Origin of the sequence: Mesorhizobium sp. M1423 (genome assembly GCF_040317575.1) — a bacterium.
Lineage (GTDB): Bacteria > Pseudomonadota > Alphaproteobacteria > Rhizobiales > Rhizobiaceae > Mesorhizobium.
Window position 1 is genome coordinate 114,457 of the sequence record NZ_JAMYKU010000017.1, and the last position, 48,545, is coordinate 163,001.

A 48,545-nucleotide genomic window follows, 5' to 3' on the forward strand; every position below is an offset into this window, starting at 1 on the left:
AATGTTTGTGAACGCTCACCTTAAACCAATCAATTGGAAGTTAGTTTTCTCGCTGGGATTGCGGCTCTCATGCCTAGTCACGTGATAAATCCGCGGCAACACACTCTAGCAACCGATGGCGCACCGACACCCCTCGTCTTAGGAGGAGGAATAAACGGCCTGTCCGCTGTACGGAGCTTGGCTCAAGCGGGACTTCGGCCGATTGTAGTCGTTGAGGCAAAGTATGATGTGGCAGCTGTATCGCGATATGCCGGAAGAGTTTCCGTTTCCACATTTGACAACGAAGAGTTTGTGGAGCAACTAATTGGATTACGAGAAGGAATGCCTCAGGGTAGTGTAATAATATTTGCCGATGATCGTCCACTCTTGACTGTGTCGCGGTTCCGTGACCGTGTAGCTCCCTGGTTCGGCTTCCAACTCCCACTCCACGGACTGCTGGTCAACTTGACTCAGAAGGAGCCATTTTTTCGTCTGGCCCAGCGCGGTGGCTTTCCGGTGCCAAGAACCCTCTTGGCGCAAAACCACGGTGACCTGAACGGCCTGCGTGACCTTCGGCCTCCATTCTGCGTGAAGCCAAACAGCCGTTCCCCGGCGTATGACGGCTCTTTTAAGAAGGCCTATCGCATCGAGACCCAAGCCGATGCTCGGTTGCTCTGCGAGCGAGTGCTGGACACGGTGGGGGAGGTGATTGTTCAGGAGTGGATTGAGGGGTCGAATGACTCCATCTACTTTTGCCTGTGCTACCTGCGCCCGGGTGCCTCGGTCGCCTTTACGGGCCGCAAAGGCCGTTCCTGGCCGCCTCAGATCGGCGTGACCGCTAGTTGCTGGGCGGCACCGGAAGTCGCCGAGGAATTGGAGGATCTGACAATACGCTTCTTCCGATCAATCGGTTTGACGAACGGCTTTGCCAGCATGGAATACAAGCGCGACCAACGTGACGGGGGCTTTCGGTTTGTCGAGCCAACCGTTGGCCGCATCGATGGGCAGGTGGAGATCTCCGCCCTCTGTGGCATCAATCTGTGTCATGTCGGTTATTGCGACGCCGCCGGCCAAACAGACCCACCATTAAAGCTTGATCCGACGCACGTCTGGCGCGATGAATTCAGGGATTTCACCTCGGCCCGGCTGCTCGGCGCCGGCTGTTTCTATCCACCGCGTCATCGAATTCATAACGCCTACTGGCGCTGGGACGATCCAGGCCCGGCGCTGCTGGAGGCAGCAAAAGCCGCGAAAGAAACGCTGCGCCGTGTGATCTGGCGCCCCGTCAAAACTGAACCGATCTCAACTTACCGGAAAGATCAACCAGGGTTGAGGTGCTGATTGTCTCAGCGTCATCTCCGCCAGGGGCGCACTTCATGGGCCTGTCGGCCGCGACTGGTTTTGACCCCTGGTGTGAGAGGCTCCCGCAGCGGCGCAGCCGCCCTAATGCGTGATGATTCCTTGACTGCTCGGCGCATCTTTGTGGTCGAAGACGGTTATTTCAACGCTTATGTTAGCAACTGGAGGCAAGGTGGACTCGACAGCCAAGTTACTCGTCCGTGAGCTTTTGCGCTGTCCGCGCTGCAAATCCGGCATTGCGGCTGTTCAGGCGGGTGCGCCAGCACGCGCTTTCGTTTGCCAGGACCCCGACTGCGAAATGTCGCAAGCTGGATTTCCGGCTCTCGACGGCATTCCCGTACTGGTCGACTTCGACAACTCCGTCCTGTCCCGGGAGGAGGTGCAACTTACCGGGGGAAGCTCTTACACGGAACGCAGCACGGGCCTTCTCCAGAAGGTCCACGGCTTCTTCTGGCAATCCGCCAGCCCGACCGCCGCCAATGCCGACCGCTTCATTGCCGAGGCGAAGGGCTTGGATCCCCATCCCAGCATTCTAGTCATCGGAGGCGGCACAATCGGCAGCGACGCGGAAACGCTTTATCGAGACCCCGACCTCACCTTGATCGGAACGGATATCTACAAATCCGACCGCACCTTGATCATCGCGGATGGGCATCAGCTTCCGTTGGCCTCGGGTGCGATTCACGGCGTCTGGATCCAAGCCGTCCTGGAGCATGTCCTGACGCCCGAGCAGGTCGTGGCCGAGATTCATCGTGTCTTAGTCCCGAACGGGGTGGTCTATGCCGAGACGCCCTTCATGCAGCAGGTCCACGAGGGGCCCTATGATTTCACCCGTTTCACCCCAAGCGGACATCGTTGGCTGTTCCGCCATTTTGACGAGATCGACGGCGGCATCACGCGCGGCCCCGCGATTGTGATGCTCTGGTCCATCCGCTACTTCGTCGGCTCTCTTTTTGGGAGTTATAAGGTCGGCACGATGGCGGCCACGGGGCTGTTCTGGCTTCGTCATTTCGAAAGACTTTCCCGGCCGAGCTATGCAGCCGACGGCGCGAGCGCATGTTATTTTCTTGGCCGGCGTTCGGAGCGTGCAATGAAACCGAAGGACATCATTGCCTACTACAAGGGCGCGCAGCGATAGATACCGCCGACGAGGGCATCGAGTGCCGCTGACAGGCCGTCGATTGGCTTGACGCGCTGAGAGAGCGCAATCGGACAACGAGGTCGAAAGTCATGATGGCATGACGACGTGCGATTGAACTGTCGCTTGGAGAAGAAGATGTGGCGAGGCTGACGTCGATGGCGCGCTCGCGAACGGAAGCTGCGAGCCGGGTGGAGCGGGCGCGCATGCTGCTGGCCTATCGGAAAGATGCGTCGTTCTTAGCGGTGGCCGCCTTTGGGGTGCATCATCAGACCGTGCAACGCTGCGTTGAGCGAACCCTGGCCTTTGGTCAGATGGCGGCGCGATGATCGCCAACGTTTCGTATTCAGCTTCACGCCCAAACACGGATCGTGGCTCAACCTCTTCGAGGGCTTCTTCTCCAAGCTCGCCCGCTCTGTCCTGCGCCACATCCGCGTCGCCTCCAAACACGAGCTCAAGGAGCGCATCATGGCCGCCATGGACGACATCAACCAGCATCCCGTCGTCCACACCTAGTCCTACAAGCTCGAAGGCCGCATCAAATGGTTCGATCTTCGAAAACGATGAACTACTCTTCAGCGCGCAAGCCTGCGATCGATAGCCCTGCGCCATGATCGATGTCTTCTCAAGTCTGGAGCGGCGACGCGGTCGGTCGTTCGTGCGCAGGGCCGGCGGCAGAATCCAGTTTCATCGCGAAGGCCAAAATCAGGGCCGCACATGCACCCTCGATGCTGATGGCGAGCGTCCAGCCTAGGACCAGGCCTTGAAGTCCATCAAGCTTCGCCCCCGCGACCGCGAAGCACAGTTCCAGTAGTCCGCCAAGCGCGAACCAGCGAGATGCCTTGCGCATCCGGTCGCCCAGCCGCGCCAGCGTGCAGGCATGAAATTTGAGCGTTGATCCCAACAGGCTGAAGCCGAGGAAGCGCAGGCTCGAACCGGCGATCTCAGGATAGGCTGGATTGAAGACCGCAAGGATCTGCTGCGAATAGGTGAAGACCAGGACGGCGCAGACCAGCGAGAAGAGCAATGACGCTGTCACCGATACAAGGACATCGTGTCTCGATTGTTTCGGACATGCCCTGATCACGGGGAACAGGACGGTGGCCATGGCTGCGGGAATCAATGACGCCATAGAGACCAGCATCCACAACGACACGAAGGCGGCATTTGTGGTCGGCGACAGGAGAATCAGCACGAGGTAGGGCATGCTGACGCTCGGGGCCTGCAAGGCCACATCGAGCGCGTAGTGGTCGACCACCTTGCGTCGGAGGGTATGGAGCAGCTGGAAATCGGGCGCCCCAACAAGACGACGCGCACCGCCCCGGGTCAAGAGATCGACGCCGACAAAGGACGCTATCAGGCCGGCCACCCAGGTCAGAAGAAGCGCGGCACTGGAGGTGTAGCCGGCGGCCGCAGCGCCGGCGATCAGCATCAGCTTGAATGTGGAGAACAGCACTTGCCGGATCATCTTGCCGGTGCTGCGCAGGTTGCCGACGAACGCCATATCGCCCACAAAGCTGAGAACGGTCAGGCCGCAGCCGAGGACGAACGCAGCGCCCACGAACCAACCGTCGATCAGCCCGGTCGAACTGACGAGATTCGTCTCCACGAAGATGAACAACAAGGCCAAGCCGACCGCCAGCGCTACCCCGGCGGACGCTGCTGCCGCCACGAGGCCGCGCTCCTTGCCGGGATGCCGGACGATTTCGCCCATGAGCAAGGTCCCGAGTCCGGCCTCCCCCAGCAGACCGACGAGGCCCGTCACGGCCAGGAGAGCGGAGACGTTGCCGATCACCTCCGGCGGAAACAGCCGGGCGGCGAGCCACCAATAGACAAACCCAAGACCGGCCGATGCCACCGTTCCGATCGCCAGAGCGCCGGAATTCATGATGAGCGTGGCGCTCTTTCGAAGCGCCCGGCGCAGGCGAATAATGGCCGTCCCGGCGAGGCCTACCGGCATGATGGCTCTCCCGAACCTTGGTGCGCCGGTACCGCGGACCTGCTGGCGGTTGGGCGCAGGACGTCCCGGTAGACCTGCTCGATCCGGGTCACGACCGCTCCGGCCTTGAGGCGCCCAACCCTGGCGAGGCTTGTCGCCTCCAGCCAGGCCAGCAAGGCGCGGTCCTCCAGGAGTGTCTGCATTGCGTGCGCGAGGGCGTGCGCGTCACCGGGCCGCCCGAGAAGCCCTGTTTTGGCATGAACGACGAGATCCGGCATGCCGCCGACGTCGGTTGCGACGACTGCCTTGCCGGACGCCATCGCTTCCATGATGACCGTCGCGCAGGCTTCAGGCCCGACTGACGGCAGCACGCCGAACAGTGAGCGCCGCCATGCATGCATGATGGCGGAATGCGGCCACATACTGAAGAAGCGGATGTTCGGCGGAAACTCGGTTGGTGTATCGGCGACCCGGCGCCCGATCAGGACCAGCTGCGGCGACCGCTCCAGGCTGACATAGGCTGCCAGGAGAAGGTCAATGCCCTTGAGGCGCATCATGTCGCCGACGAACAGGATGAATCCATCCCCGGGTAGCTCCCGCAGGCAGGGATCTTCCGGGCCAAGCACCCCGACATCGTCGGGCGCGAAACTGGGGATGACCTCGTAGGGGGCGCGGCCTTGGGTGAGTCCGGTGTGACGCGCCACCGCGCGGGTCACCGCGATGAAGCGGTCCACCACGCGCCGAGCGGCGAAGCTCGACGCCCAGTTGCCCAAGGTGGTCGCGGCTGCCTTGACGGCCCCGTAATGCCCTGTGGCGCAGGGCAGGCACTTGGCCGGCGCTGGGCCACTGCAGAGATGGGCGCCCAAGTGCATGAAGTTCTTCTTGGCGCAGACAGGACCGTGATCGTGGAGCGTGACCACGAGGCGTGCCCCACTCAGACCTTTGAGCGGCAGGAAGGACGCGTAGATCCAGTTATGGGCGTGGACGATGTCTGGCCTCTCCTGGGCAACCAGCCGCTTCAGGGCTAGCACCGGTTCGGGATCCGGGAAGGACGGTGCATGGCGGCGCTGGGGATCGGTGTGGAGGCCTGACAGACGCTGGAGCTTGCCGTGCAGGCGATGCACCCGGACCGCGCCGTCCAGCTCGGTTTCGGGCGATCCGGGATGAATCAAGCTCCCCACGCTGACATGATGGCCCCACTGCGCCAATGCCGCGCCGAGGTTGCGGACGTGCCGCTCCTCTCCCCCGATGACCGAAGGATAGAACTGCGACAGCAGCAGAATGCGCATAGTCGAGCCTCGTTTCAGATGCGCGGTACCAGCGTCGAAACACTGCGATAGAGACGGCTGTCTGCCGGCCGATAGAGCCGCGCCTCGGCCGTCTGGCGAGTTGCCAAGACGGGCACCGGGATTTCCCGCGCCCAGCTGTCGCCCGGCGCGATGGTGAGCGATCGGAAGATGGCGAACGGTTGCCCGTCGAGGGTGATTTCCAGGTCGAATCGCTGAGCTCGGGTCTCGGCGCTTCTGATGCCAACGGTGAGTAGGCCGGGCTCGCCATTGGGCGATGGCAACATCCAGAACTCGGTGTATTTGAATTCCCGGTAGGTCGCTTCGTCCCCGACGGCCAGCGCATAAGCTCCGGTCGCCACCAGCACCGCTAGCGTCAGTGCAGCCCCCTGCCCTAGCGGGAGCCGCGGCAGAGCCGGCCAGGCCGGCCGATCGGGAGCGTCGCGGCGGACAGCCACCAGCGCCGCGGCGGCCGTCACGGTCCAGAACCACACTGCCCAGCCGAGCGGCGTGAGGAAGCCTGCGGCGTTCAGGGCAAAGCCCCCGGCGATACCGGCGGCGAGGCTTGCTCCGACCGCGTAGACGAGGTGTTCCGACACGGAGGTGGTCCTCACGCCAATGGCCCGCAGCACCGCGTGGCCAGAGACGAGGAACAACATGGGCGCGCCCAAGACGGTACGCAGGACCAAGCTGTCGCTGATCGCAACGGCCGCCACCGTCGCCCCTGCCCACAGGCAGGCGGCCGGAAGGTCCCGGTTGCTAGGAATTGCCATGTAATCCCCTCACGTCGTAGATGACGATCCAGCCGTTGTCGTAGATGCGGGTGACGCCTTTGATGTCATTGAACTTGAGCAGTGCTGCACCCGAGAGCGGCGCTCCCAGCTGCGCTTGCCACGGCTCGAAGTAGAAGCCGAGTACCGGGGGCGCTGTGGTCAGGCGCAGATCCACCAGCAGGAAATCAATATCGCTCCTCGCCAGGGCGTAAAGGTCGTCGGGCCCCAGTTCCTTGCCCTCGAAAATGCGCGCGGCATCGACGCCTTCGACGATGTTGACCCTGGCATCCTGCCGCCCGTAGCCGGCGAGCAGCAGGCGATTGATGCGGTCGGCGGTGAAGCGATTGCCGGCCTTGAGCCATTCCTTGGTCCAGAGTGCGGTTTCGATCCCCATGGATTCGATCGATTGCTGGTCGGCCGCCACCCTGTAGCGTCCACGCAACGGTTCGAGCGTAGCGCTCGTGACGCCGCCTAGGACGATGACCGCCAGCGCAACGGCCGGTGCGGCGCGGCGCCACCCGCGTGGCGTGCGACCCTCCCAGAAGTGGACGACGCTCACCGCGACGACCAGCCCGACGGCGATGAACACGAACGTTCCCATGCGGTTGCCGATTTCCCACCCAGCGATGGTCAGCCGGAAGGCCACCGAGACCGGAAACCCGAAGGCCAACAAGGTGAGGAGCACGAGGCGGCTATCGCGCCAGCGGCGTTTGAAAATGTCGTGGATCGAACGCCAACCAGCCCGCGCATCACTCGGCGCTGCCATGGACAGCGACCGAAAGAAGCCCGTCGCCAGGCCGAGTGCCAACAGCAGGATCGCGAACAAGGTGGTCAGCCGCATGCCTAGGGGCTGGGTCGGCGCTCCGAGGTGCTCCGACCGTGGAGTGGGCGCGCCCAGGATCTTTCCGAGCAATGTGTTGAAGCCGGTTTCGACCACCGGGCCGAGATAATTTGTGAGGGGGTTGCCACGGGCCTGCATCCAAAGGAGCGGCAGGGCTATAGCTAGGAGCGCGGTGAAGCCCGCGGCGGTCCTGGCCCCAATCCGCAAGGGGCCCTGCCGGCGCAAAGCCTCGAGGGCCGCCAGCGCTCCGAAGTAGGTGGCGGTGAAAGCGGCCGAGAGGTGGTGCGTGACCGCGAGGCTCGCCAACAGCAAGGCAATCAGCCCGAGCGCCTTCAGTCTCGGTCGCCCGACGAGATCCTTGGAGGCTGCTTCGACGGCGAAGGTGAGCACGCACAGCACGATGCCGAGGCTCTCGTAGGAGAACATCGAATCGAACAGGAAGAAGGTTGAGGAGCCCATATAGGCCAGACAGGCGATGGCCGAGATGCGCGGCGATCCGGTGATGCTTTCGAAGAACAGAAACAGGGCACCGATGAACGTGCCCCTGAGGACGGCCAACAATAGAGTCCCCGCCACAAACAATGGCAATCCCGTCAGATTGACGATCGCCGTCGTCAGGATTTCCAGGGCGGGATACGTTGGCCCGATCGGGAAAAGCGGGCTGGACAGAAATAGCCGGCGGGCCGTGATGAGATCGTCGGCTGCGATCCAGTGCAAGAACTCGTCGTGAGCGATGAAGCTCGTCGGCGAATAGACCACCTTGCAGTAGAACAGGGCCTCGGCGAGCAGGAACAGGAGGAACAGTCGCTCACCCCGGGCTGTTGTTGGCCAGGCGATGCGAAGGCTGGTCGGGACGACCAGGAGGACGACACCGCACCAGAAGAACAGCGGCGCCAGGTCATAGCCCCGGCGCCCGGCCGCGTGCCCGGCCACGACCAGGAGGAGAGCCGCGGCGATCGTCAGGCATAGAACCGCGATCCATCTAGAGTTGGCCCGTTGCGGCGGGGCATCGGCGCTGCCGCCGTGAAGGTCGGGACCGATAACGGCCGAGACGAATCGTATTCCGGCCTGGAGCGGGTTGATCCTGGTTCGTGCGGTGAAATGAGCCGGCATCATCAGCCTCATGCCCCCGTCGCAGGAGGCCACGCCATCACGCCGGCGGGGAGCAAGCGGACCGTGGGTCGGCTGCTCAGGACATCACAATAAACGTCGCTTAGCGCTCGCGCGCAGGCATCCCAGTCGGGCAGCGCCAAATCCGGGACCTCCCGATGGGCCTCCAGTTCCTCGGCCGTGGCGGCGGCCAGCTCTCCCGGACCGGCGTTGCACGGAATCGCCCGGCACAGGCCATTGGCGGCCAGCTCTCGCAGACCGGACGTGTCGCTGACGAGGACCGGACGGCGCAGCGACAGGGCTTCCATCACGGCGACCGGGTGGGCTTCGTATTCGCTGAGCAGCACGAATAGCGCGCAGCGAGCGGCAACCATCAGGATTCGCATTCGGGCTTATCCACCGGCATCATAGGCTTTCGCATTTCGCCTGTGCTGTTCGTGCAGCCTCTCGCGCAGGATGGTCTTGAGAACGCGCCAGCCGTCCGGGATGGCGCGCAAATGGCTCACACCGCTGATGCGCGAAGCCTCGAAACTCGCCACCTCGACGATGATAAGGTGGTTCTTCAAAGCCCGCACGTTGATGAGGGTCTCGATCTCGAACCCATCGCAGTCACAGTTCAGCGTGGCGACATGTTTGGTCCAGAAGGCTATATATCCGTAGCATAGATCGGAGAACAAACCGCCATAGAGCAGCCGCACCATCAGGGTCAGCCCCCAGTTGCCGAGCATTCGGAACGGCGACATGTCGTTGGTGCCGGCACCCTGGAGGAAGCGTGAACCCTTGACGAGATCCGCACCGGCCATTAGCGCACTGACAAAAACGATCGCCTCCTCCGGGACCATGGAGCCGTCGGCGTCCAGCATGACGATGATGTCGCCTGTGGCGGCCCGGAAACCCGCTTGCAATGCGGCGCCCTTGCCCCGCCGGGGCTCCATAACAACCTTCACGTCCTCACGCAGGCGGCGCGCGACCGCGACCGTGTCGTCGGTCGAACGACCATCCACGATGATGATCTCGTGCGCCCAGCTGGGGATGCGCGGCAGAAGCCAAGGGAGGTTTTCGGCTTCGTTGAGCGTGGGGACGATAAAGCTGACTCGCGGCAGAGTCAGCGACCGCCGCAGCGCGATGCTGATTGGGTCAGGCGCAGACACGGCAGCGCCGTCGGCGAGGATGCTGGAGACAGGGGCATTCATGGCAGCACCGTGCGGTCGAGCCGTCGGACCTGCGGCGAGGGTTGGAAGCGAGCCAGGACTGCCGACAAGTTTCGGGCGAGAGGACGGGTCCCGGACCGGAACCGGCACAGGGGACCGAAGCCGTTCGCGGCGGAGGGACCGATGAAATCCAAAATCCGGTGCTCCACACGGCGCGTACGCAAATGCGCCGCCAGCGACAAGCCGTAGGTGCCAGCTTCAATGGCAGCCACATCCACGGATGTGCTCATGCTAAGCATATGCGGACTCCCCGACATGATTAAACTAAGATGAGATGAAATAAGATTGAGCGATGTAAAAAGATTCGTCCTCTCTTCGTCTGAGCAATGCGAAGATTACTAATGAGGCTCTGCAATGGAAAGCACAATAGATGGTTAGAAAGCGCAATAGGTGATTAGCTCTTTGTGGTTATCCCTTCAGGGTAGTTCCGGCCCAAACCACCAGCGCAGATGGTACGGCAGCGGCACCGATCACCTTCAACAGCTACGTTGGCAGCGCTGCCAAACCCGTAGGTCCGACCTCTGGAGCCGACAACATCGCTATGCCTGTAACGCCAGCGATGACAATCATCGACCCGCGGCCGGATCTCGAGCGACAGTCTCTACCAAGCGAGCGATGCAGAATGCAGCGAACGTCGCCGGCGCGATGAACCTCGCCCGCAACGCCGAAATTGTCACTGGCCAGAAGCTGCGAAGTGGGGCTCTGCAGGTGGGCTCGCTTCTTAATTCGGCCGTGTTTCCCGAGCCACCACCTATTGTGCACGCGAGAAGAGTCGAAAACGCATGGCCCTTCCCAGGCGGCCGCGGGCTCGACCAACTGGCCACGGGTAGCTAACTCGGACGAGGGATCGGCCAGGAGAGGGACCGCCCGTGCGGCCCTAAGACCGGCGCGTCGGGAGCAAGCAGCCCATAGGAGGTCGTGACCTGTCGCAAACCCCGGACGTGACCGAACAGGTCGATCACCTCCAGGCCAAACCGGCGGTTGTAGGTGTGACACTCGAACGCTCCGGACCGAATGCGACCGACCGGGGTCTGGGCAAACTCTGACTCGCCGAGCGCATCGATCCGGCAGAATGTCACCGCGCGGCCATAGCCGCGCGTGCAGTCTTGGACCGGGCGCAACGTGCGCCCGCCGTGTCGTATGACGGCGCCTGCGGGGCGGCTGAGCGTGGCATCGAGCAGGACGGGGTTTGCGGCATGGGGCGTCCAAGACCCGGTCAGGCTCTCGGCACGGAACAGACTGAGGACATCCCAAGACGTGGACCTCCACAGCCTTGGGCTGACGAAAAACCAGAAGCCGCCCTCATGGCAGAGCGGCGTGGTATCGTAGCCCTCGATCCCCTCGATGAGGCAGGCCTCCCGCGTCCACCGGTAAGGGAATTCCACGGCCCTGTAGAGGCTGATATTCTTGGCCGCCCCGGATTCGGGGATCATCCAGATCTGCCCATCCTGCTCGAATACGAACGGGTACGAGAGGTGATGCGGTTCCTCCAGGACGATCTGGGGTGCGCCGGCGGTCCCGTTCCGGTTCGCTGTCACGACTGCAATGCACCCCCGTTTCTTCGAGTACAGGTACTGTTCGACAAAGATGAAATCCTGCCCCTGGTGCCGGAACGGGAACGGGTCGGCAAGGTAGCTGTCCGTATTTCCGGTGAACACCCAGAAGGCTGCGGCGCCCTTGTCGAGCAGACTCGCCGATTCGTCGAAGCGCCAGCCAATCCCCCACATCCTGCCGCCTCTCGCCAGGATGTCCAAACACCTGATTGCCTTCGATGTCACTGTGCCGGTCGCCCTTGCAAGGGCCGAAAGTGCACCAAGCGAAGGCACGGCCGTCCGTGGACGGGGGACACCGGACGCAGCTGAACCGGTTTCTTCGCGCAACGCTTTGAGGATCAGCTGCACAGCGCAGGAGAGAACGCTGTCGAGACTCGCTGCAAACACTACACGGTCTACACTGGCCGGACGGGCCATCCACGGCCGCAACGGGCGCGCCGTGTCATACAGGTCGACGAGAAAGTCCTGGTCGTTCGCCACGGCCGCCATGACGCCAATCTCGCCGGGTACGCCGTTGAAGAGCGGGGTCAGCACGCGCCGCCCCGCCGGGAGTGTCTCTTCTCCGCTCAGATCGATCACCACGTCCACTTGGTCGGACGGAGGCGGCGGCAGGGACCGCAGCGCCGCCTCGACGTGGTCGGTGGCGCCGTTCCCGCGAAAGCCATAGACCAGTCGTTCGAGTTCGAGCAGCAGATGGCAGATCAACGGCAGCGGGCGACGAGCGCCCGCGAAAGCGCAGGAGACCTCGTTGCCGGGCACCTCAGCAAGCGCTATTGCCAGCCAGAGATGCCACCGCAGTAGCCGCGACGGATCGAGATTGAGGCAAATGCGCATTGTTGTTCTGACCGCGGGATTTCAAGAGGACGCCGGCTCACAGCGGAACCGCCTCAGGCGATCCGCCTTACCAAGACTCCGCCGCGGGCCCGCGAGCCAGGGAGGCAGATAGAAAGCGATAGCGGGTGCCACAGCGTGAGAATACTTCCCACCTATTACCACCGCGGGGACTCGCCAATACGACGAGCCGAACTCTTGGTTGGGAGCGATGTCTGACAGCAAGGGTCCACACTCGAGCGACCGGAATTGGCTAGGCACCACTATGCCCTAACGACGACGGGCCGTGCGAGGTCAGAGGAGGTAATCCTTCGGGACTGTTGCACTCGGCGTCCGGCGAGAGCCACATGCCCGGATGATTGTCGACTGGCAACGAGTGAAAAATGAGCTGCGCAATGCCGGGCTGCGCGTGTTTGTGTTCGCATTGCTATCTGTTCCGGCAGCCGTGAGCGCCGCGGACAGCTTGTCGGCAACGTCCTTCATCAAGACCTCCGGCACGGGGTTTGCCGTCGACAGCAGGCCGTTCTTCGTGACCGGCGTGAACAACCACTATCTGACCTACGGGTCACAGGACGAGGTCATCCGCGTTCTCGATGACGTGGTGGCCATGGGGGCCAATGTGGTTCGCATCTTCCTCCAGCCAGTGATCGGGTCGCTCGACGGAAGCACTGCTACGATCTGGAACTGGCGGCTTGAGGCCGATGCCAGCGATCTCGCTGTCAAAGGAATGTACCTGCTCTCCTGGGACCCTCGTGAGAACAGGATGGCGATCAATGACGGCGCGAACGGCATGCAGAAGATTGATTTCCTCATCGCCGAAGCCGGCAAGCGACGCCTCAGGCTCATCATCGCCTTCCTGGATTTCTGGGCCTACACGGGGGGCGCCCAACAGATGCGGGCTTGGTATGGGAGCCGGGACGAATCCACGTTCTTCTTCGATGACCCGCGCACGAAGCGGGACTACAGGACCTGGGTCCGCCACGTCGTGCAGCGCGTCAACCTGCTCACCGGGCTTGCCTACCGGGACGACCCGACCATCATGGCCTGGGAGCTGATGAACGAAGGCAATGCGCGCCCTGAGGCCTTGCGGTTGGCCTGGACTGCCGAAATGTCGGCCTACGTGAAGTCCCTCGATTCCAATCACCTTGTCAGCTCAGGGAATGCCAACATTCTCGTGAAGCTATCCGATTTGACGATCCCGACTCTCGATTTCGGGACCTGGCACGGCTACCCGCTCTACTACAACCTCACGGTCCAGGAATTTAACGACCTGATCACCGAGTTCTGCCAATTGGCGGCCCGCGCCAATAAGCCGGTCCTTCTGGAGGAATTCGGTTATGCCCGCTCCAATCGGGACTCCGCCGATGCTTACGCTACATGGCTCGATACGCTTACCCGCGATCCCAAGTGCGCTGGCTGGATCGTGTGGCAGTTGGCCTCACGGCAGGACAGCGGACGCTATCCCGTCGATGAACACGACCAGTTCGATATCCGCAACGACGGAAGCGCGATTTGGAACATCCTCAAAGCCGCCACGACCGCGCAGACCCGCCAAACCAGCTCGACCTCAAAAGCCATCCAGGCGATCCAACAGACCCGCGAAGGTAACCAGCAGCCATGATCGATGCGTCGGTTGTCATCTGCGCCTACACATTCGATCGCTGGGACGAGTTGAAGCTGAAGCGTGCGGTGGGGTCCGACCACACCCAAACGCGCGCGCCGCGCGAAATCATCGTGGTCGTAGACAACAACTAAGACCTGCGGAAATCGTTCTGCGCCCGCTGGTTTCAGCTCGACGACTTGGTATTCAACGACAACTTCTCCGGCACAAGCCTGGACAACAGCTGGAATCGCTACGTCAATAGCAACGCAGCCGGAGGATCGCCACGGAACAGCAATGGCTCAGCGAGGGAGCGGCAACGGGGGCGTGCGACGCCCGTATTTCATGCCCAGCCAGATCTCTGTGAACGGACGCCTGAACCTTAAGGCGGTTCAACAGAGCGTCAACGGCATGAACCAAGAACCAAGGCGCTTCCAAACGTTTCCAATCGCCGTCTCCAGCTACGGCAAGTTCGAGTTTGATGGCGGCTCTCTCCAGGCCGCGCCAATGGAGACTCGCCGGCGCTGTGGCTGCTGCCCGGAGATGGCGCCGGCAACAGCGGGGATATTACGAAATCGACATGCAAGAGGATGGATTCACGTCGGGCTCGTCGAACGTGAACGACAATTTTGGCGGCGTCGCCAACACCGGCACCGACCTCATGTCCGGCTTCAACACCACCAGGGCGCAGGCTCCCAGGAAATCGAGTTCCGGGACATCAAAATCGGTGTTCGATGGGCGAGAGTTGGCTCGCCCCGAAGTTTCGAGATGGCTAGATTAATCGATTTTCACGAAACCGGTCATGTCCGCGATCCAGCTCCGCATGAGGCTGGGGGGTTCGATGCCCCACGATGTCCGAATAGATCTGCTCGATGCGGGGTACGACCGTGCTGGCCTTAAAAGATTGCACTTTCTTGTGAGCGGCGGCCGACATTCGCCTGCGCAGCTCTGGGTTGCCAATCAAGTGGCCGATCGCCTTGGCCAGCGCTGCTGCGTCGCCCGGCGGCACTAGGAGTCCCGTCACTTCATCATCGATGAGTTCCGGCATTCCTCCAACCTTCGTAGCGATCATGGGCTTTCCGACCACCATCGCCTCAAGCACAACTGAGGCACAGGCATCTGGAAGGATTGAAGGGGCAAGCCCGAAGAGAGAATTGCGCCATGCCTGCATGACGGCGTCATGAGGCCAGCTTTCAAAGAGAATTACGTTTGGCGGCAGCTCTCGCGGAGTATCGGGGCACCGACGTCCGATGAGGACCAACGGCGGGGCATTATCGAGCATCGCGTAAGCTTCGAGGAGCACATGTACGCCTTTAAACCGACGTAAATCGCCCACGAACAAGAGGTATCCATCGCCCGGGAGCTGAGAAAGCCGTGGATCGTCGCACGGACGCGCTAATCCGAAATCGTCAGGAACGAAATTCGGCACAACTTCGAATGGCAGCCCCGCCTCCGAAAGGCTGTTCCCAATCGCTATGGCTTCGCTGACCGCCAAGAACTTGTCGACAACACGCCTCTCTAGGGCCCCGAATAGGTAGTTGCCAAGGAGCGTAGCTCCACCCTTAACCGGCCCGTAAAAGCGACTGGCGCAGCGCAAACACTTTCCGGGCGCAGGGCCCTCGCACGGCGCGCCTTGGCGCATCGCGTTCTTCTGCACGCACACAAGGCTCAGGTCGTGCAGCGTTACCACGAGCCCAGGTCCACTTTCGCGCTTGAGAGGCAAATAGGAATGAAGAAGCCAGTTATGGGCATGTACGATGTCTGGACTCTGCTCCAGAACGAGTTCACGGATACCGTACATCAGTTCAGGATCTGGGAACGGCGGTGCGTACCGTCGGCTCGCATCGCTAAATAAAAGTCCGACACGCTGCATGCTTCCGCGTAAGCGGCGTATGCAGACGCCGTCGTCGATATCGCCCTCCTCAAGGCCGCACTGCCACGTCGTCGCTACCGTTACGCTGTGCCCTCGTCTGGCGAGGGCGATGCTCAAGTTCCGTACGTGCCGCTCTTCTCCACCTATTACGGGCGGATAGAACTGCGCGAGCATAAGAATTCGCATCGTGGTCATCCTGTCGAGGCACCGCTGCCCGCTGCATTTTCATCCTGCTATATTGTTGGCTTGTGCGAACTATGCGTGGTGGACCACCGATACGCATTACGAATTCGCTCTTACAGCGATTGTTGTCGATATGGACCCAGGTCAGCGGCGGCCATGATCCAGGCGTCCGGGATCGACGCGATTGAGAGGGCTTCGATGGTTCGGCGCGAACTCAGGTAGCTTGGGAGGTTCTTGGTGGCGACGCCGTGGAAGCGCCGCATCCACTCCTTGAGATGGCCGTAGAGCGGGGGCGCGACTGCGGCCTTGCCAGCTGGCACGGCGGCATGGTCTGGATCAGCCGAAGAGTCGATCGGATCATTCGCTTCGGCCAACGCCAACTCCCGCAACGCCGAGTCCCGCAACGCCTGGCCGCGTTGCCTGTCCAAAAGCCTGATCCCGGCAAGCCACTTCGCAAACGCCGCCGTGTCCATTTTCCAGCATCCCTCGAAGCCCGATCAGAGTCTCCCATCGTTCAGCAGAATTTACAACAACATCGGACGAATTACTCCATTTGGCTAATGTCGGTCCCTCTTAAGAGAAATAGACAATCTGTCTCGTAATTGAGAACCTTTCGCGTGAGTTGATTTGGGCCTTCGAACGGCAACCATAGGCGTCCCCGCTAATGACATTCTCGTCTTCTCCTGCGCAATCAGACCCATCTCACTCAGTGGCTTTCTCGTGATGGCCGCGCCGTCAATGTGCTCAGTCAAACCCGTCAGCGTAGTGATAGCCACCTTTACAGAGAAGCGGTGGTCCGATCTTGTCGACGCCGTGGCGTCGGTGAAGAAACAGAGCCTTCCGGCGAAGGAGATTATCATTGCTGTCGACCACAATCCTTCTCTCTTAAGGCGCATCACAACTGAGATAAACGATGTAATCGGCATTCCCAATAAATTCGCACGAGGCGCTCCCGGCGCGAGAAACAGCGGAGTCGCCGCTTCAACCGGCGTCATCCTTGCTTTCCTTGACGATGACGCCGTCGCAGATCCCGACTGGCTCCTACGGCTGAGCGATGGGTACGCCGACGAATGCGTCTGCGCCGTCGGCGGCCGCACCGCTCCCCTCTGGCTTGACGGACGGCCGAGATGGTTCCCCGAGGAGTTCAACTGGGTCGTTGGCGCGTCCTACAAAGGGGGGCCAGTTCGGATGGAAGCCGTCCGCAATCTTTGGACAGTCAATATGTCTGTCTTGCGATCTGTTTTTGACGGCGTCGGTGGCTTTCGACCGTATTTTGGAAAGGTTGGCGCGCGGTCGCGCCCGGAGGATACCGAGTTGTGCATCCGCATAGGCCAGGCTTGGCCGAGCAAGGCGATTGTGTACAACCCAGACGCCAAGGTCCTTCACAAAGTCCATGCAGGCAGAGCTCGCTTTAGCTATTTCGCGTCACGCTGCTATCATGAAGGGTTCGGGAAGGCTGAACTGGCTAGATATTTTCGTCAGTCCCCCGTACTTGCGCTTGAACACCGATATCTTCGTCGCGTCCTCTCCGAGAGCGTGATGGCCGGCTGTCACGAAGCGTTTTTCCGAGGTCACTTCGACGGCTTGGCGAGAGTTGGAGCTATCATTTCGGGCATCAGTTGCGCGTTTGCTGGCTTCTCCTTAGGCGCGCTTACGGGGGCGCTGTCGTCTTCCGCAAATCGATACTCCCCACCGTCAGTAGAGCGGCAATAGGCATGAGGTAATTACTTTGCGCGTCTTGATGGCGACGCCTCGGTTTCATCCGGACATAGGCGGGGTTGAGAACCATGTGCAGGAGGTTTCAAAACGTCTCGTCAAGAACGGCGCTAACGTCACGGTCGTGACGACCGATGTTTCGCAGCGCTATCCTGCACGGGAATTCGTCGGCGGCGTCGAAGTTTTGCGCACTCCAGCTCGGCCGCAGAGCAAAGATTGGCTCTTCTCGCCGGAGCTATATCACATCGTCCGAGATGGACGTTGGGATCTTGTCCATGTCCAAAGTTATCACACCTGCGTCGCCCCGCTTGCGATGCTCGGCGCTCTGAGATCCAGGCGACCCTATGTTCTCACATTCCACGGCGGGGGGCACTCTTCGGTCCTGCGAAATCGCGTGCGATCCTTCCAGTGGCGTGCGTTACGTCCGCTCGTTAGGAGAGCCGGGCGACTGGTGGCCCTCGCAAAATTTGAGGTCGAGCTCTATGGGCGGGCTTTCGGTTTGGGCCCGGAGGCTTTCGCGGTCATACCGAACGGTTCGGACTTTCCAGAAGGCCCTGAGGCCAACCCCGTTGAAACGGACCACGATCTTGTCGTCTCGATAGGTCGGCTTGAGAAATACAAGGGCCACCATCGAGTTATCGGCGCTCTCCCTGCTCTCCTCTCGGTGCGGCCGCACGCTCGAGTGCTGATTCTGGGTTCTGGCCCATATGAAAGCAAGTTGCGAGATGTATCCGAGAGACTGGGTGTCGCCGACCGTGTCGAGATTCGAGCCATTCCTCCCGCTGATCGCAAGGCCATGGCCCACGCGATTGCACGCGCAGCCATTGTTGTTTTGATGAGCCAATACGAAACGCATCCTCTGGCGGCGCTCGAGGCGTTGGCCCTCGGGCGGTCACTGCTTGTCGCCGCCACCTCAGGTCTCGCGGAGGTTGCGAAGGCCGGAAACGGCCGCATGATCGCGCTTGAGTGCACCGACAGAGAACTTGCCGCTGCAATAGCCGATCAACTGGATCATCCCGCTATCCCCCGTGAAGTGACTCTACCGACTTGGGACGATTGTGCCGACAGGATCCAGACGTTGTATCTCGATATCTTGGAAGCACGCCAAGGCGGTGTGACCAACGTGAATTGGTGATGCGGTGGCTACTCGGTATTGGAAGTCGTGGCGACGGCTAAGCGCGCGGTTGCACGTCTTGGCGCTGTTCAGATCTTGAAAAATATGATCCCGATGCAGGCACGTTGGCGTTGCGATTGAACGGCCTGTCCGGTGCTGTAGGGCTACGCTCGATAACGGTGCCAGCCTTCCACCTTCGATGATTAAAATGACGCGGCCATCGCCGCCGTGCCGCCGGCGACGTCGCTCAGCAACACGTGTCGAGACTGGAGCATAATCAACGCCGCAACGGCGGACCTCGGCCAAGCGAATCGGCCGCGCAAACGGCACGGTCGACCATCCGGGCCGGCAGCTCCAGCCATAGGCTCGACAGCTCGTCCGCTACGCAGCATCGGAAGACATCCCGGCCGCCTTCTCGACGACCTCATACGCGAACGACCCGCTCGAACCACGGGCCCCCAAACCGCGCAACATTTTAGTCGACGGACACCGTTTTCGTAGGAGTCCGGAGGGCTGTTTCGGAGTGGTTGTCCGACGCACTATATGAGAGTGTTGATAAGTTTTCACACTATATGAGAGTGTTGATAAGTTTTCGCCTAGCCTCATTCTCGCCGCAAATGGCAGTAAGGTCTCCTGGCTTGCGTACATCGTCCACGAATAATCCATTCACGTAGGTACAAGACGGTGTGCGGATAAGCCGGGAAGCGGAAATGCCTGCGTTTTACTTAGGGCGCGGGTGGAATGACAACAAAAAAAACGCAATGAACTAAGGATCTACCGTTGCTTTTACTAAACGGAATGCTTGGCGGCGCGTCCGCCGGAACAGCTGGGCTCGGCTTCAATGCGGCTGCGGCTCGAACCGTTGAACACCTTGTGGCGTCAGCTGCGACACCGTTTCAAGGGAGGGCCCTGATGGGCATTCCCGTGGACAAAACTCACCTTCGATGGCGCGGTCACCGTTAAGCTCGCTCGACAATAATGTCTGGGCGAGGACTTCCAAATCTCCGCTACTTTGAAATCCGTTCGCGGTGCCCAACTGCGAGTATGCGATATGTCGCGCGCCTGGCGATGCGCGGCAGTGGAATTCCCTGTTTTCAACGCCAAAAAGGATCACTGAATGGCTCTTTCCGCACCCGCAGGCTTTGCCTCTAGCGACCTCGTTTTCGAGGAAAACTTCTCCGGTACGGCGCTCGACAGCGACTGGAATACCTACATCACGAGCAATGCCGCCAACGGCTGGCCGTGGAACGACAATGGATCAGGAGGAAGCGGGCCGGGCGGGGCGTATAATGCCGACTACGATATGCCGAGCCAGGTGTCCGTGACCAACGGGCTGTTGAATCTCACGGCGGACAAACAGACCGTCAGTGGCATAAATCAGGGGACGGCACAGACATACCCGATGGCGTCCGGTGTGGTCAGCAGCTATGGCAACTTCGAATTCAATGGCGGCTACCTTCAGATCAGCATGAAGGCGCCGAGCGGCGATGGCGCATGGCCAGCCCTTTGGCTGCTGCCCGGCAATGGCGCAGGCGGCAGCGGCGATAATTTTGAGATCGATATGCAGGAGGGTGGATTCACCGGTTCGGGGCCGGCAAACCAGGCGTTCTCCTATCACCTTCACACGCCGTCAGGGACGTTCGGCGGCGTCGTCGACACCGGCATCGATCTCACGGCCGGCTTTCACACATACGGCATCAACTGGGATCCCGGTCAATCGATCACCTGGTATCTCGACGGGAAACAGATGGCGCAAGTGACCAGCGCGCAGGCGCCGATCCCGAATGAACCGATGGAACTGATCATGAACAACGGGGTCGCGAATTCCAACGCGGCCGGATGGCACACGGCTCTCGATAGCTCGACCCCGTCGTCGATGCAGATGCAGGTCGATGGGGTTCAGCTCTATCAGCAGGCAGGCAGCGGCGACACCGTCACTGGTGCGAACGTCACTCCCCCAACCACTGGCTCGATCGGGACCGAGACTGGGTCCGGGACCGGGACTGTCCCTCCTTCCGGCGACACCAGCGATGGCACCTTGTACGGCACCAGCGGCCCCGATGTATTCCACGGAACCAGCGGCCACACGATGATCGGCTATGGCGGCAACGACACCTACTATGTCGATAATGCCAGCGAGAAGGTGGTTGAAGCGGTGGGCGGCGGCAACGACAGTGTGCTCGCTTCGGTGAGCTATGCGCTTTCGGCCGGCTCGGAGATCGAGCATCTCGCCACCAACAACCCGTCCGGCACGAAGGCGATCAGCCTCACCGGTAACGAGTTCGCCCAGACCATCCAGGGCAATGCCGGCAACAATGTCATCAACGGCGGGCTCGGCGCCGACGTCTTGACCGGTTACGGAGGCCACGATGCCTTCTCGTTCAATACTGCTCTTGGAGCCGGCAATGTCGATAAGATCACCGACTTCCAGCGCTCCCAGGACACGTTCCATCTCAGCGATACCGTTTTTGCCGGGCTTCAGGCGGGAGGGCTTCCATTCAAAGCTTTCTATGCTGGTACAGCCGCGCATGACAGTTCCGATCATATCATCTACGACAGTGCAACCGGGGCGCTCTCTTTCGACAGCGACGGGGCCGGCGGCGCATCTCAAATACAGTTCGCCACCCTTTCCCCACATCTCTCGCTCACCGCAGCCTCATTCTATGTGACCTGAAGGACCTACGCGGGGGAATAACAATCCCGAGAGGGGCTGCCGGGACCAAACAATGACTGGATAAACAGCACCTCGAAGCCATGATCCCGAGCGAAAAACGGGAGCCGGTTTTCGGAGAAGATCATGCTCAAACAAAAGAGATGGAGTTCCATCCCGATGCCACCGGCATGGAACAGGCACTAGTTGTGAGCTTTCTGTAGGCTGTCCATTCGGACCGAACGGAGGAGACTGGAGTTACCAACCTTCAGCACTCACCGGAGGGTCCGAATGAACATCCACAAGAATACCTGTCTGACGCCGTGGCGGCGAGAGGAACTGGTCTTTCGGTCATCGAGGGACGTCTCTCCCAAGCCCTTGCGGCGCGGCCTATGGTGTGTCGGCCAAGATCGTGGCGCGTTGGGTGGAGCAGTTCAAGGGGCTCGCGAGACAGGCCTCGCGCTCCACATTGGATCCTATCGGCGGAGCACATGTGGAGCAACATCGAACAACCCTGGTCTGCCACATCACGCAAACCTGGCGTGGACGGCCCCTTGTCGACCGCATAGGCGTGGTCGAGCTGATCGCAGTCACGGGCCTGAAGCTGGGAGCGCGATCGATGCCGCGACCGACGAAAGGTATCAAGTGAGCGATGCCGAGATGGAGGCGCTCGCCATCTAAGGCGACGCATTCATCCGGAATGGAACTACACCATCCGCCCGAGATCAGTGGCAAATCGGAGCAGTTGACGGGTCCTAGCCCGAGCTCCCTCCCCTGCGCAATGAAGACCAATGCTTGCAGCTGACGCCGATTTGGGAAACTATTGACCCCGCGAGGCCTCTCACGCGGTTGATGTGGTTCAGGCTGCCGCAGCTGAATTCGTGGCGATCTCTAAAACAGACCTCGTTCTGCTGGGAAATACAAGTGCTGACGTCGCGGCGCTCATTCCTGAAGCTCTTTGGCGCCATGTCGCTCGCGGCATTCGGGCTGGTGAGTTATGCCGTCGCGATTGAACCTCGGTTTCGACTCCGTGTCACTCGCTACAACCTCCTACCGCCGCGCTGGCCGACGGCTGCCAAGCCTCTGCGCATCGTCGTGATCGCTGACATCCATGCCTGCGAGCCCTGGATGTCGGTTTCCAGGATCGACGAGATCGTCGGTGTTTCGAATAGCCTGCAGCCCGACATCATCCTTCTCCTCGGCGACTATGTGATGGGCGTGCGGCCGCGCTATGCCACCGGGATGGTGCCCGACACTGTTTGGGGCAATTCACTTTCGAAACTTACCGCGCCACTTGGCTGCCACGCCATTCTCGGCAACCACGACTGGTGGCACGGTGTCGACAGCGTCCGCGCAGCCCTCGTCGACAATGGAATTCCGGTCCTCGAGAACACCGCCACGCTTATCCGGCAGCCGGATGGCTCAGCGTTCTGGCTCGCGGGTCTTGGCGACCAGTGGGCCATGCAGTTTTCTCGCGGCGTGTACAAGGGGGTCGACGATCTGCCTGGAACAATGGCCGCAATACCCGACGACGGCAATCCGATTTTGCTCCTTGCGCATGAACCGGACATTTTCACTACTGTTCCTGACCGTGTCAGCCTGACATTATGCGGCCATACACATGGTGGGCAAGTGCGCTTGCCATTCATCGGCCCCCCCATCATCAATTCAGCCTACGGACAGCGCTTCGCCTACGGGCATATCGTCGAAGGTGGGCGGCACATGATCGTATCCGGGGGTTTGGGCGTATCGTGGCTGCCGGTGCGCTTCGGCGTGTCGCCGGAGATCATGGTCGTCGATATCGGCCCGAAAATGAGCTCTCGTCCTGTCGACGAATGACATCTGCTATTCCAGCGAGACCTGCCGTCCGCAGTTGAACGCCGAGTTCCGCGTGAGATTATCGACCTTCGCGAGGTACTCGCAGTTTCCATCGCTCCAAAGAGAACGCGGCGCAGTCCATCATCCTTTCTCCGGACAGACGGAGTTCCGCTAAACCCTGTCGATTTCCACTTGAATGCCATTGAGAAGGCGAGCCAGGCGTCCGAAACGCCTTTCGTCGACATTCTCGCGGAACGGGAACTTGAATGCTTGAATGCGGTCAGCGGCATCTGGCAGCCCACCCTTGTCGTCAGCGCCTGAGCAGGAAGCACCTCCAGAATACAAAACCCGACGCTTGGGCGAGAGATCCTTTCGGCCATCGGCAGGCATGCTCCTATTGAATGAGGGGGGCGAACCAGGGCGTTGGGGCTAACCCCCATTCCCGAAGGGGCCTGCGCCCGGCAGCGTGCTAGGATTGTTGCCCGCAATTGCGGAGCAGAAACCGTGACCCTGAACATAGTCGGCCAAGCCAGACCAAACACATTCGAATTCGAAACCTCGGCGTTGATCAAGCCGTCCGGATTTCGCGAATATGATGCACGCTGGTGGTTCGGCCATCCCGGCTCGAACGAGCCGCCGGAACTCAATCTGATCGGCGTCCAGGCGCTCGGCATGGGGCTCGGCACGCTGATCCGGCGCCTGGGTGCGGGACCTGATATCGTCACCGGTCACGATTTCCGCTCCTATTCGCTTGCCATCAAGCTGGCGCTGGTTTCCGGGCTGATGGCCGCCGGCGCGCGGGTCAAGGATGTCGGGCTGGCCTTGTCGCCGATGGCCTATTTCGCCCAATTCGCGCTCGACACGCCGTCCGTCGCCATGGTCACCGCCTCGCACAACGAGAATGGCTGGACCGGCGTCAAGATGGGCGCGGCGCGCCCGCTGACCTTTGGTCCGGAGGAGATGAGCGCGCTGAAGGCGATCGTGCTGTCAGGCGATTTCGACCTTGTCGGTGGCGGCTCCTATGACTTCGTTGCGGATTTCCGCAAAACCTACCTCGACGATCTGACAGCGGGAAAGCGTATCTCGAGGAAGCTCAAGGTGGTGGCCGCCTGCGGCAACGGCACCGCCGGGGCTTTCGCTCCCGAGGCACTGGAAAGGATCGGCTGCGAGGTGATCCCGCTCGACGTCGCGCTCGATCATACGTTTCCGAATTACAATCCCAACCCCGAAGACATGAAGATGCTGCACGCCATTCGCGACAAGGTGCTGGAAACCGGCGCCGATGTCGGGCTCGGCTTCGACGGCGACGGCGACCGCTGCGGCGTGGTCGACAATGAAGGCAACGAGATCTTCGCCGACAAGGTCGGGGTCATGCTCGCGCGCGACATCTCACACCTCTATCCCGGCTCGACTTTCGTCGTCGATGTCAAGTCGACCGGATTGTTCATGACTGACAAGGTGTTGCGGGAAAATGGCGCGGTCACCGACTATTGGAAAACCGGTCATTCCTATATCAAACGGCGCGTCGCCGAACTCGGCGCCGTCGCCGGTTTTGAGAAATCGGGCCACTTCTTCTTCAATCCTCCGATCGGCCGCGGCTATGACGATGGCCTGGTCACGGCCATCGCCATCTGCCAGATGCTGGATCGCAGCCCGCAGTCCAGCATGGCAGACCTCTACCGCGATCTGCCGCTGACGTTCGGCACGCCGACCATGTCGCCACACTGCGCCGACGAGGTGAAATACGACGTGGTCGCGAAAGTTGTCGGGGAATTCACCAAAATGAAAGCGGACGGGATCGAGTTCGCTGGCCAGCCGCCGGCCAATCTCATTACCGTGAATGGGGTGCGTGTCGTTGCCCAAGCCGGCACGTGTCAGGGCCTCGTCGAACAAGGCGGAAATTGTTCTCGTCGTGGAAAGCCCTGTCTCGCCGGAACGACGTCGCGAGATGTTCGAGGCTGTCGATGACGTGCTGCGTCGCAATCCAGAGGTCGGAGCCTACAACCAGACATTTTGAGAGGACTGGCCCATGCCGGAGCGGATCGTAAGTTTTGTCATGAGCGGCGGCGTCGGGTCACGGCTGTGGCCGCTCTCGCGCGAAGACAATCCCAAGCAATTCCACGACCTTTCGGGCGACGGCTCCATGCTTGCGAAGACTGTCCGACGCCTCAAGGCGCGGTCGGACGGCGAGACGCCGATCTATGTGGTAGCCTCCGAACGGCATGCCGACCGCGTTATCTCGGACATCGGTCCGCTCGGCCTGAACGGCGGCAGCCCGATTTTCGAACCCGTCGGCCGCAATACCGCCGCTGCGGTGGCCATAGCCACCTTGCACACGATCTCCAAATATGGCGGCGAGGCGCTTGTGCTCGTGGTCCCTTCCGACCATCAGATATCCACCGAAACGCAATTCTGGGAAACCGTCGAGGCGGGCATGCCTGCCGCCGATTCAGGCAGCATTGTCGTATTCGGCATCAAGCCGACGCATCCCGAAACCGGCTACGGTTACATCGAGGTTGGGGCAACTGGTGACGGAGTGGCCGCCGTTTTGCACTTTGTCGAAAAGCCCAATGCCGAGACGGCCCGCAAATATGTGGCTTCGGGAAGATTCTACTGGAACGCCGGCATCTTCCTGTTTCGTGCCGACACGATGCGGAAGGCATTTCTCGAGTTCCGGCCGGACATCTGGGACACCGCGGAACGGGCCTATAAGGCTGCACGGACCGACGTCTTGGGCATCTACCTGCCCCAGAGCTTCTATTCGGCTGTCCCGTCGACGTCGATCGACTACGCAGTCATGGAGCATGCACGCGGTATTGCGATGGTTACGGCTTCTTTCCGCTGGAACGACCTTGGATCGTGGCAATCGCTTCTCGAAGCCAGCCCGACGGACTGCGACGGCAATGTCGTAATGGGCGACGTTGTCGCCATGGATTGCGGCAACTCCTATCTCAGAAGCCACGGCAGACTGCTGACAGTCATTGGAATGAAGCATGTGGCGGTGGTGACGACACCGGACGCGGTATTCGTCGCTCCTGTCAGCCACAGCCAGAACGTGAAGAAAGTCGTCGAACAACTGGAGAAGAGCGGACGCCTTGAAACGAAGTTCACGGGGTCGGACGACCGGGTCATCATCAGCGGGTCATGGCGCAAGCGGGTCGAGCACTGGCTCTTCAACGAAACCTTGCCGCTGTGGTCCACTGCAGGTGTCGACGATGCGTATGGCGGCTTCCACGAGGCGCTCGGTTTCGATGCAAGGCCGTTGGGCAAACCCAAGCGCATGCGGACGATGGCTCGCCAGATTTACGCCTTCGCGGTGGCCAAAGAACGCGGCTGGGCTGGACCGGCCGACAAGCTCATCGACCACGGCATCGAGTTCATCGCCAGACACGGCCGCACCGATCGCGGTGGCTGGGTGCGCATCCTCAATTGCGACGGCAGCGTGGCTGACCCGACGGAGGACGCCTACGACCATTCCTGCGTGCTCCTGGCGCTTGCCCATGCTCACCGATGCGGCCATCAGGATGCCATGCAGCTGGCACAAGAGACGTTCCATTTCATCGACACCCATCTCGAGGACGTCAGCTTGAACGGCTTCCTCGAGACCCCCGGCTGGAAGGGGGTGCGGTTCTCGAACCCGCACATGCACATGCTGGAATCCTTCCTTGCCTGGCATGGCGTCACCGGCGAGCGTGCATATCTCCGTCGGGCGGCACGCGTCGTCGATCTCTTCCGGTGCCATTTCTTCGACCAGGAGAGCTGGACGCTTGGGGAACATTTCGACGTCGATTGGTTACCGTTGCCGGGAGACGAGGGACAGTGGACCGAACCAGGGCACCATTTCGAATGGGCTTCGCTCCTCGTCGAGTTCGCGCAGGCAAGCGGGCAGAAAGACTTGGCAGCCTACGCCAGGAAGCTCTACTCGTCGGCGATCGCCAGCGGATTGAACCGGGCCACGGGCCTGGCTTATGCAGCCGTGTCGCGGCAGGGAATTCCCTTCGACCGGCTCTCCCGCAGCTGGCCGCAATGCGAAGCCGTCAAGGCGGCCGTCGCCCTCGACGGCATCGGCGGGCCTGATCTGAAACCTGAGATCGAAGCTCGTGTCGCCCGCCTCTTCAAATGGCATATCGATCCCGCACCGCTTGGGTTGTGGATCGACAGGATTGACGAGCGCGGAAGGTCACTGGCAACGGAGGTCCCCGCGAGCATTTTCTACCACCTCGTGACGGCCTTGATGCAGTATTTGGACAAGACCGGAGGGCAGGTCGAACCTTTCCCGCTGCCAGCTTTGGATACGAGCAAGAGCGTTGCGATGCAGGGTTACGGCTGACCCAACTGTCCGCGTAGCTCCGTGTTGGTCAAACGATCAATAACGAAACTAGTACAAGATAGGGAGGAATACCCCATGAAAGTGACAATCCTGGGAAACTATCCGCCCCATGCCTATAAGGGATTGATACAAGGCTCAGACCGAGAAGCTGCAATCAAGGCGATTTTGGAAAGCGTTGGTGGCAAGGTGTCCGGTATGATGTTTACTCGCGGCGCGTATGATATTGTCGTCAATGCTGAGGTTCCGGACCAGGCCGATGGGATGGAGCTAGCACTGGCGGTGCGGGCAAGCGGCTGGGTAAACGACCTCGTTGTCCTCGAAGAACTCGACATGAAGGCGGTGCTCGCAGCTGCCAAAAGGCTGCCGGCGTTTACAAGCTCGCCGGCTGATGGGACTGGCTGTACATTGAAGGCAGCAGGGTTCCGATTGAACGCGCCGTGCTGCCAAGTCTCAAGGAAAGACAAGGCGGGGTCTCGGAAAGCCGAAGCAGGCGCCGCATTGGTTCTGCTTCGATACCGCGCCGACAGCGAACGCGCCCGGCTCAGGGGGTCAGAATCGGAGGTCATGCCGAGTTAATTTTGGAATGTACACCCTAGAAGGTGCGCCCGACGGATCGGCGAGGTCCGGTTTTGTAGAGGTTTCTTGTCCAGGCGCTTCTTTATCTAATCGGAGCGCGACAAGGCAACCGAGATCACATTGTCAGTATCTGTTTCAGGTAGCTCGAACAGCATTGGCAAAAATTGGCGGCTCGGGCGGCGTTCTCATGATCACCGTTCCTAAGCGAGCTCAGACTTTACGACTTTCCAGGATACCTATGGTCCTGACGCAGCGGGTGGAGCTAGCCGTCACTTCCCTACACCCTGTGCGCCGCCACCAATCTCGCGTAGAAGGGTCCTGACCGAACCCGGCCCTGCGACGCGAGAACTCCATGCGAATAGTGTTGCCTGTCCTGTTTCTCGGCGCCGCCCTCGCCAGCCTGTCGTCCGCCCGGGCAGCGGCCGGCGATTGCGGCGATGCCGCCGCCCTGGTGCAGCAGGCCTATCCCAAGGCCCGAAAGAGCGCCGACGGCGCCTCGTTCACGCTTGTACCCCATACGAGCATCGCCTCAACGCTCCCGGAGAGCGATGCGCCATTCGGCCTGGCCTGCAAGATCTGGCCGGCTCATGACGACCTGCTTTTGGTCGCGGTACCGCTGATCGACAGCGCTAACAGCGACCACCTGCATGTCGGCGACATCGAGCTACTGGTCGTCGATAGAAAGAGCCTGCGGGTGCGCCAGCGCCTGCTCCAGCCTGGACTGATGACCGATGATGCCATCGCGATCCGTAAGGTGGAATTCGACACCGGCCGCTATGCACTGGCCCCTGAGGTCACCGCCTTCGGCCTGCGCATCGAAATGGCAAACCATTCGCAGGCTACTCCCTTCACTGAAACCGACCTGCGGCTCTATGCCGTCGCCAGCGATGCGCTGCGCTTGGTGCTCGACGGCCTCGTGGTGACCGGCCATGGCGGCGAAGGCGATGCCAGTTGCGCCGGATCGTTTCATTCCAGCCAGGTCAGCCTGGCGATGAGCCCGGCGAGCCATCACGGCTATCATGACATCATTGCGGTCGAGCGGACGGACACCGACAATCCCTCCCCCGACAAGGATGGCGAGTGCCAGTCCCATCCCGGCAAGCCTGTGAAGCGGACCTACCGGCTGCGCTATGACGGCAGCCGCTATTCGGTTCCCGCGGCACTCAGGGTGATGGGGTTGTGACGCGGCCGCACACGTCCCTGCCTTGGTTCGTCAATGTGATCAATTCCAGTTGAATGGGTATCGACCATTAATTCTCTCGTGGTAGGAGGCGCTCAAGGGGGCTCTTCCCAAAGAAGCTGATGATTTGTGGTGGTCAAGATTCAAAAGCGGTTTTGCCGGAACGTGGGACGACAGACTGGACGGGCTATTCTCCGCAAAGGTCGACTACGCCGGGAAATCCATTCTCGATGTTGGCTGCAATATGGGTGTTGTCGCCTATGAGATATCCAAGCTGAAACCCAGCTCGATCCACGGGATCGACATTGCCAAGCCGCACATCCAGACTGCAAAAATGTTATTGAGCGGCTCCCCGGTGCATGCCCGGTTCGATCGCCTGAATCTTGGCAGCCGGCGCCTTGGCAATATCCTTCTACCGCAATACGATATCGTCGTGCTGCTGGCCGTCTATCAGCACATGCAGCGCAACATCGGCCCAGGCAAGGCGCGAAGGGTGCTTTCCAATATTGTGAGGCGCACCTCAAACGTTGTTGCCCGCGTTCATCGAAACGCTGTCCGACGAGGGATTCCAAGTTAAGAGCACTCACACATCCCCTCTTGGTAGTCATGTGCTCGTTCTTGAGAAACCTGCCTTCGGAAATCCGCAGCCATGATGACACATTCCTTGTGGTAGTCTGCCCACCAACATCCATGTGCCAGCAGCGGGCGCAGACCAGCTGCCTGCCTGCAGCTCGGCCCGGGGAGCGCTGATTCGCCGGCAGAAAGCATCTTGCGGATGGACTTCGCGCCAATACCGATGACATTGAGGGTTGCGGCTACGGTGTTGTCTGCTAGTGCCTTGACGGCCAGGATGCGCCCGTTGGCATAAGTGGCGAAAGAAGAATTTGGCCGCCACGGCGAGAGCATTGGCCGTCCCGCCTGCGGTCAGCGCGCCGCCACTATCGAAATTCAGCCAGGTGCGCCATCATCTCGCGGCGCCATCCCAGCGCTCATGGCTCATGGCGCCGAACGGGTGAACAGGGTTCGGAATCGCTCCTGCGCACGCCGCAGTCCTTCATCTGTCAGAACCACTGACTTCGCCTTGTTTGCTGGATTCGCGATCAGCCCCTTCTGGTGCAAGCGATCCAGAGCGCTCCAATCGAATCCCTTCCAGACGCGCCTCTCTTCATGCAGCGTCAGCCAAAGCAGGCCCAGAACGGCTTCGTCGATCTTGTCGGTGTCGATCTCCATGCAAGCAGTCTAACACGCGAAAGGGCCTCTGCCACGATCCACACCGGATAGTTACTCCCTGCCACGAGCGTTCGGCTGAAAATAAGTGCTTCAACTCAGGCGTCGCGTGCGCGACGGCGTCACTCGCGCGGGCGACGAGCCGGGGAACGGGGTTCACCGTCGTGCTAAGCGGCCGTGGCAGCCTTGCCGCTGGCAATGAAATGCGGATTGGCGAAATCCTCGTCGTCGCTCTGGTTGCGCTTACCGCAGGCGAGCGGCGCGCTATCCAGCGTGCGCGTCATGCCGCCGGCAGCGCGCAGCACCGCGTCACCCGCCGCGGTGTCCCATTCCATAGTGCGGCCGAAACGCGGATACGTTTGGCGGGACACTTTCTTTTCCGACGCGCTCTCCGGCCGCAGAAGTCTCAACCTTGCCAGAGGTGAATTTTGAGCCCTGAGCGGTTATCGCGGAGCGCATTCCGGGCCACAACAGACTTTGCGACATTCCCTCACTGATTCACTGCCCGTCTAGCGCCAGAATGCGAAATCTGCTGTGAGGGTCGGGCTTAGCAACAACCGCTCAAGGTCGGTCCGACGTTGCAGGGCTGACGTGTTCTCATCGAGCCAAGACTGACTCTGGTACCGTGCCGGGAATGAGCTATAGTTCAGATACTGTGACGGCCGGGGGCTTGCACAATGGCTGGACTGGGTGAACAGATTGCGCGTCAGCAGCGCACCATGGGACCGCTCCTGGTGACGGCAGTGGTCATCGGCCTTGTCGGTCTGCCCGTCGCAGCCTGGCTCGACCTCCGAGACCTATCGGAACGGATGCTGCGCAGGCAAGCCAGCGAAATCAGCCGGATCATCGACGAAATGCGCGGATTCTACGGCAGCGACGTCGTGGGACGCGTGCTGCAAGCTAACGGCGCCGTGACCGCGACGCACAACTATCGGGACGTGCCAGGTGCGATCCCTATTCCAGCAACCCTCTCGATCGAACTCGGCAAGCGCATCAGCGCTCATGACGGGTCGGTCAAATATCGGTTCGTCTCGGATCTGCCTTTCAAAGGTCGCGCGCCCCACCAGCTCGATGTTTTCGAGCGGAATGCAATCTTGGCTTTGCGCGCCAACCCGAAGGAGCCGATCATCGAAGTCTCGGGCTCACTGTTTGACCGGCAGGTCCGCGCCGCGGCCCCTGTCATAATGGGACAAGTGTGCGTGACCTGCCATAACTCACACCCGGACAGCCCCAAGACGGACTGGAAGGTAGGGGATGTCCGAGGGATCCAGGAGATATCAGTCAATCAGCCTATTGCTGCGAACGTGCTGACCTTCAAGTATCTGCTCCTATATTTCGGTTTCGCGGCGGCGGCGGGCCTGACGTTCATTCTCCTGCAGCGTCGGCAGTCCGCGTTGATTCAGGGCATCAACAAGGAGCTCTCCGAGGCAAACGACTTCCTGGCCGCGATTTCATTGAAGATCGCCAAATACCTTTCGCCTCAAATCTACAAAAGCATCTTCAGCGGCCAGAAGGACGTCACCATCGCAACCGAGCGCAAGAAGCTCACGATCTTTTTCTCCGACGTCAAGGATTTCACCGCGATCGTGGAACGGCTCCAGCCCGAGGACTTGACGCTTCTCCTCAACGAGTACTTCACCGAGATGTCGACGATCGCGCTCAAACACGGCGGCACCGTCGACAAGTTCATCGGCGACGCGCTTCTTGTGTTCTTCGGAGACCCCGAGACGCAAGGCGTCGAGGAAGACGCGAGAGCCTGCTTGCGCATGGCTGTCGACATGCAGCGTCGGCTGGAGCAGTTGAACAGGGTGTGGCATGACCGCGGAGTTGAACGGCCCTTCCGAGCTCGCATGGGCATCAACACGGGCTATTGCAATGTTGGGAACTTCGGTTCCGATGATCGGATGGACTACACGATCATTGGAGCCGAAGCGAACTTGGCGGCCCGTCTGCAGTCGATTGCCGAGCCCGGCGGCATCTGCCTCAGCTATGAGACTTACGCGCTTGTGCGCGACCTTGTCCGGGCGCGTCCGTTAGCACCGATTGCCATGAAGGGGATCAGCCGGGAGGTTATCCCCTACGAAGTCGAGGGCCTCCTGGGTGAACTCGCCCAGCGCCCTCAGGTCATCAGCGAGCACGCGACAGGCCTCGACTTGTTCCTCGATGTTGAGGCAATCGACGAGAACGGGGTCGAGCGGGCGAAGAAACGACTTTCGGAGGCGCTCCTGGCCTTATCCGTCCGAAGCAAGCCCGCCACATTTTAGGTTCTTGAAAGTGATGCAATCTGGACCGTGGACCGTGAATGGGCAACCTACTTTTTTGTTCCGTGACAGTCGGCTAAACCGTCGTACTAACGGGGAGCGGGACAAGCCGGTAAGCCACGCTCGCGCTCTGCATTGCGAGACTGTGGCACTCACGCAGCTTGTGGCGAAATGCCTTGTCGGCGGGCCTGCCGTGATCAGGCTTGCCCCGGGCTCGCAGATCACGGCAGAACGTGACGCCGATCTCCACCAGGGACGGTCTAGCCTGTTCGCGCTCAAGCCCATGCTTGAGCGCGGCATGGACGGCCTCTGTCAGACCAGTCCTCTTAAGCGCGGCGACCCGGCGGGCCAGCGCGTCGGTCTCGGGGTTCTTGATGTGGAATGCCATCACTCGCTCGTATAGCCGTTCAAGTGTATCGGTATAGAGCAATTTGGATACACCGTGTGAAGGCTTCGCCAGCATCGACCGGACACGAAGCTAATCGGCCACGCCGACGGCTGGATGGGGCGTACCGTTGTGTTTACAGACCTCGAGCAGTATCTGAGGTCGCTTCCATAAGTCACTTGTAACACTCGCACTTTTGTGCGGTCTGGAAACTCCGCAGTCATCGCCTAGCCAGGCCCAGCAGCCTTGCCGCTGGCGATAAAATGCGGATTGGCGAAATCCTCGTCATCGCTCTGGTTGCGCTTGCCGTAGGCGAGCGGCTCGCCGTCCAGCGTGCGCGTCATGCCGCCGGCTGCGCGCAGCACCGCGTCACCCGCCGCGGTGTCCCATTCCATGGTGCGGCCGAAGCGCGGATAGACATCCGCTTCGGCGCCGGCGACGAGACAGAATTTCAGCGACGAGCCGACCGAAACGATCTCGGCAGCGCCCAGCGCGCGGATATACGCCTCGGTCTCCGGCGTGTTGTGGGATCGGCTGGCGACGACGGTCAGCGGCACCATACCGGCCCTCGCCGAAATCGGCTGGCGATCGACGATCTCATAGTCGTCATTGATCTCGATCGCTTCCGCTTTGCCCGGCCGGCCGGACAAGAAGCGGCCGGTGCAGGGTGCGAAAACGACGCCGATCTCCGGCACGCCATGGCGAACCAGCGCGATGTTGACGGTGAAATCGGTGCGGCGGTTGACGAATTCCTTGGTGCCGTCGAGCGGATCGATCAGGAAGAAGGCATCGCCGAGATCCGGCGCCATGATGCCGGCAGAAGCTTCTTCCTCGGCCACGCATGGAATCTCCGGAAATGCGGCGCGCAGCCCGGCAAGGATGATCTTTTCGCTCTCGCGATCCGCCTCCGTCACCGGCGAACTGTCCGACTTGCTGTCGACCGCGCAGCCGGCATGAAACACGCGCATCACCTCGCGCCCCGCCGCCAAGGCAAGGCGCTCGAAGACGGCGAGCATCGCTTCGTCGTCAGATGCCGCCGCCGCTATCATATTGGTCTTCGGCAATGTCACGCTCGATCAGCCAGTGTTCCAGGGCCTCCACCATCTCCTCGGCTGATCGGCCGAGTGTCTTGAGGTGGATTTCGGGTTTTTCCGGCCCCTCATATGGTGAATCGACGCCGGTGAAATTCTTGATCTCGCCATTCAATGCCCGCGCATAAAGACCCTTCGGATCGCGCCTGGCGCATTCCTCGAAGGGGGTGTCGACAAACACCTCGACGAATTCGCCGTCGGCCATCAATTCGCGCGCCATGCGCCGCTCGGCGCTGAACGGCGAAATGAACGACACGATGACGATCAGCCCGGCGTCGGCCATCAGACGCGCCACTTCCGCGACGCGGCGAATGTTTTCGACACGATCGGCGTCGGTGAAGCCGAGATCGCGGTTGAGGCCGTGACGGACGTTGTCGCCATCCAGAATGTAGGTATGGCGCCCGGTGGCGAAGAGCTTCTTTTCAAAGAGGTTGGCGATGGTCGACTTGCCCGAGCCCGAAAGCCCGGTGAACCAGAACACCGCCGGCCGCTGGTTCTTCATATCGGCGCGGGCGCGCTTGCCGACATCAAGCGACTGCCAGTGGATGTTTTCGGCGCGGCGCAGCGTGTGCAGGATCATGCCGGCGCCGACCGTGGCATTGGTGATGCGGTCGATCAGGATGAAGGCGCCTGTGGTGCGGTTTTCGGCAAACGGATCGAAGGCGATCGGCGACCGCGTCGAGATGTTGCAGATGCCGACTTCGTTCATTTCAAGCGACTTGGCCGCCTCATGGGCAAAGTCGTTGACGTTGACCCGGTATTTCAGGTCGGTGACGGTGGCGCTGGTCTGGTCGGTCTCGGTGCGCAGGATGTAGGAGCGGCCGGGCAGCAATGCATGTTCGTCGAACCACACGATGTTGGCGGCGAACTGGTCGGCGACCTGCGGCCGCGCTGCCGGCGACACCAGCATATTGCCGCGCGAGACCTCGACCTCGTCGTCGAGGACGAGGGTGATGGCCTGGCCGGCGACAGCCTGCTGAAGGTCGCCGCCATGCGAAACGATGCGCCTGACACGGGAGGACTTGCCCGATTTCGCGACGACAACCTCGTCGCCGGGCGCAACCGAGCCGGAGGCGATAGTGCCGGCGAAACCGCGAAAATCGAGATTGGGACGGTTCACATATTGGACAGGAAACCGGAATGGCAATTCGACCGCGGCCTCGTCGACCGAGACAGTTTCGAGATGTTCGATCAGAGTCGGGCCGGAATACCAGTCCGTCCTATCGGAACGGCCAGTAACGTTGTCGCCGTAGCGGGCCGACATCGGAATGGGCACGATCGTCTGGAAGCCGAGTTCACGTGAGAACTGCCCGTAATCCGCGACGATCCGTTTAAAGACCGCCTCGTCGAAGCCGACAAGATCGATCTTGTTGACGGCGAGCACGATGTGGCGAATGCCCAGAAGTGAGGCAATGATCGAATGCCGCCTTGTCTGGCGCAGTACGCCCTGGCGGGCATCGATCAGCACGATGGCGAGATCGGCGGTCGATGCACCTGTCGCCATGTTGCGGGTATACTGTTCGTGGCCGGGCGTGTCGGCGACGATGAACTTGCGCTTTGGCGTAGCGAAGAAGCGATAGGCGACGTCGATGGTAATGCCTTGCTCGCGCTCTGCCTCGAGCCCGTCGACCAGCAGCGCGAAGTCGACGTCGTCGCCAGTGGTGCCGTGCTTGCGCGAATCGCGCTCGAGCGTGGCCAGCTGATCCTCGAAAATCTGCTTGGTATCGGAAAGCAGACGCCCGATCAGCGTCGACTTGCCGTCGTCGACCGAGCCGCAGGTCAGGAAGCGCAGCAGAGACTTTCGTTCCTGCGCCGCCAGATAGTCGCGGACGCCGTCGGTCGGGGCAAGGCTCTTGGCCATGATGTGGCGCATACTCAGAAATACCCCTCGCGCTTCTTCTTTTCCATCGAGCCAGCTTCATCACGGTCGATCAGGCGACCTTGCCGCTCGGAAGTGCGCGCCGTGAGCATTTCGCCGACTATCGCCTCCAGAGTATCGGCTTCCGAATCGATCGCGCCGGTCAGCGGATAGCACCCGAGCGTGCGGAACCGCACCATCCGGTTCTCAACCGCCTCGCCGGGCCGCAGCTGCATGCGCTCGTCATCCCTCAGGATGAGCATGCCGTCGCGCTCGACGACCGGCCGCTCCTTGGCCAAATACAGCGGCACGATCGGAATGTCTTCCTGGAGAATGTATTGCCAGATGTCGAGCTCGGTCCAGTTCGACAGCGGAAACACCCTGATCGATTCGCCGGCAGCAATACGTGTATTGAAAATCTTCCACATCTCCGGCCGCTGGTTCTTCGGATCCCAGACGTGCTGGGCATTGCGGAACGAAAAGATGCGCTCCTTGGCCCGCGACTTCTCCTCGTCACGACGGGCGCCCCCGAAGGCTGCGTCAAATCCGTATTTGTCGAGCGCCTGCCGCAGCGCCACCGTCTTCATCACATGCGTATGGGTGTTGGAGCCGTGGTCGAACGGATTGATGTTGTCGCGCACGCCGTCTTCATTGACATGCACCAGGAGGTCGAAGCCGAGCTTTTGCTGCATCTGGTCGCGAAAGGCGATCATCTCGCGGAACTTCCAGGTCGTGTCTACGTGGAGAAAGGGAAAGGGCGGCTTAGCCGGATAAAACGCCTTCATCGCCAGGTGCATGAGAACGGACGAATCCTTGCCGACCGAATAGAGCATGACCGGCTTGGCAAAGGCCGCGGCCACCTCGCGAAAAATATGGATGGATTCGGCCTCAAGCCGCTGAAGGTGCGTAAGTGCGATGTTCATGGGACTGTGAGCGTTCTTTCGTACCGATCCACGGAAGGGCCTGCATCGGAGGCGACATTCAGCCGCCCGATTCAAACAGCACTTCCGGACAATCTATTCTCGTGCGGGCGTTCTAGCAGATCGTTCCGGTCCAGAACAATGCAAGACAGGCCTGCGGCGGAATGGTTCGGGAATGAATTTTCCGCACGGCCGGCAAAATCGAGAAATTCCTGCCCGGCTGAACCCTGAAGGATGATCGCGACGACCGCTGCACTTCTTGTGGCCACGCTCTGAGGGCCACGACAGCAGCGAGCCCGTGGCTCGACTGGCGCCAGCTTTTGTTTTAGCTTGACCGAATTAATCGGCTCCAGACCAGCCTGTTGCTCTGGGAGGGGCCTTCTCGGGGAGGCATCCATGGGTCTAACGAGGTTTGTCGCTAATCAAGCAAAGGCAACACTGAAAAACCCCGCTCGCATCGGGATGGTTTTCAGTCCGACCGGTGTGCGTCGACTGAGAGCAATGGTCCTAAACAGCTTTCAACTGAGAAACATTTCAAATACTTGGGAGCAAGACGGAAATCTCAAGAACCGCCGTTACAATTCCTATGATCAGTACCTCAAGCATCAGCGAGCCAAAGTCGAAACGCTGGATCTCGGTTCCTATGACGAGAAGTACTATGCCGCTCTCACTGATCGCCTGAAAGGCATCGACCCAGGCACCATTCCGACTACAGGAAGCGTGCTGTGTCTCGGTGCCCGGCTGGGAACCGAAGTCCGCGCCTTTATCGATCAAGGTTATTTTGCGCTCGGCATAGATCTGAACCCCGGCGTCAACAACCAATACGTCGTAACTGGCGACTTCCATCATTTGCAATTCGCGGACAGTTCCGTCGATCTGGCTTTCACCAACGCGCTCGATCACGTCTTCGATGTCGAAATGGTCTTGGCCGAGATCAGTCGCGTGTTGAAGCCGGGCGGCACATTCATCGTCGAGGCTGTCCGAGGCACTGACGAGGGCAAGGAGCCAGAGTCCTTTGCCAGCTTCTGGTGGAAGAGTGTTGATGACCTCGTCGACTTCTTCAGCAAGAGAAGCTTCGAGGCGACTTTTCGCGGCCGCTTCGCCTTCCCTTGGGGCGGCCATTTCCTGTGCTTTCGCCTTTCCAAAGGTACGCCCAAAACGATGGTCAGTTCTGATCTGATCGACGATAAACGCTGAGCCGTGAGACTTGGGAGGTTCCTCGCTCGCTTCCACAGTCGAGCAGTCGAGCAGGGGGACCGCGACCGGCAGATCGACAATCGGATGATCTCAGAGGCAGCGGCCGCGGATCCAAAGCATGTCGCGTTTTAAGGCCCCCAGATTGTACGATGCCGCTGACGCGGCATTGGTGTACCGGTTTGCGGATGACGCTTCTGTTTTGAAGGATTGCCGCTGTTGAAGCGCAACCTTGAGAACAGGAGCAATGAGATGGCCGAGTTGAGCCCGCTTCGCCGGCGCATGATCGAGGACATGACGATCCGCAATCTGTCGCCGGCAACGCAACGATCCTACGTGCACGCGGTAGCGAAGTTCTCCCGCTACTGTGGCCGATCCCCGGACCGGCTTGACCTGGAGGACGTCCGCGCCTTCCAGGTGCATCTGGTCTCTACCGGAATTCAATGGCTACCCAATCGAAGTTTCGGCAAAAACGCTGTGACCAGTGGCCAGAAGGGTCGTGCCCCCATTGCACTAACAACAACGCACGCTAAGGGAGGCCAGGACCTTAGGAGGAAGTTCCGATGGGGACAAATAGCTTGTCCCCGTTGTGACCGATCTCGATCATCTCACTCTTACTTCCCAACCGTTCCGCAAATCCTTTGTGGAAGATGATGGCGTTCATATAGGCAAAGGTCAACGCCAGCGCCTCGGTTCGCAGCGGGTAGTCGACCAGCGAGTGAATGAGAAGGAAAGATACTGAGAGAAATGCCGCTTTCTGAAACGGATCGCGGCGGACTCTAACCAATGCAGCTAAAAGCAACACGAAATAGCTTGCCATCAGCAGGATAGCAGGAACTCCGCCCTCAAAGGCTATTTCCAGATACTCATTATGAGCATGGTTCACGTATTGCTTGAATATCATGCCCTCCCGTTCGTATATCTGGTACGCTTTCTGAAAATTCCCAAATCCGACACCCGTCGCCCAGTTGTCCTTGATCCCCTCGATTGTGGTTCGCGCAAATTCTCCCCGCCCGAATGCCGGATCGAGCACCTGTGCATCTATTTTGGTCCAGGCGCCAATTGTGTAGATCGAAAGCGCAATAAAAATGACGAGGACACTAAATCCACTTGCCCTGGAACGGGCCGAAAGAAACACGACGGACAATGCAGTGATCGCCAGTCCAATCAGAACACCGGCGCGTGAACCAGCGGCCAAAAGAAGCACCAAAAGGGCGATCAAGCCGAAGGATCCGGACAAGAGATGTCCGCGAAATACTCCGTAATAGACGACGAAGGGAATAGACACAAAAAGCAAAGCCGAAAAGTGATTCACATTGGCGAAAAGCCCAGCGTTTATTGTAAAAGGCAACAGCCCTACAATAGCGATGTCGTCGGAGAGCGAATATTGAATCGCTCCAGCCAGACCATTGCAAATAACACCCATGAAAAAGAACGGAAGAAGCGCACTGACCTGTTCGGCACGTAAACGCAATACGGCAAGAAAAAACGCCGCTGCGGCCAATAGATAAAGCAGACACTCGACTGTGCGGCCCACCCCGACGCTGACAAAGCGAAATTTGGTTTCTCCAATCCAGGGATCTCCAAGCAGCAGTTCCGGCCGCAATCCGTTGAATACGGCGACCGGCAGTGGGACGATTTGCAAAACCGCCAACGCCACGGCGACGATCAACAGCCACAGAACAGACTGGGGGCTCCGCTGGCCAGAGGTTCGCGCAAAAACGGCCGCCGCCGAGACAATTGCCGCAACTTCGATTAGAGTATCCGTATAGAGGCCGCTAGCAGTACCGCCGCCAATTAGCAGCGATACAAACAAGACCGACCCGAGGAGATACTTATCCCATTCCGACGGCCGGTCGTTCAAGATTGAACTCTCTCAATATTCAGTTTGTGCATTACTAGGGTACCGACATACCGAAATCGCCAGCTCTCCGCAATGGCGGTAGTCTGCAGCGCCAGAAGTTGTATGGGGCAGCTAGCCGACGCGATTGAAAAATTCTGACTCAGCTTTTGGCGGTTATATGTGCCTTCAGGAATGTTGAACCGTGCAACCTCGCCAGTCGGACCCACGCACCTGATCGACCACAGCAATTCCTTTGGAAGCTTCAAGTTTCGCGCAGAAGCAATCAGAGAAATCTTGTAGGAGCCTGGAGGCAGTGCAATGTATTGCTGAAGAGCTGCATCCTTGACAGGTGTGTTCAAGAATCGGACCGTTGCACCACCCTCGCCCTCGACCGCATCCTGGGATGTGGCAAATGTCACTTCCAGGCCAGGTTGGTCGCGGACCTGCCAATCGAATGGCTTGTGGCCCGAGAACGGCTCGAACGTGCTGTTGAAAATGTATCCCCCCAACTTACGCTCTTGATCAGACAGGCTGAAAAGAAACAGCCGATACGCTGGCCCGTATTGCTTCTCGCGAAGGTAGCCAGTAATCACACCTGACAGTTCGCTAGAAGTTGGTGGTGCGCTCGTTCCGGTCAAGTCGAGTAGCAGCCTATTTGAAAAATCAAGCCCCCCTGGGGTCCTGGCAAGACTGACGAACAGACTGGGTCTCCAGGGCGCCTCCGCCCTGATGGCCGTCAGCACGGCCTCGTATCCATTGGGATCCGAGAGAATTGTCGGCAAGCCCTCTGCGACTGCCGCAAATTGGTCTGGCCATCTCCGTAGCAATATGTCGATCTCGCCCACGGCCGTCGACAAATCACCTTCTTGGATCTTGCGGCTTATGGATCTCTGCAGCGCGTGAATTTCCGTTTTCGATAGTCTGCGGGCTTGTTCGAAGAGCTGGTAGGCTTCGTCCTTTTCGCCTTGCCGGAATTTGATCTCCCCAATCAGGCTATAAAGACGCGCGTCCGCCAAATCGAAGGCGAGTGCGCTTTTGGCCCTGGCAAGCAATGCGTCTAAATCAGGAGCACTATCTGTATCGTTCAGGTCACTGGTGATCTCAGTTATCAACGCGTCGACGTTTAACGGATCCAGCGCAAGAGAAGCAGCCGGTGCTCCTGTTTCAAGAAATCGACTTAGCCCGATCGAGGAAGCCCCCAACACTAGAACGGACGCGGCGAACCAAACGACTAAAACCCGGAGATTTTGCATAAGCGGGCTGGCTTGCTCCATCATCGACTTTGCCCTCTATCTTCGGAGTACCTATGTCTGTGCCATAGTTGTAATACTGGTAGTTCATATATTTGTAGGCGTAATTATAATCGAACTTATTCACCGCAAATTTGGACATGGCGGCGCCAACCACGTTGGCCCCGGCGGCTCGCAAGCGCTTCAATGCGGTCTTCGCCGACTTGCGCGTCACCTGATTGGTTGAAATGACCATCAATGTGCCCTCAGCGAGCCGGCTGAGAATCGGCGCGTCCGAAAGACCGACGACCGGCGGCGCGTCGATGATGACAACATCGAAGCGCTTGCCGAGATTGGTGACGATCAGAGCCATCTTCGGTGACGAGAGTAGATCTGCAGGGTTTGGAGGGATCGTACCAGAGGTCAGAACGGTCACGTTGGAATATTTCGTCACCCTGAAGATGTTCGTCAGATCCTCTTTGCGGACGGTATTTGTCAGGAGATTGCTGAGCCCAATCGTGTTGTCCAGACCGAACAGGCGATGAAGGTTCGGTTTCCGAAGATCGCCATCGACAATGAGAACTTTCGCACCGAGCGCGGCAAAATCCTGCCCAAGCTTGAATGATGTCGTCGATTTGCCCTCGGAGGGCTCAGAACTCGTGACGACCAGCGATCTTGGCGCGCCCTCCGCACCCGAGAATTGCAACGATGTCCGCAGCGAACGGTAGGCCTCTGACAATCCGGACTTCTGATCAGCGATGCTGGCAGCGAGTTCCCTGTCATCGACGAGCGGCAAGATGCCGAGCATCGCCAATCCCAGCTCCTTTTCTACCTGCTCAGGATTAGTAAAGGTGTTGTTCAACAGTTCAATGACGTAAATGATCGACGCACTCAGAGCCAGGAAAAGAACCAGCGCGATTGCCAGGTTAACGCTCAGGCGCGGCGAATATGGGCTACTCGGTTGTGTGGCAAAATCTACGATCGCGGCGGTTTGCGTCTTGAGTTCGGAGCTGACACCAACCTCGTTCAACTTAGCGATAAGATTGTCGTATTGCGACCGGTTCGAATCCACTTCCCGTTTGAGAATAGTATATTGAATGTTCTTGTCGTTGAAGGCGACCTGCTGCTTTTCCATTTCGGCAAGTTTGGTCTTAAGATCGGCCTCTTTGTTCTGTGCTTCTTGGTATTTCAACCGCAGCGAATCTGTTATAGCCAGAACGCCGTTGTTATAGAGCCGTTGCAGCTCCTTTATCTGCGATTGGAGCTGCTGCATTTCGGGAAAACCAGGCTTCAGAACGCCTAGCTTCTGCTGATATTGGCTAGTTAGATCCGCTAGTTTTTCGCTGAGCTTCTGCAAGCCTTCACTTTCCAAGACGGGGGCAAGGCTCGATCCGCGGCCTTTCTCTATCTGGTCTACCACCCGCCCTGCATCGAGACGGTCCTGAATTGCGGTTGCCAGAGCAGTGTTCAGCGCCTCGATATTCGATCCGATCAGCGATTTGTCGTCGCCTGTCACCGTGATGCCTGCATCTTTCGCATAGGCGACCAGCGCCTCCTCGGATTTCTGGAGCTTTTGCTTGACCTGCAAAACCTGCTCCTGGATGAATTGACGCGCCAGGTCTGAGGTTTCGCTGGTTTGATCGAGGCGTTGATCAATAAAGCTTTGTGCAACCTGATTGGCCACATCCCTTGCATATTTCGGATTCTGATCGGCAAAAGTGATCGATAGCAGGCTCGTGTTGGTAACCAAGTTGACGGTGAGGTCGTTTAGGATGCGCCCGATCGCGATTGCCTCACGTTGCTCCGGGGTTTTCTCCTCAATTGAGGGCGATTTGGACATTCGAAATGCGCGGTAGAAGATGTTGGAAATCGAAAAATCCGGCGTCGGAAATAGGAAGTCGGGTTTTTCGCTGAGCCCCAGCTGGAATACAACGCGTTGGGCCAATGCACGGCTCTTGAGCTTTTCACGAGCTGTTAGAAAGGCGCGCAAGTCGCTGCTTTCAGAGACCACCTCAATGTCCTGAAAGACCTTGGCTGAAGGAACCAGCACCTCCAATTGCGTTGTCGCCTGATACTTTGGGGTCTGCATCATCGTAATGACGGCGCCAGCGACAAGCCCCGCTGCCAACAACATAACGATCAGCCATCGATACTGGACAACGTAGAATAACAGTTTGAGTGGATTGAAGCCCTCGTCCTGCTCCGAGTAATCGCTGCCGTAGGGGCCATAGTTTTGCGCACCGTCATAGTAGAGGTCTGCGGACAGGGCCTGGCCATGTCCTGGTCCTGCAATTTGATGCTGTCTGTTACGATCGAGCATGGTGCGAGGCAATCCTAGGTTGTCTATATCCAAAAATTTCGACCGGTTGCGATTTATAGTCCCGGGATCACTGCAATTCGGGCCGCACTTGAGGCGACACCGAGCGCGTCCTTGAGATTGTTCATCGCAATTTTCGATTTTGAGGCGAAGACGACAATCTTGTCGCCGCCATAGATGCGCGGATTGCGGCTTTTGCCACCACGAATCTCTTCCACATTGTAATTAGCAACCAATGTGTTTTGACCGATATTGCGATAAACAAAGACCTTTTTTGCATCGCCAACGTTATTGAACCCTCCAGCAAGAGCTATTGCATCGATGAGAGAAGAATTGCTCGACACCGGATAAATACCAGCCTTATTGACTTCGCCATCGACGGTTATGCGCTGTCCAATCGATTCCTTTACGAAAATCGTTACGTCAGGTGACTGCAGGTATTTGGCGCCATAGGCGGTTTCGACTTCCTGCTCCAGCTGGCGGACGGTTTTTCCTGCCGCGGTAATCGTGCCGATAAGCGGAAGCGAAATCTGGCCACCAGAGTCGACTTGAACCGTTCTGTTCAAGTTGTCGACCTGAAACACATTTACCTCGAGCACATCGTTTGGAGACAGAGGCTGCTCGCTGCCGTTCTGAGTATTTTGCGGCGCAGGCAGTTCCTTCACCACCTGTAGAGCGCCGCCGCCCGAAAGTGGCGCGGATGCTGATGTCAATTGCAGCGCATCGACCGAACCCGAAGAGGATGAGGTTGTCGACGAGGTGCTCGTGCACGCTGAGATCGCCAGTGATGCAAGCAAGGCAAAAATTGTTGCCATATGGCTTCCTGCGAAACGGAAAGCGCCCATCACGAAGGCCCGCCCCTGAACAAGCGGCCCAATCCAAAACGGCCGGCGCTGCCGGCGTTTGGTCTTTTAGGACGTGCTTTTCCCACCGGCTCGATGAGCCGGTTCGCCAATATTTCGCCTGGACGTTTCAACACCATGTTGCGGGCCTCGTCTTCGCCACATCGCTTGGCAGCAGCAGCAACCGCCTGTGAAAGCCCAGGACGCCGGCGTGTAGCGCTATGCGTGTCCGATGCGATGATGTCCACCCTGCCCTCGTCAATCAGCTTTTCCGAATAATAAAGCGCCGTGCGTCCAAAAGCACCAACAATCGAGTCTGCGGTAAGCTGGATAAGACAACCCACTGCATTCAACCTCTCGATAACGTCGTAATTCGTTTTGATCCAGGTCAAACGCTCAGGATGAGTAAGAATCGGGATGAAACCGGCATTTATTAGGCGTAGAGCAAGATCCTCCATTCGAGGGGGCAGAACATGATGCGGCGGTTCGAACAGAAAATAGCGGGACCTGTTTAAGGTCGGCACACTGCCGGCCGCCAATTGGTCCGGAAGATCTGGCGCTATGTGAACATCGGCGCCGACGTAGAGAGCAAGCGGTATGGCGGCGCTCCGCAGCGCCTGTTGCAATTCTTGAACCGCCCGGACTATGTTCGATGTTCCGTTTTCGTATACGCCCGGGGTCACGTGCGGCGTGCACGCCATGTGGGTCGTTCCGTCGGCCACCGCCAGTCGAGCCATTTCCAGCGATTCGGCAAGACTAGGCGAGCCGTCGTCGAGGCCGGGCAAGATATGGGAATGCAGATCGATCATGGGCGTTTGTCACTGCAACGAAGCAACGTAGGACGTCATCCCCAAAAACTATAAATGCGCCACACGCAGGACAGCGAATGACGCATCATTCATGCGATACGATGGATGCCAGGCCCCGGCTACTGGCGGATGGAGTTGTCATCATGCAGGCCGATGATCAGCGCCGCATCGGCGGCAACAGCTGCGGCTCATGTATCGAGCGCTACACACATGCCGCCCTCCACAGGATTGACTTTGATCGCCGCGCTTGTCGGACGTCGAGATTTGCACCAACACGCAGCAGCGAAGCGAAAGATTGCGCTTCGGCCATAATGCCTGGATAGACCGGCACTTCGCCCTTCATCCCAGCATGTTCGCTAACCTCAGACATCCGCATGTCACCTTGGCTTAAGCGATCCGACTGACACACCGGCTACGACACACCAGCATTCACGCCAAGGCCGTTCTGTCGCCAACAATAGACACGCAGCAGAAGGCGCCATGCACCTCTGCTGCCGTTGCCCTATTTACGATCAACTTAGTCGCTAACGGCGTGGCCGTGATCTTTGTCCGCCGTCGCGGCCAGAATACCGGCCCCAAGAGCTAGGCCGCCAAAGATGAAGAGCGGCGTATTGTTATTGGAAGCACCCGTCGAATTGCCCGTTTGGGCGGTATGCTCAGAACCGAGAACATTGAGGCAAATGTTGTTCTCGACGCGGGAGATATCAAGGGTCGAATTGGCCGGCACGCTCAAATTGCAGCTACCAACATTAACCGAAGCCGACCCCTTGCCGCCAACTACGACGCGGCTGCCGAAATCCAGCGCGCCCCCCGCCTGTGCCGGGCCATAGCCAGCCACCTGCGAGATCATCACATCGCCATTGACGTTCCCGATCGATCCCACCGGATTTACGCCGGTGTAGGCAGTTGCACAGGTGCACGACCCATCCTGCGCGAACGACGATACCGGGGCGAAGCCGGCCAACACAACAAATCCGGCCAACGCACTTTTCACAACTAGATTCATCCGCATCAATCCTTCTGTCCCACGTTACCTGTAGGCCCACCCAACCATAAGGTACTGAAAAGCGCGTACCAGCTTTTTGCGCCATTTCCAACTCCTTTCGCAGATGCGAGATATTTTTTGGTTTCGATGTGGTTGATTGAACACACCATTAGAGTGGCGAGATGTATCATCTTCAGCCGGCCGCAACCAACGAGCCGACCTGGCGGTCCTCGCGCTGTTGGCGTTACCGTCGCGTCCACGAAGCGCAGAGATTGCGGCCGCCCTTGTCATCATACTGGCCATCAGCAATATTGGCCATTAGCAGGCTGTTGAAAAAGTCGCTCGCCAGCGGACCGAAGCGACGATTCACTGGCTCCGAAGGGATCGGAAGCGACGAGTGCGCGGCGGCGACGATCGAACTGGCGAACTGTCCAGCTATGTGGACCTTGAGGCCCGGGTGACCTGATGAGGTGGACGGCCTCCGCTCCCGGCATCGCAATGTGCCAAAGTGTGGCTGTCGAAAGTCACATGAGGGAGAGCCGTCCATGGAGAAGGTTAGCACAATCGGTCTGGATGTCGCCAAGCACGTGTTTCAGGTGCACGGCGTTGACGCGCAGGGCGCAGTGGTTGTCCGCCGGAAGTTGCGTCGCGACGATGTAGTCGCATTCTTTACGTCCTTGCCGGCGTGCTTGATCGGCATCGAAGCCTGCGCAACGAGCCATCACTGGGCTCGTGTCCTCACGGCTCTGGGGCATGAGGTTCGCCTGATGCCTGCGTCATACGTCAAGCCATACGTGAAGCGGCAGAAGAATGATGCTTCGGATGCCGAGGCAATCTGCGAGGCGGTCACGCGACCGACGATGCGCTTTGTTCCGACAAAGAGCGAGGAGCAGCAGAGCGTGTTGATGCTGCATCGCGTCCGCGAGCTTTTGATCCGGCAGCGGACAATGCTGGTGAACGCCTTGCGCGGCCACTTGGCGGAGTTGGGCATCATCACTCGTCAGGGTGCTACAGGGCTGAGCATGCTCGTCGCGTTGGTTGAGGACGAGGGGCACGACCTCATTCCCCCGCTTGCCCGATCGGCCCTCTTTCTTTTGGTACAGCAATTGCGTGAGGTGCACGAGAAGGTCGGTGAGCTGGACCGACAGATTCACATCTGGCATCGTTCGCACGAGTTGAGCCGTCGCCTCGAAACGATCCCCGGCATCGGTCCGATCACCGCCAGCGCAATCGTTGCGACCGTGACAGATGCTTCCCTGTTCAAATCCGGCCGGCAACTCGCGGCTTGGCTTGGCCTGGTGCCGCGACAGAACTCATCCGGAGGAAAGGATCGGCTCGGGCGGATCAGCAAGCAAGGCGATCCCTACATCCGTCGCCTTCTTGTTGTGGGAGCCCATGCCGTGCTTCGCTTCTGTCGTAAGGGCAAAGCGGCACCCACTCGCTGGGCTGCCGAGCTTCTGGCGAAAAAGCTGTACAACGTCGTTGCGGTGGCCTTGGCAAACAAGATGGCCCGGATCGTCTGGGCGCTGATGACTACGGGCAAGCGCTTCGCGGATTCACCGGCGTAGTGACGTAGTCGCAGAGGATGCACAGAGGTTGGTGAGGTGCTGATGGTGATGACGGACGGTCGAACCGGGATCGGAAAAACCCGCTCAGTGGGTGCCGCTCAAAAAAGCGCGTTGACCTGTCTGGGATCCGATCCGCGGACTTCATCAAGGCCAGCGGCATGAACAGGCCGCACTCAAAGGCCGAATACATGCCTGCACCCGACCAACCTGTCATCAATGTCAGAAAGCCCTTGCCACGCGGAGGCCGTTTTCTGTTACGCCGTATGGCGCGGGTTGAGCAACCGGCACAGACGCGAAGCCTGCAATGACCGCAGTATCGGAGCCGGTTGGAAAAGCCGCCGGGGTCTGGTAGCCGAGCGAGGAGTGAGGCCTCGCGATGTTGTAGTCGTCCACCCAATCGGTGATGGCGCAGCGGGCATGATCGAGGCCCAAAAACAGGCTCTCGTTCAGGAGCTCGTAGCGCATTCTGCCGTTGAACCTCTCGATGTAGCCGTTCTGCATGGGCTTACCTGGTGCGATGTAGTGCCATTCCACGCGGTGATCCTTCGACCAGGCGAGGATGGCGTTCGAGGTGAACTCGGTGCCGTGGTCGGAAACGATCATGCCCGGCTTGCCGCGGCGGCCGATTAGATCTGTCAGTTCGCAGGCGACGCGGCGGCCGGAGATCGAGGTGTCGGGGATCGCAGCCAGGCATTCCCGCGTCACGTCGTCGACGATGTTTAGCACCCGGAACCGCCGCCCGCAGGCGAACTGGTCGTGCACGAAGTCCAGCGACCATCGCGCGTTCGGTCTTGCCTCGACCAGGATCGGAGCGTGCGTGCCCACAGCCCGGCATCGTGCGCGGCGCATGCGAACCGTCAGCCCTTCTTCCGTAAGCGCTGTTCTCAGGCCACGGCCTTTAGCTCGGGCGCCCGGATGTAGGCCCAAGGCAGCAGGTCGTCGATCTGGCTGTTCGG

37 protein-coding genes and 6 pseudogenes (1 of these 43 running past the window's edge) are annotated in these 48,545 nt (G+C 59.7%); 21 read left to right on the plus strand and 22 right to left on the minus strand.

Going from position 1 to position 48,545, the window contains the following annotated elements; genetic code table 11:
* The 5 genes and pseudogenes from NKG95_RS21315 to NKG95_RS21335 all read left to right on the plus strand — a co-directional run.
* On the plus strand, positions 1–11 hold the end of the coding sequence (locus tag NKG95_RS21315) for an NAD(P)-binding domain-containing protein (RefSeq protein ID WP_353042370.1). Its footprint begins 1,264 nt before the window's first position; the window shows 11 of its 1,275 coding nt (coding positions 1,265–1,275); its start codon lies beyond the left edge, outside the window; its stop codon occupies positions 9–11.
* A 433-nt stretch (positions 12–444) separates the two neighbouring features.
* Positions 445–1,320 carry a hypothetical protein gene (locus tag NKG95_RS21320; RefSeq protein WP_353042371.1) on the plus strand — a complete coding sequence of 292 codons (876 nt, stop codon included), beginning with the start codon at positions 445–447 and terminating at the stop codon, positions 1,318–1,320.
* Positions 1,321–1,510: 190 nt separating this feature from the next.
* Positions 1,511–2,476, plus strand: coding sequence for a methyltransferase domain-containing protein (locus NKG95_RS21325; RefSeq protein ID WP_353042373.1), 966 nt, complete (start codon positions 1,511–1,513; stop codon positions 2,474–2,476).
* A gap of 206 nt (positions 2,477–2,682) precedes the next feature.
* Positions 2,683–2,805 carry a hypothetical protein gene (locus NKG95_RS21330; RefSeq protein ID WP_353042375.1) on the plus strand — a complete coding sequence of 41 codons (123 nt, stop codon included), beginning with the start codon at positions 2,683–2,685 and terminating at the stop codon, positions 2,803–2,805.
* A 7-nt stretch (positions 2,806–2,812) separates the two neighbouring features.
* Positions 2,813–2,992 (plus strand): annotated as a pseudogene (locus tag NKG95_RS21335) (IS630 family transposase); the annotation flags it as partial.
* 109 nt (positions 2,993–3,101) lie between these two features.
* Here the strand turns inward: NKG95_RS21335 and NKG95_RS21340 are convergent.
* From NKG95_RS21340 to NKG95_RS21370, 7 genes are all read right to left on the minus strand, one after another.
* Positions 3,102–4,436, minus strand: a complete 1,335-nt coding sequence (locus NKG95_RS21340) for a lipopolysaccharide biosynthesis protein (protein WP_353042377.1) — start codon at positions 4,434–4,436, stop codon at positions 3,102–3,104.
* Complete coding sequence (locus tag NKG95_RS21345; RefSeq protein ID WP_353042379.1) at positions 4,427–5,704, minus strand: glycosyltransferase family 4 protein; 1,278 nt, start codon at positions 5,702–5,704, stop codon at positions 4,427–4,429. The genes NKG95_RS21340 and NKG95_RS21345 overlap by 10 nt, the downstream gene beginning before the upstream one ends.
* A gap of 14 nt (positions 5,705–5,718) precedes the next feature.
* Complete coding sequence (locus NKG95_RS21350; protein WP_353042381.1) at positions 5,719–6,417, minus strand: hypothetical protein; 699 nt, start codon at positions 6,415–6,417, stop codon at positions 5,719–5,721.
* Positions 6,418–6,460: 43 nt separating this feature from the next.
* Positions 6,461–8,440, minus strand: coding sequence for a putative glycosyltransferase family protein (locus tag NKG95_RS21355; protein WP_353042383.1), 1,980 nt, complete (start codon positions 8,438–8,440; stop codon positions 6,461–6,463).
* Entirely contained in the window at positions 8,437–8,811 is a 375-nt protein-coding gene (locus NKG95_RS21360; RefSeq protein ID WP_353042385.1) for a glycosyltransferase, read from the minus strand. The genes NKG95_RS21355 and NKG95_RS21360 overlap by 4 nt, the downstream gene beginning before the upstream one ends.
* A gap of 6 nt (positions 8,812–8,817) precedes the next feature.
* Positions 8,818–9,726, minus strand: coding sequence for a glycosyltransferase family 2 protein (locus tag NKG95_RS21365; protein WP_353042387.1), 909 nt, complete (start codon positions 9,724–9,726; stop codon positions 8,818–8,820).
* Between the two features lie 740 nt (positions 9,727–10,466).
* Complete coding sequence (locus NKG95_RS21370) at positions 10,467–12,023, minus strand: glucosamine inositolphosphorylceramide transferase family protein (protein ID WP_353042389.1); 1,557 nt, start codon at positions 12,021–12,023, stop codon at positions 10,467–10,469.
* A gap of 352 nt (positions 12,024–12,375) precedes the next feature.
* Here NKG95_RS21370 and NKG95_RS21375 point away from each other — a divergent pair, with 352 nt between their 5' ends.
* Both NKG95_RS21375 and NKG95_RS21380 read left to right on the plus strand, forming a co-directional pair.
* Positions 12,376–13,641, plus strand: coding sequence for a glycoside hydrolase 5 family protein (locus tag NKG95_RS21375; RefSeq protein WP_353042391.1), 1,266 nt, complete (start codon positions 12,376–12,378; stop codon positions 13,639–13,641).
* Positions 13,638–13,775 carry a hypothetical protein gene (locus tag NKG95_RS21380; protein WP_353042393.1) on the plus strand — a complete coding sequence of 46 codons (138 nt, stop codon included), beginning with the start codon at positions 13,638–13,640 and terminating at the stop codon, positions 13,773–13,775. The genes NKG95_RS21375 and NKG95_RS21380 overlap by 4 nt, the downstream gene beginning before the upstream one ends.
* 617 nt (positions 13,776–14,392) lie before the next feature.
* On the opposite strand, the gene NKG95_RS21385 is transcribed toward NKG95_RS21380, so the two are convergent.
* Positions 14,393–15,679, minus strand: coding sequence for a glycosyltransferase family 4 protein (locus NKG95_RS21385; RefSeq protein ID WP_353042395.1), 1,287 nt, complete (start codon positions 15,677–15,679; stop codon positions 14,393–14,395).
* Positions 15,680–15,789: 110 nt separating this feature from the next.
* Entirely contained in the window at positions 15,790–16,149 is a 360-nt protein-coding gene (locus NKG95_RS21390; RefSeq protein WP_353042425.1) for a hypothetical protein, read from the minus strand.
* 250 nt (positions 16,150–16,399) lie between these two features.
* Between NKG95_RS21390 and NKG95_RS21395 the strand changes: the two genes are divergently transcribed.
* The 10 genes and pseudogenes from NKG95_RS21395 (at position 16,400) to NKG95_RS21440 (ending at position 29,637) form a co-directional block, all read left to right on the plus strand.
* A complete protein-coding gene (locus tag NKG95_RS21395) occupies positions 16,400–17,389 on the plus strand; it encodes a glycosyltransferase family 2 protein (protein ID WP_353042397.1) in 990 nt (329 codons plus the stop codon).
* 16 nt (positions 17,390–17,405) lie between these two features.
* A complete protein-coding gene (locus NKG95_RS21400) occupies positions 17,406–18,527 on the plus strand; it encodes a glycosyltransferase family 4 protein (RefSeq protein WP_353042399.1) in 1,122 nt (373 codons plus the stop codon).
* A gap of 1,096 nt (positions 18,528–19,623) precedes the next feature.
* Positions 19,624–21,180 carry a family 16 glycosylhydrolase gene (locus tag NKG95_RS21405; RefSeq protein WP_353042401.1) on the plus strand — a complete coding sequence of 519 codons (1,557 nt, stop codon included), beginning with the start codon at positions 19,624–19,626 and terminating at the stop codon, positions 21,178–21,180.
* Between the two features lie 267 nt (positions 21,181–21,447).
* A pseudogene (locus NKG95_RS21410) lies at positions 21,448–21,595 on the plus strand (IS481 family transposase); the annotation flags it as partial.
* A gap of 488 nt (positions 21,596–22,083) precedes the next feature.
* Positions 22,084–22,995, plus strand: a complete 912-nt coding sequence (locus tag NKG95_RS21415) for a metallophosphoesterase (RefSeq protein ID WP_353042420.1) — start codon at positions 22,084–22,086, stop codon at positions 22,993–22,995.
* 483 nt (positions 22,996–23,478) lie between these two features.
* Positions 23,479–24,991 (plus strand): annotated as a pseudogene (locus NKG95_RS21420) (phosphomannomutase/phosphoglucomutase).
* 12 nt (positions 24,992–25,003) lie between these two features.
* The gene (locus NKG95_RS21425; protein WP_353042403.1) at positions 25,004–27,304 is read left to right on the plus strand and encodes a mannose-1-phosphate guanylyltransferase/mannose-6-phosphate isomerase; all 2,301 of its coding nucleotides are present in this window, start codon (positions 25,004–25,006) and stop codon (positions 27,302–27,304) included.
* A 75-nt stretch (positions 27,305–27,379) separates the two neighbouring features.
* Positions 27,380–27,880 carry a GYD domain-containing protein gene (locus NKG95_RS21430; protein WP_353042405.1) on the plus strand — a complete coding sequence of 167 codons (501 nt, stop codon included), beginning with the start codon at positions 27,380–27,382 and terminating at the stop codon, positions 27,878–27,880.
* 352 nt (positions 27,881–28,232) lie between these two features.
* A complete protein-coding gene (locus tag NKG95_RS21435) occupies positions 28,233–29,063 on the plus strand; it encodes a PA3715 family protein (RefSeq protein ID WP_352549080.1) in 831 nt (276 codons plus the stop codon).
* 124 nt (positions 29,064–29,187) lie between these two features.
* Positions 29,188–29,637, plus strand: coding sequence for a class I SAM-dependent methyltransferase (locus NKG95_RS21440; RefSeq protein WP_353042407.1), 450 nt, complete (start codon positions 29,188–29,190; stop codon positions 29,635–29,637).
* A gap of 419 nt (positions 29,638–30,056) precedes the next feature.
* Here the strand turns inward: NKG95_RS21440 and NKG95_RS21445 are convergent, their stop codons facing one another.
* Both NKG95_RS21445 and NKG95_RS21450 read right to left on the minus strand, forming a co-directional pair.
* The gene (locus NKG95_RS21445) at positions 30,057–30,290 is read right to left on the minus strand and encodes a DUF6429 family protein (RefSeq protein ID WP_352496292.1); all 234 of its coding nucleotides are present in this window, start codon (positions 30,288–30,290) and stop codon (positions 30,057–30,059) included.
* 164 nt (positions 30,291–30,454) lie between these two features.
* Positions 30,455–30,643 (minus strand): annotated as a pseudogene (locus NKG95_RS21450) (inositol monophosphatase family protein); the annotation flags it as partial.
* A 321-nt stretch (positions 30,644–30,964) separates the two neighbouring features.
* On the opposite strand from NKG95_RS21450, the gene NKG95_RS21455 reads away from it, so the two are divergent.
* Positions 30,965–32,551, plus strand: coding sequence for an adenylate/guanylate cyclase domain-containing protein (locus NKG95_RS21455; protein ID WP_353042408.1), 1,587 nt, complete (start codon positions 30,965–30,967; stop codon positions 32,549–32,551).
* Positions 32,552–32,624: 73 nt separating this feature from the next.
* Here the strand turns inward: NKG95_RS21455 and NKG95_RS21460 are convergent, their stop codons facing one another.
* From NKG95_RS21460 to cysD, 4 genes are all read right to left on the minus strand, one after another.
* The gene (locus tag NKG95_RS21460) at positions 32,625–32,936 is read right to left on the minus strand and encodes a type II toxin-antitoxin system VapB family antitoxin (RefSeq protein ID WP_353042410.1); all 312 of its coding nucleotides are present in this window, start codon (positions 32,934–32,936) and stop codon (positions 32,625–32,627) included.
* 224 nt (positions 32,937–33,160) lie between these two features.
* Positions 33,161–33,949, minus strand: coding sequence for a 3'(2'),5'-bisphosphate nucleotidase CysQ (gene cysQ, locus NKG95_RS21465; RefSeq protein ID WP_353042421.1), 789 nt, complete (start codon positions 33,947–33,949; stop codon positions 33,161–33,163).
* A 10-nt stretch (positions 33,950–33,959) separates the two neighbouring features.
* Positions 33,960–35,897, minus strand: coding sequence for a sulfate adenylyltransferase subunit CysN (gene cysN, locus NKG95_RS21470; RefSeq protein WP_353042411.1), 1,938 nt, complete (start codon positions 35,895–35,897; stop codon positions 33,960–33,962).
* A gap of 2 nt (positions 35,898–35,899) precedes the next feature.
* On the minus strand, positions 35,900–36,805 hold the full coding sequence (gene cysD, locus NKG95_RS21475) for a sulfate adenylyltransferase subunit CysD (protein ID WP_352812693.1): 906 nt from the start codon (positions 36,803–36,805) through the stop codon (positions 35,900–35,902).
* A gap of 393 nt (positions 36,806–37,198) precedes the next feature.
* Here cysD and NKG95_RS21480 point away from each other — a divergent pair, with 393 nt between their 5' ends.
* Positions 37,199–37,999: a class I SAM-dependent methyltransferase gene (locus NKG95_RS21480; RefSeq protein ID WP_353042413.1), complete on the plus strand. Its 801-nt coding sequence runs from the start codon at positions 37,199–37,201 to the stop codon at positions 37,997–37,999.
* Between the two features lie 249 nt (positions 38,000–38,248).
* Positions 38,249–38,443: pseudogene (locus NKG95_RS21485) on the plus strand (phage integrase N-terminal SAM-like domain-containing protein); the annotation flags it as partial.
* 100 nt (positions 38,444–38,543) lie between these two features.
* On the opposite strand, the gene NKG95_RS21490 reads toward NKG95_RS21485, so the two are convergent.
* The 6 genes from NKG95_RS21490 to NKG95_RS21515 form a co-directional block, all read right to left on the minus strand.
* On the minus strand, positions 38,544–39,860 hold the full coding sequence (locus NKG95_RS21490) for an O-antigen ligase family protein (RefSeq protein WP_352812696.1): 1,317 nt from the start codon (positions 39,858–39,860) through the stop codon (positions 38,544–38,546).
* A complete protein-coding gene (locus tag NKG95_RS21495) occupies positions 39,857–41,116 on the minus strand; it encodes a tetratricopeptide repeat protein (protein WP_352812698.1) in 1,260 nt (419 codons plus the stop codon). The genes NKG95_RS21490 and NKG95_RS21495 overlap by 4 nt, the downstream gene beginning before the upstream one ends.
* Positions 41,004–43,388 carry a GumC family protein gene (locus NKG95_RS21500; protein WP_352812700.1) on the minus strand — a complete coding sequence of 795 codons (2,385 nt, stop codon included), beginning with the start codon at positions 43,386–43,388 and terminating at the stop codon, positions 41,004–41,006. The genes NKG95_RS21495 and NKG95_RS21500 overlap by 113 nt, the downstream gene beginning before the upstream one ends.
* Before the next feature lie 53 nt (positions 43,389–43,441).
* The gene (locus NKG95_RS21505; protein ID WP_353042415.1) at positions 43,442–44,200 is read right to left on the minus strand and encodes a polysaccharide biosynthesis/export family protein; all 759 of its coding nucleotides are present in this window, start codon (positions 44,198–44,200) and stop codon (positions 43,442–43,444) included.
* 29 nt (positions 44,201–44,229) lie between these two features.
* The gene (locus tag NKG95_RS21510; RefSeq protein WP_352812704.1) at positions 44,230–45,036 is read right to left on the minus strand and encodes a tyrosine-protein phosphatase; all 807 of its coding nucleotides are present in this window, start codon (positions 45,034–45,036) and stop codon (positions 44,230–44,232) included.
* Between the two features lie 517 nt (positions 45,037–45,553).
* A complete protein-coding gene (locus NKG95_RS21515) occupies positions 45,554–46,042 on the minus strand; it encodes a hypothetical protein (protein ID WP_352812706.1) in 489 nt (162 codons plus the stop codon).
* 524 nt (positions 46,043–46,566) lie between these two features.
* Here NKG95_RS21515 and NKG95_RS21520 point away from each other — a divergent pair.
* Positions 46,567–47,589: an IS110 family RNA-guided transposase gene (locus NKG95_RS21520; protein ID WP_353042417.1), complete on the plus strand. Its 1,023-nt coding sequence runs from the start codon at positions 46,567–46,569 to the stop codon at positions 47,587–47,589.
* Positions 47,590–47,808: 219 nt separating this feature from the next.
* Here NKG95_RS21520 and NKG95_RS21525 read toward each other — a convergent pair.
* Positions 47,809–48,459: pseudogene (locus NKG95_RS21525) on the minus strand (integrase core domain-containing protein); the annotation flags it as partial.
* Positions 48,460–48,545: the final 86 nt, after the last annotated feature.

What these genes read in the sequence shown, in the direction of transcription:
- NKG95_RS21330 (WP_353042375.1), top strand. Translation starts at nt 2,683, where the DNA reads ATGCTGCTGGCCTATCGGAAAGATGCGTCGTTCTTAGCGGTGGCCGCC.
- NKG95_RS21340 (WP_353042377.1), bottom strand. Translation starts at nt 4,436, where the DNA reads ATGCCGGTAGGCCTCGCCGGGACGGCCATTATTCGCCTGCGCCGGGCG.
- NKG95_RS21345 (WP_353042379.1), bottom strand. Translation starts at nt 5,704, where the DNA reads ATGCGCATTCTGCTGCTGTCGCAGTTCTATCCTTCGGTCATCGGGGGA.
- NKG95_RS21355 (WP_353042383.1), bottom strand. Translation starts at nt 8,440, where the DNA reads ATGAGGCTGATGATGCCGGCTCATTTCACCGCACGAACCAGGATCAAC.
- NKG95_RS21360 (WP_353042385.1), bottom strand. Translation starts at nt 8,811, where the DNA reads ATGCGAATCCTGATGGTTGCCGCTCGCTGCGCGCTATTCGTGCTGCTC.
- NKG95_RS21370 (WP_353042389.1), bottom strand. Translation starts at nt 12,023, where the DNA reads ATGCGCATTTGCCTCAATCTCGATCCGTCGCGGCTACTGCGGTGGCAT.
- NKG95_RS21375 (WP_353042391.1), top strand. Translation starts at nt 12,376, where the DNA reads ATGATTGTCGACTGGCAACGAGTGAAAAATGAGCTGCGCAATGCCGGG.
- NKG95_RS21380 (WP_353042393.1), top strand. Translation starts at nt 13,638, where the DNA reads ATGATCGATGCGTCGGTTGTCATCTGCGCCTACACATTCGATCGCTGG.
- NKG95_RS21385 (WP_353042395.1), bottom strand. Translation starts at nt 15,679, where the DNA reads ATGCGAATTCTTATGCTCGCGCAGTTCTATCCGCCCGTAATAGGTGGA.
- NKG95_RS21390 (WP_353042425.1), bottom strand. Translation starts at nt 16,149, where the DNA reads ATGGACACGGCGGCGTTTGCGAAGTGGCTTGCCGGGATCAGGCTTTTG.
- NKG95_RS21395 (WP_353042397.1), top strand. Translation starts at nt 16,400, where the DNA reads ATGGCCGCGCCGTCAATGTGCTCAGTCAAACCCGTCAGCGTAGTGATA.
- NKG95_RS21405 (WP_353042401.1), top strand. Translation starts at nt 19,624, where the DNA reads ATGGCTCTTTCCGCACCCGCAGGCTTTGCCTCTAGCGACCTCGTTTTC.
- NKG95_RS21425 (WP_353042403.1), top strand. Translation starts at nt 25,004, where the DNA reads ATGCCGGAGCGGATCGTAAGTTTTGTCATGAGCGGCGGCGTCGGGTCA.
- NKG95_RS21430 (WP_353042405.1), top strand. Translation starts at nt 27,380, where the DNA reads ATGAAAGTGACAATCCTGGGAAACTATCCGCCCCATGCCTATAAGGGA.
- NKG95_RS21435 (WP_352549080.1), top strand. Translation starts at nt 28,233, where the DNA reads ATGCGAATAGTGTTGCCTGTCCTGTTTCTCGGCGCCGCCCTCGCCAGC.
- NKG95_RS21445 (WP_352496292.1), bottom strand. Translation starts at nt 30,290, where the DNA reads ATGGAGATCGACACCGACAAGATCGACGAAGCCGTTCTGGGCCTGCTT.
- NKG95_RS21455 (WP_353042408.1), top strand. Translation starts at nt 30,965, where the DNA reads ATGGCTGGACTGGGTGAACAGATTGCGCGTCAGCAGCGCACCATGGGA.
- NKG95_RS21460 (WP_353042410.1), bottom strand. Translation starts at nt 32,936, where the DNA reads ATGGCATTCCACATCAAGAACCCCGAGACCGACGCGCTGGCCCGCCGG.
- cysQ (WP_353042421.1), bottom strand. Translation starts at nt 33,949, where the DNA reads ATGCTCGCCGTCTTCGAGCGCCTTGCCTTGGCGGCGGGGCGCGAGGTG.
- cysN (WP_353042411.1), bottom strand. Translation starts at nt 35,897, where the DNA reads ATGCGCCACATCATGGCCAAGAGCCTTGCCCCGACCGACGGCGTCCGC.
- cysD (WP_352812693.1), bottom strand. Translation starts at nt 36,805, where the DNA reads ATGAACATCGCACTTACGCACCTTCAGCGGCTTGAGGCCGAATCCATC.
- NKG95_RS21480 (WP_353042413.1), top strand. Translation starts at nt 37,199, where the DNA reads ATGGGTCTAACGAGGTTTGTCGCTAATCAAGCAAAGGCAACACTGAAA.
- NKG95_RS21495 (WP_352812698.1), bottom strand. Translation starts at nt 41,116, where the DNA reads ATGATGGAGCAAGCCAGCCCGCTTATGCAAAATCTCCGGGTTTTAGTC.
- NKG95_RS21500 (WP_352812700.1), bottom strand. Translation starts at nt 43,388, where the DNA reads ATGCTCGATCGTAACAGACAGCATCAAATTGCAGGACCAGGACATGGC.
- NKG95_RS21505 (WP_353042415.1), bottom strand. Translation starts at nt 44,200, where the DNA reads ATGGCAACAATTTTTGCCTTGCTTGCATCACTGGCGATCTCAGCGTGC.
- NKG95_RS21510 (WP_352812704.1), bottom strand. Translation starts at nt 45,036, where the DNA reads ATGATCGATCTGCATTCCCATATCTTGCCCGGCCTCGACGACGGCTCG.
- NKG95_RS21515 (WP_352812706.1), bottom strand. Translation starts at nt 46,042, where the DNA reads ATGAATCTAGTTGTGAAAAGTGCGTTGGCCGGATTTGTTGTGTTGGCC.
- NKG95_RS21520 (WP_353042417.1), top strand. Translation starts at nt 46,567, where the DNA reads ATGGAGAAGGTTAGCACAATCGGTCTGGATGTCGCCAAGCACGTGTTT.